The sequence below is a fragment of the Staphylococcus sp. HMSC06C11 genome, from assembly GCF_001808345.1.
GTDB classification, from domain to species: Bacteria; Bacillota; Bacilli; order Staphylococcales; family Staphylococcaceae; genus Staphylococcus; species Staphylococcus capitis.
In genome coordinates this window covers 1-57,671 of record NZ_KV793039.1, presented here as the reverse complement: position 1 = coordinate 57,671, position 57,671 = coordinate 1, and the positions used below count along the sequence as shown (strand labels likewise).

The following is a 57,671-nucleotide window of genomic DNA, read 5'->3' as shown; positions in this document are numbered from 1 at the left end:
AGTTTACGTGGTAAAGCTGCTAGAATCCAAGAAATTCGTTAATCAGCAAACTCGACATTTTCAACACAAGTTATTTGTAACTTGTAATAAAGATAAAGCTTTCAAACATCTTAATCAAAGGTGTTTGAAAGCTTTTTTGTTTCATTTGAATGTTAAGTACTTACAAAATCGTATAAATAAAACACACCATTGTCTTTAAGAATGATATGCCTCCTAAAAGTTGGACTGAAAATCTAAAATTAGGGGCGGACATTTTATAAGTAAATATTACAAATTTTAAATCAAGTTAAAAATAGTTCAAGACTATTTAAATGAATGTCTAAGAATGTCATATTTATACAAAATAACCCATCAACAACTCTGTTGATGGGCAATATTCTAACTTATATTTAATTATTACAATTTAACATTCACTAAAAGGAAATCATTTTCCTCTTAAAAACAGAATTAATATAATAAATCCTGCAACAATATAGTAAAATAATAAAAAATATATCGCATGTATTGGATTGTTGTCTACAATAATTCCTTTATTCCAAATTACTTTAGATATTGTGTACAGACATACAAAAGCCAATGGAAATGCGAATAATATGTATTTTTTCAAAGAACCACATCCTATTTCACTTTACTATTGGCATATCTACTACATTCATCATAAGTCCATGTCAAACTAGCTGCTAATCCAACTACAGTACCTTTACCGCCTAATTTCAATATTATTTTAGCTGCTTTTTGCCAACTTCCTGTAGTCATTGCGTCAATTAAAGTACCCGTAGCAGACACACCTAATATTTCAGGAATTTTATTGTAAAGGCAACCATTACGTACTTTCAGCCATTTCTTCGCATGTTTTTGTTCTGCTGGACTTGCATTTGGCGCATCATCTCCATAATTACCGGCGGCTCTTGATGCTGTTCCGCTATGTTTATATTGATTTGCATCTTGATCTGACAAAAGTAGTCCTTTTTTACTTAACCCATTTATTATTTCTGATTAATATTTGTTATTTTGCAAATTATTCACAATGGTAGATTTTTGATATCCTAAAATTTTACCTTCTGACTTTATTGAAGACTGTTCAAACGTAACCTGTAATGCTTGTGCTAATTCATCGACTTCTTTTTGATTATATTTATGCCCTTCCTCAGCTTTAGAAGAAAATGGAGAAACTACAGTTAATGCTAATACAAACGACAGCAAAGAGATTACAAATCTTGACAATAGTTTATTCATTTTTACAAACAAAACCAAAACTACAATCTTGGTATTTTGTGATACATTTTACTTTTATCATATTGTATAGTTAGGTTTTGTATTATTTCCTATATGTCTGAGTTAAGTTCTTAAACGTCCTATATTAGTTTTTGACTGTTGTTTTAAATAATATTATAAATTAATGTCCAAGCGTTATTTATCACCTGAGAGTTCGCTTTGACTATGTGTAGCATGACCTAGAAAGAAGTATATATGTTCAAAGAGAATCACATATTTCAAAGTATGTCTAAAAAAGGTAACTGGCTATATAATTTTTATAATAATACTAGAATTAAGTCAAAATTTAAAGACTTGTCTCCTAAACAACATTGGAAACAAATCTTTAAAATAACATACTGAACTAAGGTACAACTTTTGGGATTCAATACATAAGTTAACGCAGTTCAAATCAAAATGATTAAACTTTATTTTTTTCTTACTTTTTTAGTAAACATGATACTTAAAATGACTCCAATGATACTTAAAATAATTAACCAATAAAAATGTGACGGTGTGTAAGTCAATCTAATCGTTGTTTGTCCAGCTTTAGCTGGAATTGTAGTCATAATTCCGTTACCTTTTTTTACATCTAAAGGCTTACCGTTGGCTCTAGCTTGCATGCCATTTTCATAAGCTATAGGTAACACGATATATCCGTTATCGTTTTTATTTTTAGTAATCGTATAACCATTTCTCTCTTTTTTTACTTTTACTGAATGTAATTGTTTAGAAGCTTTTTTAAGTGTGTGATAATTTTCCCCATAAATTCCTTTAATCTTAAATCTATACGTACCTTCAGACATATGAATATTAAGTTTGTCTGAAGCTTTCACACGCATTGTTACAGGTGATACCACACGTCGATATTTATATGACAACGCATTTCGATTTTGACTATATTCATTTACGCCAATACTATGTTCCTTATCAGGAGTGAGCATTTCAACATCCATTTCGAGATACATGTCTTTATACTTTTTAGTTAAAGAATGAGGTAATGTGAGTTGAACGCCTCCATTATTTTTATCTACCTTTAGCTGATTTTTCTTTTTCCATTGTGAATCTTTTAATTGTAGTTGAGCATCATTTAATAGATTTTTATTAGGGCTAAACGTAGTGTTAACACTTTTCGTATTATTATCGAATACCACACCTTGAAGCATCGCTTGTTCTCTATCTAGAGGTGAGTTTAAGTTATTAGAATCATAGACTTTATGCGTAATGTGTGCGCTTGGATAAGAAATCGTATTCTTTGAGTGAATCCATTGATCTTTCCCATCTTTGATAAGATCTTTCTTTTTAAATCCATAAGGCATGTTTAAGTCATTAGGATGTCTTAATCTATCTTGTACATTCCATAAAGCCATCAAATTCGCTCGATTACCTAAATAGCGATATGTACTATTTTTATCTACAGGCATGTTGATTTGCATTGTTTTATCATAGTATTTTAAAATTTGACCGTTGAAAATGCTTGAATATAAAGATGTACCATTGTAGTGATATATAAATGGTGAGTTAAGTGCGTAAAATGAAAAATAATCTAATCTTTTCAAAGGATCTAGTTTATCACTAGTCATTTGATTAATTTTATTGTTTAATACTTTACTTCTATAACTTGAATCGTTAATAGTGTCCATCGTAGTTTGGTATGGTTCAATAGTTATTTTTTTTGAATCATTTACCATAATAACTTGTTCAACTAAAAATAGAATAACTAGCCCGATTGCTATCCATTTTCTTTTTAAAAGTGATTTCCTGTATAATAATAAGCCAATAACTATCATTATTATAATTGCAATATACATCCAATTTACAGAGCGATCAGTGTAAGTGATGTAAAAACAGCTATATAAAAATATAGGTATAGCTATAATTAAATAATTCTTTAGAGATAATTCGCTTAAATGTTGTATGAAAAGTGCAATTAAAGCGCCTGATGATAATGCTAAAAAGTAAACCCAACGTCTTTGAGGTAATGAGAATCCATTGAATGCACTATCAAACCATTGTGATAAAGAACCAATGAGTAGTAACCAAGTTGCAATGGCGAATAACTTATAATAATAATGTTGATATAGCTTGAATGAAAATAACGCAATAATTACAATAATAGAAATTGTTATATAAAAACCATCAGTAAATATATTATAATTTTTTTCAAATAAATTGGTTAAAAAGGTAATTCCAAATTTAGGATTCTGTGATCTATCATTATTTAAAAATGAAGAAACACCAGTATAAAGACCAAATAAACTTGATAAAACACTTAATAAAGTAGCGATAACTAATATGTAAAATTTTTGCCAACGATTAACAATATCTTGCGGATGTACTGCAAGGAGGCGATAAATAAAATAAAATCCTAATACAACCGCTTCATAATAACTAAAATAGAAATTAGTGAATAGTGTAAATGTAATTGCAAAGATAAACCATCCTAACTTGCGCTCTCTAAAAAATCTTTCCATAGCCCAAATTGACATAGGTAGCATGATAAGTAAGTTACCATAAAATGACCAAGTAAAATTATAATATGTCATAACGGTAGACATGCCATACAAAATAGTTGCAATAAACATAGGTGCGGGTTTGAATTTCAAATACATAAACAAATAAAAAGTAAAAATCAAAGTAATTACAGTTCGCACATATGCCATAACAAGTTGATTAGTTGGCCAAAAGCTAATGTCATGTGGATTAATATGAATAGTATGTTCAAGTCCCCAAATACATGCAAAATTGATCCACATAAGTGGTGACATTGAGTAGTAATATGCTAATGATTTCACATAATCTCCACCCAAACCAAAAGAGGCATCATAGAACCCTTTAAAAGAAGCAAAATGTTCATACAGATACATTTGGAAAGGCATCATTTGCCTAAAACCATCACCACTTCCACTGAAAACGTCGCCTTTTGTCATGTATTGATAGATAAATGGAAAGTAGAGTATTAATGAAAGGATACAGCTTAATATTAGGATAGATAGAAATCGCCTTTTAGGTGTTTGCCAAAACTTTTTAATCACGGTGAATCCTCATCTTTCTTTTTATTGAATTCGTATATCTTATATATATCATACTAAAAATAATACTTATAAATGAAATAAATATCATTGTTTTCCAATAAGGGGGCTGATATTTAATAATTATAGTTTGATCATTCTTGTTTACTGGAACACCAGTCATCATATAATTTACTTTGTGGATGTTAACTTGACGGCCGTCAATATAAGCACGCATACCAGCTCGATAAGGAATATTTATGGTAGCTAAACCTTTAGAGTGTTGACCGAGATTCACTTTCACACTATTTTTAATATCATTGTAATCCATATTAAAGTTTGCATTATGATGTGCAGTTTTGAGTGTCTTATAATTTTCTCCACTGAGATTGAGTAACTTAAATTTGAAACCGCCATTTGGAGATAATTTAATAGAAATATTGCCGTTTTTATCAGGTTGGGTCCGATAAAGTTGTGTGTTTATCCCAGTTTTGTAGACTGAATTATTATAAAGACGGTTATTAAAGTAATTATTAACATTTACAGTGTAATTACTGTCTGGATTACCTCGTTTAATATATAAAGTTATATAAAAGTCCTGATATTGCTTACGGATTTTTTTAGGTATATGAATGTTAACAATTCCTATATTATTTTTAACTTCTAACTGATTATTTCCTTTACTTTTAATATTCTTAGTAGTTATACGTGCATGTTTTAGTAAATTCTTACTTTGAGAATTGAAATCTTTGCCATTTGAATCTACAATCGCTCCTTTAAGCATTGCATGTTCACGGTCTATCGGTGTTTTTAAGCTTTGACTATTATATAGGTTATTAGTCACTTTAACGCTAGGTAAATTAAGCTGATTTTCATATATGTCATATTGGCCGCTCGATTTCACTTTTTTGAAGTAAGTAGGTATATTATTTTGATATTTTTTTAACATTACATATTTAATTGAGAATAAACTATCGATATTTTGTCTAGCATTAGTCGATTGATAACGACTAAGTGATTCCTCTGCTAAATTAATTTTCAAAGCATCATAATAGAAATCCAAGATATTGTGATGAAAGATACTTGAATAGAGACTCAAACCTTTAAAGTTTTGATACATCGGCGTATTGTCCTGCTCGTTAACCCGCCAATCAATACGTTGGTCATCCTTCTTACTATTCTTCATTTCTTTAACTAATGCTCTTTGTAAATCAGAGCTATATAGACTTGAATTCGCATAAAATGTATTCGCACGATCCTGATGGTCTTGGAAGTAAATTTGATTTTTTATAAAAACAAAACTCACCATCATACTTAAGGCAACAATTGAAATGATATAAATATATGTAAGTTGTATGCGAACCTTTCTCTCTTTTAAAAATAAAATTAATAATCCAATAATTGAAACTACCGGTACAAGTATTAACCATGGTAAGAATTTATGATAACAATAGGCGCTAATATAAATAATGAGTTGGGCGATCAAACTTGTAGTGATATATGATTTAACACTCACCGTTCTAAAGTACTTTACATATAGTCCGATTAATAAAGATGATGAAAAGGCTAAAATAAAATGCCAACGCTTCTGAGGTGCTGAAAATCCATTAAAAATTTGATCTATAAGTGGTATAAAAGTAAATATGATGAGTACTACGGTCATCAGTGCAAATAATCGATAATAGTAGTGTCTATATAATTTAAAGGTTAATATACTTTGAATTGTTAAAAATAAAATGACGATAAGATAGTTATCGAAGAATATGTTTGTATTAATATTCAGATGCTCAAAAGTTGGAACATTTCCAGAGAATGATACCCGTCTATTGTTTACGAAACTTTGTACGCTGTGAAAGAAAATAAATAAGCTATTTCCTAAAGCTAATACTGCTGGGATAAGTAAAGTGCACAAGGTTCTTATTCGTGTTGAATCATCATCAGGATGCCTAAACATGATTCTAATTAAGCCATAAACACTAGCAATAATTAAAAAATAGTAAGCAAAATAGAAATTATTTATTAATACTAATGTAATAGTTAAGATTAACAGACCACTTTTACGTTGTTGAATTGACTTTTCCATGGCCAATAAAAGTAAAGGTAACCAAATAAACACATCACTGAAAAATGGCCAATAAGCTGTAAATCTGAAATAGAGTGGTGAGATTACAAATAAAAATGCGGTAAATATACTCAAAATTTTATTTTTAAAAATGTATTGAGCATATAAAAATGTACAATAAAGCGCAATCGTCCCCTTAAAAATTGAGACGATTAAAGCGTTATTCATCCAAAACATCACTTGATGTGTATCTAAAGATATGAATAATTTTACAAACGAAATAATTAGAACATTAATGATAAATAATAAATTTGTTGAAAAATAATAACTTAAATCAGTGAAGAAATCCCCACCTAAGCCAAAGTTAGACGCATAAAATAGATTCCCTTGATGCCACTGATTGTAAAGATACATTTGTATTGGAACCATTTGTTCCATGCCATCATTTGGACCAGTTGATAAAATACCATCGTGATAAAAACGATATACGACATAACTATGTCCAATAAGTGATAGCACTATAAATAATACGGTATAACTTAAAACTCTTTTCATTAATTACTCCTAAATAACTTGATGCTTGTTATCTAATTCTCTTATTAGTTATTTAAATTGTAGGCGATAGCGTCAATGAATGAAAGTGATTTTGTTTAAGATATGTGATGTTTACACAAACTTAAATTTTGAGTTATTTAATGTTGTTATTCATTTTTAAAAATAAAAGATAAGCATGTTACACTTAAAGTGGTTGTATAAACAGAATTAAAGTATAATTAATAAGTCGAATTAATTATACGATTATTATAAAATGAACATGAAAGTAAGGTGATATTAATGGCGATACAATGGTATCCAGGACATATGGCGAAAGCTAAAAGAGAAGTGAGTGAGCAACTCAAAAAGGTTGATGTAGTATTTGAGTTAGTTGATGCTCGTATTCCATATAGTTCTAGAAATCCTATGATCGATGAAGTTATTAAACAAAAACCGCGAGTGGTTATTTTAAATAAAAAAGACATGACTAACTTAAAAGAATTAGAAAAGTGGGAAGGATTCTTTAAGGAACAAGGGTTCTTTCCGGTAGCAGTTGATGCTAAACATGGTAAAAATTTAAAAAATGTAGAGGCTGAAGCAATAAAAGCTACGAAAGAAAAATTTGAACGTGAAAAGGAGAAAGGGCTTAAACCGAGAGCGATACGTGCAATGATTGTTGGTATTCCAAATGTCGGGAAATCAACTTTAATTAATAAATTGGCAAAACGTAGTATTGCAGAAACAGGTAATAAACCAGGTGTTACTAAACAACAACAGTGGATTAAAGTTGGGAAATCACTTCAATTGTTAGATACACCAGGAATATTATGGCCTAAATTTGAGGACGAGGAAGTCGGTAAGAAATTAAGTTTGACTGGTGCAATCAAGGATAGCATCGTTCATTTAGATGAAGTAGCAATTTATGGCTTAAACTTCATGTTTGAACATGATTTAGAAGGTCTCAGACAACATTACAATATAGATGTAGACAAAGATGCAGAAATTTTAGAGTGGTTTGATGCGATTGGTCGTAGGAGAGGCCTTCTTCAAAAAGGTAATGAAGTAGATTATGAATCAGTCATTGAATTAATCATTAATGATATGAGAAATGCTAAGATAGGTACATATTGTTTTGATATTTTAAAAGAAATGAAGAGTGACTTATAAATGACATCAACAATTAAAGAAATACGTGATCAACTTGCATTAATTCAATCTATAGAAGAACTTGAAGCGCATGTAGCTAATAAAGATACCCGAAAAGGAGTTCAAAAAGCTATAGAATCACGTAAAAAGTATTTAATCAAACAACAAGAACTAGAAAACAATTATATTAGTATGAATCACTACGAAAATGAAATATTGAATCATGACAACGAGGCATTAATATGTGGAATCGATGAGGTAGGACGAGGACCACTCGCTGGTCCTGTTGTTGCTTGTGCAGTCATATTAAATAAAGGCCATCATTATCTTGGGTTAAATGACTCTAAAAAGCTACCAGCTAAACAGCGCTTAATTTTAAATGAAGAATTGAAAAATAATGTTACGAGTTACGCTTATGGAATTGCAACTCCACAAGAAATTGATGACTTGAATATTTATAAAGCTACACAGGTAGCCATGCAAAGAGCGATTAATCAATTAAGTATTCAACCTACACATTTACTTATTGATGCAATGAAACTCGATAATGATATTCCTCAAACATCAATTATAAAAGGAGATGCTAAAAGTGTTTCAATTGCTGCAGCTAGTATTATGGCGAAAGAATATCGTGATAATTATATGAAAGAACTAGCTAATGATTATCCTAATTACGGATTTGAAAAAAATGTTGGATATGGTACTAAACAGCATTTAGAGGCAATTGACACATTTGGTGTAATAAATGAACATCGCAAATCCTTTGAACCTATCAAGTCGATGTTAAAATAATTTGAATTTTAATTTAATTGCAAAAAATATGGTCTTTCAGTTTACAATAGCGCTTTCATTTTTTATAATTAAAAGGGAACTTAACCTAAGAAACAGGAGGATGGAAGATGAATATCCACGAGTATCAAGGTAAAGAAATATTTCGTTCTATGGGCGTAGCCGTTCCAGAAGGACGAGTAGCATTCACTGCTGAAGAAGCGGTGGAAAAAGCGAAAGAATTAGATTCAGATGTATATGTGGTTAAAGCACAAATACACGCTGGGGGTAGAGGTAAAGCAGGCGGTGTAAAAATTGCTAAATCACTTTCTGAAGTTGAAACTTACGCTAATGAATTATTAGGGAAACAATTAGTTACTCACCAAACAGGACCTGAAGGTAAAGAAGTTAAACGCTTATATATCGAACAAGGTTGCGATATTCAGAAAGAATATTATGTTGGTTTCGTAATTGACCGTGCAACAGACAAAGTTACTTTAATGGCGTCTGAAGAGGGTGGTACTGAGATTGAAGAAGTGGCAGCTAAGACACCTGAGAAAATCTTTAAAGAAACAATCGACCCAGTTGTAGGTTTATCTCCTTATCAAGCACGTCGTATTGCTTTCAACATTAATATTCCTAAAGAATCTATTGGTAAAGCAACTAAATTCTTATTAGCACTTTATAACGTGTTCATTGAAAAAGATTGCTCTATCGTAGAAATTAATCCACTAGTAACTACTGGTGACGGACAAGTATTAGCTCTAGACGCTAAATTAAACTTCGACGATAATGCATTATTTAGACATAAAGATATCGTTGAATTACGTGATTTAGAAGAAGAAGATCCTAAAGAAATCGAAGCATCTAAATATGACTTATCATATATCGCTTTAGACGGTGATATCGGTTGTATGGTTAACGGTGCAGGTTTAGCTATGGCAACAATGGATACTATTAATCATTTTGGTGGAAATCCAGCTAACTTCTTAGATGTTGGTGGCGGTGCTACTAAAGAAAAAGTTACTGAAGCTTTCAAAATCATTTTAGGTGATGACAATGTTAGAGGTATCTTTGTAAATATCTTTGGTGGAATTATGAAATGTGACGTTATCGCAGAAGGTATCGTAGCAGCAGTTAAAGAAGTAGAATTAACTTTACCATTAGTAGTACGTTTAGAAGGTACAAATGTTGAGCGCGGTAAAGAAATCTTAAACGACTCAGGTTTAGCAATTGAACCAGCAGCTACTATGGCTGAAGGTGCACAAAAAATCGTTAAACTTGTTAAAGAAGCGTAAGGAAAGGATGGGAGCACTAAGATGAGTGTATTTATTGATAAAAATACGAAAGTAATGGTACAAGGTATCACAGGGTCTACTGCCCTTTTCCATACAAAACAAATGCTTGATTATGGAACACAAATTGTCGCAGGGGTAACACCAGGTAAAGGTGGACAAGTTGTAGAAGGTGTTCCTGTTTATAATACAGTTGAAGAAGCTAAAAATGAAACTGGCGCTAACGTATCAGTTGTATATGTTCCAGCACCATTTGCTGCAGATTCAATTTTAGAAGCAGCTGAAGCTGAATTAGATATGGTTATCTGTATTACTGAACATATTCCAGTTGTGGATATGGTTAAAGTTAAACGTTATTTACAAGGACGTAAGACACGTTTAGTAGGACCAAACTGCCCAGGTGTTATTACGGCAGATGAGTGTAAAATCGGAATTATGCCTGGTTACATCCATAAAAAAGGTCACGTAGGTGTTGTATCTCGTTCAGGTACTTTAACTTATGAAGCCGTACATCAATTAACTGAAGAAGGCATCGGTCAAACAACGGCTGTTGGTATCGGTGGTGACCCAGTTAATGGTACAAACTTCATTGATGTATTAAAAGAATTCAATGAAGATCCTGAAACTAAAGCAGTAGTAATGATTGGTGAAATTGGTGGTACTGCTGAAGAAGAAGCTGCACAATGGATTAAAGATAATATGAATAAACCAGTAGTAGGATTTATTGGTGGTCAAACTGCACCTCCAGGAAAACGTATGGGACACGCTGGTGCAATTATCTCTGGTGGTAAAGGTACTGCAGATGAAAAAATCAAAACATTAAATGATTGTGGTGTTGAAACTGCAGATACACCATCAGAAATTGGTACAACTTTAATCGAAGCAGCTAAAAAAGCTGGAATCTATGATGAATTATTAACAGTTGATAAATAATTGATAGATTTTTATTAGACTCGAACCTTTAATTAGGTTCGAGTTTTTTTATAGTCTTAGTGGAAGTGATATATATAATAGTAGAAACTCGTCACCGTTTAATGAATGATGAGTTTGGAAAATTACTCCTTACAATCACATTAAATTTAACACTTATATGTCTTTAAATAGTAATAACCAACTGGGTTAAATTGAGCTATAATACTTCTAAAGGAGTAATGCATAGTGATTCAACACACTTTATTGAAGCTCTATTGGGCTAATTTCGCCACAACGCAAGTTCATCAATTTATTAAAGAATATCCAGAAGTTATTTCAGAAAACGCACTAATTCAAAATAAGATGATTGAGGATTGGGCTAAAAGACAAACCTCATCCACAGTCAGGAGAAAATTGAGCTTATTTAAATCACTTAATACAGAAGTTATATTTCAAGAAATGACTAAAATGAACCTCAAATATTTAACTTACTTTGATAAACATTATCCTCAATTACTTAAAGAAATTTATGATTTCCCATATGTAATTTTTTATAAAGGAAATAAACAACTATTTAATTGTCCTCATACTTTAGCTGTTATAGGCTCAAGAAAGTCAACCTTATATACAACTCAAGCTTTGGAATATCTTTTCCCATCATTTAAATCACTAAAAATGACGATTATTTCAGGATTAGCATATGGTGCAGATAGTATAGCTCACCAAGTCGCACTAAAAAATAAACTTCCAACAATAGGCGTTCTTGGCTTCGGCCATTCATATCATTATCCTAAATCATCTTTAAAGACAAGAGAGAATATCGAACGAAAAGGACTAGTTATAAGTGAGTATCCACCTCATTCTCCCATAACCAGATATAAATTTCCTGAAAGAAATAGATTGATTAGTGGACTCGCTCGGGGTCTATTAATTACAGAAGCAGAGAAAATAAGCGGTAGTCAAATAACAGTAGACTGCGCTTTAGAACAAAACCGGAATGTATATGTTTTACCAGGATCAATGTTTAATCCTATGACCAAAAGTAATTTACTTAGACTTCAAGAGGGGGCACAAGTCGTTTTAGATGAATGTAGTATTCTTTCAGACTACATTTTCTAAAATACTTTTGAATATACCTCTATTTATAGTGAATGACATGTATTAAATTAGTTAAAGTTTTATGTGACAAAATTAATAATATTTGTAACAAAATGTGAATTTAAAAATTAAAACGTTGACAAACACAAAATTAAGCGTTTATCATTTATCTTTAGTAATTCAATTTGCAAGGGGGAAATCACTTTGGCGGATAATTTAGTCATAGTTGAGTCGCCTGCAAAAGCTAAAACCATTGAAAAATATTTAGGAAAAAGATACAAAGTTATCGCTTCAATGGGACACGTACGTGACTTGCCTAGAAGTCAAATGGGTGTCGATACTGAAGATAACTATGAACCAAAATATATTACAATTCGCGGTAAAGGTCCGGTTGTTAAAGATTTAAAGAAATATGCTAAAAAAGCTAAAAAAGTTTTTCTCGCTAGTGACCCCGACCGTGAAGGTGAAGCGATTGCCTGGCATTTATCAAAAATTTTAGAACTAGAAGACTCAAAAGAAAACAGAGTAGTATTCAATGAAATTACAAAAGATGCGGTAAAAGATAGTTTCAAACACCCTAGAGGTATTGAAATGGATTTAGTTGATGCTCAGCAAGCACGTCGTATTCTAGATAGACTCGTGGGTTATAATATCTCTCCTGTATTATGGAAGAAAGTTAAAAAAGGTTTATCTGCAGGACGTGTTCAGTCAGTAGCTCTTCGTTTAGTTATCGACCGAGAAAATGAAATACGTAATTTCAAACCAGAAGAATATTGGACTATTGAAGGGGAATTTAGATATAAAAAGTCTAAATTTAATGCTAAGTTCCTCCATTATAAAAATAAACCTTACAAATTAAATACAAAAGAAGACGTTGAGAAAATTACAACAGCTCTTGATGGAGATCAATTTGAAATTACGAATGTAAATAAGAAAGAAAAAACACGTAATCCAGCTAACCCATTTACTACTTCAACCCTTCAACAAGAAGCTGCACGTAAGTTAAACTTCAAAGCTCGTAAAACTATGATGTTAGCGCAGCAACTATATGAAGGTATTGATTTAAAACGTCAAGGTACTATCGGTTTGATTACTTACATGCGTACTGATTCTACACGTATATCAGACTCTGCAAAGTCAGAAGCTCATAACTATATTACTGATAAATATGGTAAAGAATATGTGTCTAAACGTAAGGCAACCGGTAAACAAGGTGACCAAGATGCCCATGAAGCGATTAGACCTACAAGTACTTTAAGAACTCCAGATGAAATGAAACCTTATTTAACTAGAGATCAACATCGTCTGTATAAATTAATTTGGGAACGTTTTGTGGCAAGCCAAATGGCTCCTGCAATTTTGGATACTATTGCACTCGATGTTACTCAAAATGATATTAAATTTAGAGCAAATGGTCAGACTATAAAATTCAAAGGTTTCATGACACTATATGTTGAAGCTAAAGATGATAAAGAAAATGATAAAGAAAATAAACTTCCTAAATTAGAGGAAGGCGATAAAGTTACAGCAACTCAAATTGAACCTGCACAACACTTTACTCAACCGCCTCCACGTTATACAGAAGCACGTTTAGTTAAGACACTAGAGGAACTTAAAATAGGAAGACCTTCAACTTATGCTCCGACAATAGATACTATTCAAAAGCGTAACTACGTTAAATTAGAAAGTAAACGATTCGTACCAACAGAACTTGGCGAAATTGTTTATGAACAAGTCCAAGAGTACTTCCCAGAAATTATTGATGTAGAGTTTACTGTTAACATGGAAACTTTATTAGATAAAATAGCTGAGGGAGATACGAATTGGCGTAAAGTAGTTGGTGATTTTTATAATAGTTTCAAGCAAGATGTTGAACGTGCTGAAGAGGAAATGGAAAAAATAGAGATTAAAGACGAACCAGCTGGAGAAGATTGTGAAGTCTGTGGTTCACCTATGGTTATTAAAATGGGAAGATATGGTAAGTTTATGGCTTGTTCTAATTTCCCTGATTGTCGAAATACTAAAGCTATAGTTAAATCTATCGGAGTAACATGTCCTAAATGTAATGAGGGTGAAGTAGTTGAACGGAAATCCAAGAAGAATAGAATATTTTACGGATGCTCTCAATACCCTGATTGTGACTTCATTTCTTGGGATAAACCAGTAGGAAGAGAATGTCCTAAATGTAACCACTACTTAGTAGATAAGAAAAAAGGTAGAAGTAGCCAGGTCGTTTGTTCTAACTGTGATTACAAGGAAGAAGTTCAAAAATAGATTAAATTAAATTAGGAGGAAAATGATGACTCAAACAGTTAATGTCGTTGGAGCTGGATTGGCAGGTTCTGAAGCGGCATATCAGTTAGCTCAGCGTGGTGTAAAAGTTAATTTAATTGAAATGAGACCAGTGAAACAAACTCCAGCTCATCACACTGATAAATTTGCTGAACTTGTATGTTCTAATTCACTAAGAGGTAATTCTCTGACAAATGCAGTGGGTGTGCTTAAAGAAGAAATGAGACGTCTGGACTCTCTAATTATTCAAGCAGCTGATAAAGCACGTGTCCCAGCTGGGGGAGCTCTAGCTGTAGATAGACACGATTTTGCTGGTTATATCACTGATACGCTTCGTAATCATCCCAATATAACAGTATTAAATGAGGAAGTTAATCATATTCCTGAAGGATACACAATTATAGCTACAGGTCCACTAACGACAGAACACTTAGCTCAAGAAATAGTTGATATTACAGGTAAAGATCAACTTTACTTTTATGATGCAGCGGCACCGATTGTAGAAAAAGATACAATAGACATGAACAAAGTTTACTTAAAATCTCGTTATGACAAAGGTGAAGCTGCTTATCTTAATTGTCCTATGACAGAAGAAGAATTTAATAGATTTTATGATGCTGTATTAGAAGCTGAAGTAGCACCCGTCAATGAATTTGAAAAAGAAAAATATTTCGAAGGATGTATGCCTTTTGAAGTAATGGCTGAAAGAGGTCGTAAAACTTTACTATTTGGTCCAATGAAACCTGTAGGACTTGAGGACCCTAAAACAGGTAAACGTCCATATGCAGTTGTACAATTGAGACAAGATGATGCAGCAGGAACACTTTACAATATCGTAGGGTTCCAAACACATTTAAAATGGGGCGCGCAAAAAGAAGTTATACGTCTTATTCCTGGATTAGAGAATGTGGATATCGTGAGATATGGTGTGATGCACCGTAATACATTTATCAACTCTCCTGACGTTTTAAATGAAAAATACGAGCTTGAGGGTCATGAGCATCTTTATTTTGCAGGTCAAATGACTGGTGTAGAAGGTTATGTAGAAAGTGCGGCAAGCGGTTTGGTTGCGGGAATTAATCTCGCTCATAAACTTGCTGGTAAAGGAGAAGTTATTTTCCCTAGAGAGACGATGATAGGAAGTATGGCCTATTATATTTCTCATGCTAAAAATGAGAAAAACTTCCAACCTATGAATGCTAATTTCGGCTTATTACCATCATTAGAAAAGCGAATTAAAGATAAAAAAGAAAGATATGAAGCTCAAGCAAATAGAGCGCTCGAATATCTAGATAATTATAAACAAACACTTTGATGAGCATAATAGTTCAACTGGGTAGTAAAATAATTACTACCTAGTTTTTTTATGGAATGATTCGATTGTTTTGTGGTGAATAGGTAATATTTAAATCTTGCATTATAGGTTTAATAATTCAAGGTTTTATAAATTCTTTTTGACATTAATTCTCTAAAGATTTTGAATTGATTACCAAATTACTGTATGCCCTATCATTCATATGCTACAATGCAATATGATGGAGGGGAATTATATTGAATGAAATCCAAAAAACATTTTTATACATGTTGAAGGTAGAAAGAAATTTTTCAGAATATACTTTGAAATCCTATCATGATGATTTGATTCAATTTAATGACTTTTTAGTTAGTGAACATTTAGATTTAGCTACATTTGAATATAAAGATGCTCGAAATTATTTATCATTTTTATATTCACATAATTTAAAAAGAACGACAGTATCGAGAAAAATTTCTACTTTACGTACTTTTTATGAATATTGGATGACTCAAGATGAATCAATAGTTAACCCCTTTGTTCAACTTGTACACCCTAAGAAAGAACAGTACCTTCCTCAATTCTTCTATGAAGAAGAAATGGAAGCTTTATTTCAAACTGTGGAGCAAGATAGTAAAAAGGGCATACGAGATAGGGTTATTATTGAATTATTATATGCAACAGGAATACGTGTGTCTGAATTAGTTAATATCAAAATTAAAGATATAGATATGAATTTACCTGGAGTGAAAGTTTTAGGTAAAGGAAATAAAGAACGTTTCATTCCCTTTGGTGAATTTTGTAAGCAGAGTATTGAAAGATATTTAGACGAATTTCAACCTAGAAAAACTAATGACCATGAATATCTTATAGTTAATATGAATGGTGCGCCTATTACTGAACGTGGTGTGAGGTATGTTCTCAATGATGTAGTTAAACGCACTGCTGGTGTCACAGATATACACCCCCATAAACTCAGACATACGTTTGCAACGCATTTATTAAATCAAGGTGCTGATTTGAGGACAGTTCAATCTCTTTTAGGTCATGTTAATTTATCAACGACAGGCCGCTATACTCATGTTTCAAATCAACAACTTCGCAAGGTTTATTTAAATGCACATCCTCGAGCAAAAAAAGGAGAGTAAGTTATGAGTAATACTTTACATGCAACAACTATTTACGCTGTACGTCATAATGGAGAAGCTGCAATGGCAGGTGATGGCCAGGTTACTCTTGGACAACAAGTTATTATGAAACAAACTGCTAGAAAAGTTAGACGTTTATATGAAGGGAAAGTGTTAGCAGGATTTGCTGGTAGTGTTGCTGATGCATTCACGCTTTTCGAAAAGTTTGAAACAAAACTACAACAATTTAGCGGTAATTTAGAACGTGCGGCAGTTGAATTAGCACAAGAATGGCGTGGAGATAAGCAGTTAAGACAATTAGAAGCAATGCTTATTGTTATGAATAAAGATGCAATTCTTGTTGTAAGTGGTACAGGCGAAGTTATTGCGCCAGATGATGATCTTATCGCTATTGGGTCTGGAGGCAATTATGCTTTAAGTGCTGGTCGAGCGCTTAAAAGACATGCTTCACAACTTTCGGCTAAAGAAATGGCTTATGAAAGCTTGAAAGTTGCTGCAGACATCTGCGTATTTACTAATGATAATATTATCGTTGAAACATTGTAGTTGAATTGCATAATGTGATTTTATTTTTAAGAATTAGGAAATGAATCTTAGTTACAAAGTAACAAGATGGAGGAATGTTATATATGGATACAAATGGAATTAAATTGACTCCAAAAGATATCGTATCTAAATTAAATGAATACATTGTTGGACAAGGTGACGCAAAACGTAAAGTAGCGATTGCATTAAGAAATCGTTATAGAAGAAGTTTATTAGATGAAGAAGCTAAACAAGAAATCGCACCTAAAAATATTTTAATGATTGGACCAACTGGGGTAGGTAAAACTGAAATAGCTAGAAGAATGGCTAAAATAGTTGGTGCACCTTTCATTAAAGTTGAGGCTACTAAATTTACTGAAGTAGGTTATGTAGGTCGAGACGTTGAAAGTATGGTAAGAGACTTAGTTGATGTAGCTGTTCGTTTAGTGAAAGAAGAGAAGAAAGCACTCGTCAAAGATGAAGCGATTGCTAAAGCGAATGATAAGCTTGTTAAATTGTTAGTTCCAAGTATGAAGAAGAAGGCTTCTCAAGGAAATAATCCTCTTGAAAATCTTTTCGGAGGTGCAATTCCTAACTTTGGTCAAAATAATGAAGAAGAGGAAGAGCCACCTACTGAAGAAATAAAAACTAAGCGTTCAGAAATTAAGAAGCAATTAGAAGAAGGTAAACTTGAACAAGAAAAAGTAAGAATAAAAGTAGAACAAGATCCAGCAGCTATGGGCATGCTAGGAACGAATCAAAATCAACAAATGCAAGACATGATGAACCAATTGATGCCTAAAAAGAAAGTTGAACGAGAGGTATCTGTTGAAACAGCAAGAAAAATACTTGCTGATGATTATGCTGATGAACTTATAGATCAAGAAACAGCAAACCAAGAGGCTCTAGAGCTTGCAGAACAAATGGGTATTATCTTTATAGATGAAATTGATAAAGTAGCAACAAATAATCAAAATAGTGGTCAAGATGTTTCACGCCAAGGTGTTCAAAGAGATATTTTACCAATCCTTGAAGGTAGCATGATTCAAACCAAGTATGGTACTGTAAATACTGAACACATGCTATTTATTGGTGCTGGTGCGTTTCACGTTTCAAAACCTAGTGATTTGATTCCAGAATTACAAGGTCGTTTCCCAATCAGAGTAGAACTTGAAAGTCTTTCTGTTGACGACTTTGTCAGAATTCTTACAGAGCCTAAGTTATCATTAATTAAGCAATACGAAGCGTTGCTTCAAACTGAAGAAGTGACTGTAAACTTCACTGAAGAAGCGGTCAAACGTTTAGCTGAAATTGCTTACCAAGTCAACCAAGACACTGATAATATTGGTGCTCGTAGATTACACACAATTTTAGAAAAGATGCTTGAAGATTTATCATTCGAAGCACCAAATATGCCACATGCTGTTGTAGACATAACACCACAATATGTTGATGATAAACTAAAAACTATCTCAACGAATAAGGATTTAAGTGCATTTATTTTATAATATAAATAGAAGGAGAAAAATTATGAGCTTATTATCTAAAACTAGAGAATTAAACACGTTATTACAAAAACATAAAGGCATTGCAGTAGACTTTAAAGATGTTGCACAAACGATCAGTAGCGTTACAGTCACAAACGTATTTATCGTATCAAGAAGAGGTAAAATTTTAGGGTCGAGTCTTAACGAGTTATTGAAGAGTGAGCGAATTATCAATATGTTAGAGGAAAGACATATTCCTAGTGAGTATACTGAAAAACTTATGGATGTTAAACAAACACAATCTAACATTGACATTGATAATGTTTTAACAGTGTTCCCTCCTGAAAACAAAGACGTTTTTGTAAACAGTAGAACAACTATTTTCCCTATATTAGGTGGAGGAGAACGACTTGGTACGCTCGTTTTAGGTCGAGTTCAAGATGACTTTAATGAGAACGACCTAGTTTTAGGTGAATACGCTGCAACTGTAATTGGTATGGAAATCTTACGTGAGAAACATAACGAAGTTGAAAAAGAGGCTCGTGATAAAGCTGCAATCACAATGGCTATCAATTCGCTATCTTATTCTGAAAAAGAAGCGATTGAACATATCTTTGAAGAGTTAGGCGGAAATGAAGGTTTACTTATCGCTTCTAAAGTGGCTGACCGTGTTGGTATTACTAGATCTGTTATTGTAAATGCATTACGTAAATTAGAAAGTGCTGGTGTCATTGAATCACGTTCACTAGGTATGAAAGGTACTTTCATCAAAGTTAAAAAAGAAAAATTCTTAGATGAATTAGAAAGAACAAAATAATTAATAAAACATCAAATATAAAAAAAGAGTGTCAGCTATATCATGAGCGATACTCTTTTTATATGTGATCATAAATATTATTCATTGTTCAGACACAAAGGCATTGCGTTTTTGGACAAGTTATGATATATTAATTGACGGCTATTAAGCCAATACACACATAATTAATGTAAATATAGAGGGTGCAAATCTTTGGATTTGTCTTTATATGAGTTAATTATGGAGGTAAATAACCAATAGGAGGAATTTTAAAATGGCAGTAATTTCAATGAAACAATTACTTGAAGCCGGTGTTCACTTCGGTCACCAAACACGCCGTTGGAACCCAAAAATGAAAAAATATATCTTCACTGAAAGAAATGGTATCTATATCATTGACTTACAAAAGACAGTGAAAAAAGTTGAAGAAGCATACAACTTCCTTAAACAAGTATCAGAAGATGGCGGTAAAGTCTTATTCGTAGGTACTAAAAAACAAGCACAAGAATCAGTTAAAGCTGAAGCAGAACGTGCTGGTCAATTCTACGTTAACCAAAGATGGTTAGGTGGAATCTTAACTAACTACAAAACAATCTCTAAACGAATCAAACGTATTTCTGAAATTGAAAAAATGGAAGAAGATGGATTGTTTGAAGTATTACCTAAAAAAGAAGTTGTTGAACTTAAAAAAGAATACGACCGTTTAATTAAATTCTTAGGCGGTATTCGTGATATGAAATCTATGCCTCAAGCATTATTCGTTGTTGACCCTCGTAAAGAGCGCAACGCTATTGCTGAAGCACGTAAATTAAATATTCCTATCGTAGGTATTGTTGACACTAACTGTGATCCAGACGAAATTGATTACGTTATCCCAGCAAACGATGATGCTATCCGTGCCGTTAAATTATTAACAGGCAAAATGGCAGATGCTATCTTAGAAGGTCAACAAGGTGTATCTAATGAAGAAGTAGCTGCAGAACAAAACATCAATTTAGATGAAAAAGAAGAATCTGAACAAGCAGAAACAACTGAAGAAAACACTTCTGTTGAATCAAACTAAGATATAGTTTAAATGGGTGATAAGATACTAATGCTTATCACCTTTTTTTAAAAGTAAAACAAATCGTAATAGAGTATTGGAAATATCACCTAAAATAATGGTAAAATTTGGGTATATCATAAATACAATTATATATTGGAGGAGAAATTAATGGCAATTTCAGCAAAACTTGTTAAAGAATTACGTGAAAAAACAGGCGCAGGTATGATGGATTGTAAAAAAGCGCTAACTGAAACTGATGGTGACATCGATAAAGCAATCGACTACTTACGTGAAAAAGGTATCGCGAAAGCAGCTAAAAAGGCTGACCGTATCGCTGCTGAAGGTCTTGTACACGTAGAAGTTAAAGGAAATGAAGCAGCTATCGTTGAAATCAACTCAGAAACTGACTTCGTTGCTCGTAACGAAGGATTCCAAGAATTAGTTAAAGAAATTGCTAACCAAATTCTTGATAGTAAAGCTGAAACAGTTGACGCTTTATTAGAAACTAAATTATCAAGTGGCAAAACTGTTGATGAAAGAATGAAAGAAGCTATCTCTACAATTGGTGAAAAATTAAGTATCCGTCGTTTTGCTATTAGAACTAAATCTGATAATGACGCTTTCGGTTCTTACTTACACATGGGCGGACGCATTGGTGTGTTAACTGTTGTTGAAGGTACAACTGACGAATCAGCTGCAAAAGATGTAGCTATGCACATCGCTGCAATCAACCCTAAATATGTTTCTTCTGATCAAGTAAGCGAAGAAGAAATCAACCACGAAAAAGAAGTATTAAAACAACAAGCATTAAACGAAGGTAAACCAGAAAACATCGTAGAAAAAATGGTTGAAGGTCGTTTACGTAAATATTTACAAGAAATTTGTGCTGTAGATCAAAACTTCGTTAAAAATCCAGATGAAACAGTTGAAGCATTCTTAAAATCAAAAGGTGGTCAACTTACTGACTTCGTTCGTTACGAAGTAGGCGAAGGTATGGAAAAACGCGAAGAAAACTTCGCTGATGAAGTTAAAGGACAAATGAAATAATCTGTCATAATTTTAACAAGAAAGAAGACACCTATTAAGTTTCCTTTCTAATAGTTTTAGAGCTATAGAAAGGAGCCATCCGTGTCTTCTTTACTTATATATTTTTACATATTTCTACTATAGAGAGGATAAGAAAATGGCTCAAACTTCTAAATATAAACGTGTAGTCTTGAAATTGAGTGGAGAAGCTTTAGCTGGAGATAAGGGATTCGGTATCAATCCAATTATCATCAAAAGTGTAGCGAAACAAGTTGCTGAAGTTGCTAAAATGGACTGTGAAATTGCAGTTATTGTTGGTGGCGGAAACATTTGGAGAGGTAAAACAGGCAGCGATTTAGGAATGGATCGAGGCACTGCTGACTATATGGGCATGTTAGCAACTGTAATGAATGCTTTAGCGTTACAAGATAGTTTAGAACAATTAGATTGTGATACACGTGTTTTAACTTCAATTGAAATGAAACAAGTTGCTGAACCATATATTCGTCGACGTGCAATCAGACATCTAGAGAAGAAGCGCGTAGTTATCTTTGCAGCTGGTATAGGTAACCCTTACTTCTCAACTGATACTACAGCAGCTTTACGAGCAGCTGAAGTTGAAGCAGATGTAATCTTAATGGGTAAAAATAATGTAGATGGTGTTTATTCAGCTGACCCTAAAGTTGATGAAAATGCCGTTAAATATGAACACTTAACTCATATTCAAATGTTACAAGAAGGTTTACAAGTAATGGATTCTACTGCTTCATCATTCTGCATGGACAATAATATTCCATTAAATGTATTCTCAATTATGGAAGAAGGAAATATTAAGCGCGCCGTTATGGGAGAAAAAATCGGTACGCTGATTACAAAATAAATTAGAGGTGTAAAAAATGAGTGACATTATTAAAGATACTAAAGCTAGAATGCAAAAATCTATCGACAACTTATCACGTGAATTAGCTAACATCAGTGCTGGTCGAGCTAATTCAAATTTACTAAATGGTGTAACAGTTGATTACTATGGTGCACCAACACCAGTACAACAATTAGCAAGTATCAATGTTCCTGAAGCACGTTTATTAGTAATTTCACCATATGATAAAACTTCAGTAGATGATATTGAGAAAGCAATCATCGCAGCAAACTTGGGCGTTAACCCAACAAGTGACGGTGAGGTCATCCGAATTTCTGTTCCTGCATTAACAGAAGAAAGACGTAAAGAACTAGTGAAAAACGTTAAAAAAATTGGTGAAGATGCAAAAGTTTCAATTAGAAATATTCGCCGTGACATCAATGATCATCTTAAAAAAGAAGAGAAAAATGGTGACATTACTGAGGATGACTTAAGAAGTCAAACTGATGACGTTCAAAAAGCAACTGATAACTCTATTAAAGAAATAGATCAGTTAGTTGACGATAAAGAACAAGATATCATGTCTGTTTAATCATGGGACTTGTCACTGAGTAGATTAAAATTTATAACTACTCTTCACATGATATTTATAAAGTGTCTAAGAATGAATTAGTGAGCTCGACTTTAGGTCATACTTCTTCAATACTTTATGAATCTTTATGTTTTAATAGTCTAAACTGTACCAAGTAGGACTTTGGTACAGTTTTTTTATTTGCTTATTCAATGGAATAAATGAGTATGATAAAATGGTAGATGATTGTTTAATTAACCTATACAATAAAACAGAGATGATCAGGCTCGGAGGAAAGACCATGTTTAAAAAGCTAAAATATAAAAATAAGACTGAAAATAATCTAAATAATGATTTAGATTTACATAATATTCCTGAACATGTTGCCATCATTATGGATGGAAATGGTCGATGGGCTAAAAAACGTAAAATGCCAAGAATAAAAGGACATTATGAAGGCATGCAAACAATCAAAACAATTACTCGAGAAGCGAGTAATATTGGTATTAAATATTTAACACTTTATGCTTTCTCCACAGAGAATTGGTCTAGACCTGAAAGCGAAGTTAATTATATTATGAATCTGCCTGTTAATTTTCTTAAAACATTTTTACCAGAGTTAATTGAAAAAAATGTTAAAGTTGAAACAATTGGATTCGGTGAAGGCTTACCCCAATCAACTATTGAAGCTATTAATCAAGCGAAAGAAAAGACGAAGAATAATACAGGATTAACATTAATTTTCGCTATTAATTATGGTGGACGTGCTGAAATTATTCAAAGTATGAAAGAAATATTTGAAGAGTTACAATCTGCGCATCAAAGTTCTGAAGCTATTGATGAAAATCTATTAAACAAACATTTAATGACTCGCGATTACCCTGATCCGGAATTACTAATTCGTACTTCTGGAGAACAAAGAATTAGTAACTTTTTAATTTGGCAAGCTTCATACAGTGAATTTATTTTTAATGAGAAGTTATGGCCAGATTTCGATGAAAATGAATTAAAAGAATGTTTAAAAATTTATCAATCGCGCCAAAGACGCTTTGGGGGATTAAGTGAGGAGTAAAGTATGAAAGTAAGAACATTAACTGCAATTATTGCCTTATTAATATTCTTGCCATTCTTACTAAAAGGTGGCATGATTTTAATGCTTTTCGCTTACTTATTAGCTTTAATTGCATTAAAAGAACTATTAAACATGAACATGATTAAGTTCTTATCTATACCAGGATTTATTAGTGCATTAGCCTTAATTATTATTATGTTGCCTCAAGATGCTGGGGAATGGGTACAAACTATACAACTTAAAAGCTTAATAGCTATGAGTTTTATTGTCCTTAGTTATACAGTGTTATCTAAGAACAGATTTAGTTTTATGGATGCAGCTTTCTGTCTTATGTCGGTAGCATATGTAGGTATTGGATTTATGTATTTCTATGAAACACGTTCAGAGGGATTACATTACATATTATTTGCCTTTCTAATAGTTTGGTTAACAGATACTGGAGCATATATTTTCGGTCGATTGATGGGTAAACATAAATTATGGCCTGTGATTAGCCCTAATAAAACGATTGAAGGTTTTATTGGGGGAATCATTTGTAGTTTACTCGTACCTTTAATTATGCAATTTTTCGTGAATTTCCATCTAAACATATGGCTGTTATTAATAGTTACAGTGATTTTAAGTATGTTTGGCCAATTAGGAGATTTAGTTGAATCTGGATTTAAGCGACACTTTGGTGTCAAAGATTCAGGCCGTATTTTACCAGGTCACGGTGGTATTTTAGATAGATTTGATAGTTTTATGTTTGTTTTACCACTATTAAATATTTTATTAATCCAAATTTAATTTGTGGTACAGTCTATAAAATAAAATAGATGTTATAATAAAGGAGTTATTGAGATATTGGAGAGAGTGCAATGTCTCTTAACTCCTTTTGAACACTATCACTGTATAAATCGTTAACTACAATTATACATATTTATTCGAGAATGAATCTAAGCGTATTATAATGTTTTATATTATTTGTTTATTCTAGTACTTAGATTTATTGAAAATTAAACATAATATCAATAGAGGTGTAGAGTATGAGCTATTTAATAACAATAGTTTCATTTATCATCGTATTTGGTGTACTAGTTACTGTACATGAATACGGTCATATGTTCTTTGCTAAAAGAGCAGGTATCATGTGTCCTGAATTCGCGATTGGCATGGGGCCTAAAATTTTTAGTTTTAGAAAAGATGAAACATTATACACAATACGTTTATTACCTGTAGGCGGTTATGTAAGAATGGCTGGAGATGGACTTGAAGAGCCACCAGTTCAACCAGGTATGAACGTAAAAATTAAATTAAATGAAAAAGATGAAATTACGCATATTATTTTAGATGATCAACATAAATTCCAACAAATTGAAGCTATAGAAGTTAAAAAATGTGACTTTAAAGATGATTTATATATAGAAGGTATAACATCTTATGATGAAGAAAGACATCATTACTCAATCGCTAAGAAAGCATATTTTGTTGAAAATGGAAGTCTTATACAAATCGCCCCTAGAGATAGACAGTTTGCGCATAAGAAACCATTACCCAAATTTTTAACACTTTTTGCCGGCCCGCTCTTCAATTTTATTCTAGCATTAGTGTTATTTATAGGTTTAGCTTATTACCAAGGTACGCCTACAAATACAATTGGAGAAGTAGTAAAGCATTCACCTGCAGATCAAGCTGGGTTACATAAAGGTGATAAAATTGTTGAAATCGGTGATCATAAAATTAAAGACTTTAGTGAAATAAGAAAAGTATTAGATGATAATAAAACTTCTAAAACAACAATTAAAGTACAAAGAGATCACCATTTAAAAACAATGCAACTTGAACCCAAAAAGGTAGAAAACAAAATTAGCAAAAACAAAAAGCAAACAAGTTACCAAATCGGATTTGCACCTAAGTTGGAGCATAGTATCTTTAAACCAATCAGTTATGGAATTTATAATTTCTTTGATAAAGGTAAATTAATCTTCTCAGCGGTTGTTGGTATGATTGCTAGCATCTTTACTGGTGGTTTTTCATTCGACATGCTTAATGGTCCAGTAGGTATTTACCATAATGTGGACTCAGTTGTAAAGTCTGGTATTATCAACCTAATAGGCTATACAGCATTATTAAGTGTAAACTTAGGTATCATGAACTTATTACCTATTCCAGCGTTAGATGGTGGTCGAATTTTATTCGTATTATATGAGGCTATTTTCAGAAAGCCAGTGAATAAAAAGGCTGAAACAGCTATTATTGCAACAGGTGCATTATTTGTTGTTATTATTATGATTATCGTAACTTGGAACGATATACAACGGTATTTCTTATAATTAGGGAGGAAAATAGAGAATGAAACAATCTAAAGTATTTATACCAACGATGAGAGAAGTTCCTGCAGAAGCTGAAGCACTAAGTCATCGTTTATTACTTAAAGCAGGTTTAATCAAACAAAGTACTAGTGGAATCTATAGTTATTTACCACTTGCAACAAGAGTTTTAAATAACATTTCTAACATCGTACGAGAAGAAATGGAAAGTATTGATGCCGTTGAAATTTTAATGCCCGCTTTACAACAAGCTGAATTATGGGAAGAATCTGGACGTTGGGGAGCTTATGGTCCAGAGTTAATGCGGCTCAAAGATAGAAATGGAAGAGAATTCGCATTGGGGCCTACGCATGAAGAGGTTGTAACTTCTCTAGTTAGAGACGAACTAAAATCATACAAACGTCTACCTCTTACCTTATTCCAAATTCAATCAAAATACCGTGATGAAAAGAGACCCCGCTTTGGATTATTACGCGGCAGAGAATTTATTATGAAAGATGCATATTCTTTCCACGCTGACGAAGAATCTTTAGATGCAACATATCAAGATATGTACAATGCATATAGTAAAATCTTCAAGCGTGTTGGGATTAACGCACGCCCTGTAGTCGCTGATTCAGGCGCGATTGGTGGTAATCACACTCATGAATTTATGGCACTAAGTGAAATTGGCGAAGATACAATTGTTTATAGTAACGAAAGTGACTATGCTGCTAATATTGAAAAAGCAGAAGTTATTTATCATCCTTCAGAAAAACATACTGAAATAGCTGAACTATCTAAAATTGCAACACCTAATGTCAAAACAGCACAAGAACTCGCAGATTTCTTAAATCGTCCGCTAGATGAAATTGTTAAAACAATGATTTTCAAAGTAGATGGCGAATTTATTATGATTCTAATAAGAGGGCACCATGAATTAAACGATGTTAAATTAAAAGCATATTTCGGTACTGAAAATGTTGAAATGGCATCACAAGATGAAATTGTCAATTTAGTTGGTGCAAATCCTGGTTCTTTAGGCCCAATTCATAATAAAGAAATTAAGATATACGCAGATAACTATGTAAAAGATTTAAATAATCTTGTTATAGGTGCTAATGAAGATGGCTATCATTATGTTAATGCTAATGTAGAAAGAGATTTTAACATTGATGAATATGGTGATTTTAGATTTATTTTAGAAGGCGAAATGTTAAGTGATGGTTCTGGTAAAGCTCAATTTGCGGAAGGTATTGAAGTTGGACAAGTCTTCAAGTTGGGTACAAAATACTCTGAAGCAATGAACGCTACCTTCCTTGATAATCAAGGTAAAGCACAACCATTAATTATGGGATGTTACGGTATTGGTATTTCGAGAACTCTTAGCGCCATTGTTGAACAAAATAATGATGACAATGGTATTATTTGGCCGAAATCAGTCACACCATTTGATTTACACCTAATAACAATTAACCCTAAAAAAGATGATCAGCGTGAATTAGGAGATCAATTATATGACCAATTAAATGGTAAATTCGATATTCTTTATGATGATAGAAAAGAACGCGCAGGTGTTAAATTTAACGATGCTGACTTAATTGGGTTACCATTGCGAGTTGTAGTTGGTAAAAGAGCTGAAGAGGGTATTGTCGAGATCAAACAACGCTTGAATGGTGAAAGTGAAGAGATTCACGTCAATGATTTAGAAAATTATTTAAAAGATTTATATGACAATTTAAAATAGATTTAGATTTTGAAAGTTAACTAGTTGAAGTAGGGCGGGGAATGAATTTTGAGTTTGAAATTCAAACCTGCTCTTCTTTATTGTTTTAAATATACAAATAATTTCTTATGAAAATTTATCAAATGAGTAGTATAATATGAATCAAATTTGCTATAAGATTTGACTGTGCAGCAATAGTAGTTCTTATCACATACATAATTAGAATTTAAATAAAAGTACAAGTATTAAAAATTTAAGGTGGTTATTATTTTGGCAATGACAAATCAAGAAAAATTCAAAGTACTTGCCGATCAAATTAAAATATCAAATCAATTAGAGACTGATATTCTAAATGAGGGTGAACTGACTCGAATTGATGTTTCTAATAAGAATAGAACATGGGAATTTCAAATCTCATTACCACGTTTCCTTTCACATGAAGATTACCTATTATTTACTCATGCAATTGAAGAAGAGTTTAAAGAAATAGCCACAGTTACCATCCATTTCTCAATTAAAGATACAACTAACCAAGACGAACATGCATTAAAATACTTTGCCCATTGTATTGATCAAACGAGATTATCACCTAAAGTTAAAGGTCAATTAAAACAAAAGAAATTGATTATGTCTGGTAATGTAATCAAAGTTTTAGTATCCAATGATATTGAACGTAACCATTTTGACAAAGCATGTAATGGAAGTTTAGTTAAAGCTTTTCAAAAATGTGGTTTTAATATAGACAAGATTATCTTTGAAACAGATACTACGAATCATGATGATGATTTAGCCTCATTAGAAGCTCATATTCAACAAGAAGATGAACAAAGTGCTAGAGAAGCTACTGAAAAATTAGAAAAAATGAAGGCTGAAAAGGCTAAACAACAAGATAACAATGAAAGTTCTGTTGATAAGTGTCAAATTGGGAAAACAATTCAAGTTGAAAACATTCGCTCTATTGATTCAATTATCGAAGAAGAATTCAAAGTAGCAATTGAAGGTGTTATTTTCGATATAAATTTAAAAGAATTAAAAAGTGGACGTCATATCGTAGAGCTTAAAGTTACAGACTATACAGATTCTTTAGTTTTAAAAATGTTTACTCGTAAAAATAAAGATGACCTAGACCATTTTAAAGCTTTAAGTGTAGGAAAATGGGTCAGAGCACAAGGACGTATTGAAGAAGATACATTTGTGCGTGATTTAGTCATGATGATGTCAGATATTGAAGAAATAAAAAAAGCACCAAAAAAAGACAAAGCTGATGAAAAACGTATAGAATTCCACTTACATACTGCAATGAGTCAAATGGACGGTATACCCAATATTGGTTCTTATGTTGAACAAGCTGCTGAGTGGGGTCATTCAGCTATTGCAGTTACTGATCATAATGTCGTTCAAGCATTTCCAGATGCACATAATGCTGCAGAGAAACACGGTATCAAAATGATTTACGGAATGGAGGGCATGCTTGTTGATGACGGTGTGCCTATCGCTTACAAACCTACTGATCGAGTATTAAAAGATGCTACTTATGTGGTATTTGACGTGGAAACAACTGGTTTATCTAATCAATACGATAAAATTATTGAGTTGGCAGCTGTCAAAGTTCATAATGGTGAAATTATTGATAAATTTGAGCGCTTTAGCAATCCTCATGAACGTTTATCTGAAACTATCATTAACTTAACTCATATTACAGACGATATGTTAACTGATGCTCCAGAAATTGAAGAAGTATTAACTGAATTTAAAGAATGGGTTGGAGACGCGATATTTGTAGCTCATAATGCCTCATTTGATATGGGATTTATTGATACTGGTTATGAGCGCTTAGGCTTTGGACCATCTACTAACGGAGTGATCGATACATTAGAACTTTCACGTACGATTAATACAGAATACGGTAAACATGGTTTGAACTTCCTTGCTAAAAAGTATGGAGTCGAACTTACACAACACCATAGAGCCATTTATGATACAGAAGCAACCGCTTATATTTTCATTAAAATGATTCAACAAATGACGGAACTGGGCGTTCACAATCACAATGAAATAAATAAAAAACTAACAAATGAGGACGCATATAAAAGAGCACGTCCATCTCATGTAACACTTATAGTTCAAAACCAAGAGGGACTTAAAAATTTATTTAAAATTGTGAGTGCATCCTTAGTTAAATACTATTATCGTACGCCTAGAATTCCACGATCTCTTTTAAATGAATATAGAGAAGGTATATTAGTTGGTACTGCTTGTGATGAAGGTGAATTATTTACTGCTGTTATGCAAAAAGACCAAGCACAAGTTGAGAAAATCGCTAAGTATTATGATTTTATAGAAGTTCAACCACCTGCATTGTATCAGGACTTAATGGATAGAGAATTAATCCGTGATAATGAGACATTAACAGAGATTTATCAACGGTTAATTGAAGCGGGAGATAGTGTAAATATTCCAGTTATTGCGACAGGAAATGCACATTATTTATATGAACATGATGCAATTGCACGAAAAATTTTAATAGCGTCACAACCGGGTAATCCTTTAAATCGTACTACATTACCAGAAGCGCATTTTAGAACTACAGATGAAATGCTAGATGAGTTTCATTTTCTAGGAGAAGAGAAAGCTTATGAAATCGTAGTTAAAAATACGAATGAATTAGCAGAACGTATTGAGAGAGTTGTACCGATTAAAGATAAATTATTTACACCTAGAATGGAAGGTGCAAATGATGAGATCCGTGAGTTAAGTTACTCTAATGCTAAAAAGTTATATGGGGAAGATTTACCACAAATTGTTATAGATCGATTAGAAAAGGAATTAGAAAGTATTATAGGTAATGGTTTCTCGGTTATTTACTTAATTTCTCAAAGATTAGTTAAAAAATCACTAGATGATGGTTATTTAGTAGGATCACGTGGTTCAGTAGGATCAAGTTTCGTAGCTACTATGACTGAAATAACCGAAGTCAATCCTTTACCACCTCATTATATATGTTCACATTGTAAAACAAGCGAGTTCTTCAATGATGGTTCAGTAGGTTCAGGTTTCGATCTTCCTGATAAAAAATGTCCTACATGTGGCAATGAACTCATAAAAGAGGGACAAGATATTCCATTCGAAACATTCTTAGGTTTCAAAGGAGATAAAGTTCCCGATATTGATTTAAACTTTAGTGGGGAATATCAACCAAATGCGCATAACTATACCAAAGTGCTATTCGGAGAAGATAAGGTTTTCCGTGCAGGAACAATTGGTACAGTTGCTGAGAAAACTGCTTTCGGTTTTGTAAAAGGATACTTAAATGATCAAGGTATTCATAAACGCGGAGCTGAAATTGATAGATTGGTTAAAGGTTGTACTGGTGTTAAACGTACGACTGGACAACATCCGGGTGGTATTATAGTAGTTCCTGATTATATGGATATTTATGATTTTACACCGATACAATTTCCGGCAGATGATCAAAGTGCAGCTTGGATGACAACTCACTTTGACTTCCACTCCATTCATGATAACGTATTAAAACTTGATATCCTTGGTCACGATGATCCAACAATGATACGCATGCTTCAAGACTTATCAGGTATTGATCCTAAAACTATTCCAGTTGATGATAAGGATACGATGCAGATTTTCAGTGGACCTGAAAGTTTAGGCGTTACTGAAGATGAAATACTATGTAAAACTGGTACATTTGGAGTTCCTGAATTTGGTACTGGGTTCGTTAGACAAATGTTAGAAGACACGAAACCAACAACCTTCTCGGAACTTGTACAAATTTCTGGATTATCACATGGTACTGATGTGTGGCTTGGTAATGCTCAAGAATTGATACGACAAGGTATTTGTGATTTATCAAGCGTAATAGGTTGTCGTGATGATATCATGGTCTATCTTATGTATGCAGGCTTAGAACCATCTATGGCCTTTAAAACAATGGAGTTTGTACGTAAAGGCCGTGGATTAACCGATGAAATGGTTGAAGCTATGAAAGAAAATGATGTACCTGACTGGTATTTAGATTCATGCCGAAAAATTAAATACATGTTCCCTAAGGCACATGCTGCAGCATATGTTCTAATGGCAGTAAGAATTGCTTATTTTAAAGTACATCATCCTTTATATTATTACGCAGCGTACTTCACAATAAGGGCTTCTGACTTTGATCTCATTACAATGATTAAAGATAAAACGAGTATACGTAACACTGTTAAAGATATGTACTCACGTTATATGGACTTAGGCAAAAAAGAAAAAGATGTTTTAACAGTTTTAGAAATTATGAACGAAATGGCACATCGAGGGTTCCGTATGCAACCAATTAGTCTCGAAAAAAGTCAGGCTTTCGACTTTGTTATTGAAGAAAATACGCTTATTCCTCCGTTTGTTGCAGTACCAGGTCTAGGTGAGAATGTTGCCAAACGGATTGTTGAAGCACGTGAAGAAGGACCTTTCTTATCCAAAGAAGATTTAAATAAGAAAGCAGGACTTTCACAAAAAGTTATTGATTACTTAGATGAGATGGGATCCTTACCAGGTTTACCAGATAAAGCACAATTATCTATTTTTGATATGTAGTTTTCCCTTGAAAATGATTGCTAATTATCAAATAGATTACCAAAATCAGGAAGTAGGTGCTAAACAATAGAATGTTAATAGCACCTCTATCCCGTCTACAACTTATGAAATTTGTTTAGTATCATGAGTTATGATATACTTTAATTGTGTAAAAAATGATTAAACTCAGGCAGAAGAGTGGGCATATACCCGCTCTTTTCTATTTGCCAAAAAAGGAGGCCTGTATGAGTAAAATTACTGAACAAGTAGAAACTATAATTCAGCCTATATTAGATGATTTAAAATTTGAACTTGTTGAAATTGAATATGTTAAAGAAGGTAAAGATCGCTTTCTTAGAGTATCCATCGATAAAGAAGGTGGCGTAGATCTTAATGATTGTACTTTAGCTTCAGAAAAAATTAGTGAAGCAATGGATGAAAATGACCCTATCCCGGAAATGTATTACCTTGATGTAGCATCTCCAGGGGCAGAACGACCTATTAAAAAAGATAAAGATTTTCAAAATGCTGTAAGTCAACCTATATTTGTTTCACTTTATGCACCAATAGAAGGTGATAAAGAGTGGTTAGGAATCTTAAAATCTGTAGATGAAGACAATATAGTTATGGAAGTAAAAGAAAAATCAAAAACCAAAGAAATTGAAATACCAAGAAATAAAATCGCTAAAGCACGTCACGCTGTTATGATTTAACGTGATGAGGAGGAAAAACTGTGTCAAGTAATGAATTATTATTAGCTACTGAATATTTAGAAAAGGAAAAGAAAATTCCTAGAGAAGTACTTATCGATGCTATTGAAGCTGCGCTAATCACTGCATATAAGAAAAATTATGACAGTGCAAGAAATGTAAGAGTAGAATTGAACATGGACGAAGGTTCGTTTAGAGTTATTGCTCGAAAAGAAGTCGTAGAGGAAGTCTTCGATGATAGAGATGAAGTAGATCTAAGCACTGCATTGGTAAAAAATCCAGCTTATGAAATTGGTGATATCTATGAAGAAGATGTTACTCCTAAAGACTTTGGACGAGTAGGCGCACAAGCAGCTAAACAAGCAGTTATGCAACGTTTAAGAGACGCTGAAAGAGAAATCCTATATGATGAATTTATTGATAAAGAAGAAGATATTTTAACAGGTGTGATTGACCGTGTCGATCATCGCTATGTTTACGTAAATTTAGGTAGAATTGAAGCTGTTTTATCTGAAGCTGAAAGAAGCCCTAACGAAAGTTACATCCCTAATGAACGTATTAAAGTTTATGTAAACAAAGTTGAACAAACAACAAAAGGACCTCAGATTTATGTTTCAAGAAGTCATCCTGGTTTATTAAAACGTTTATTTGAACAAGAAGTTCCAGAAATTTATGATGGAACTGTCATTGTTAAATCTGTAGCACGTGAAGCAGGAGACCGTTCTAAAATCAGTGTTTACTCTGATAATGCAGATATCGACGCAGTAGGTGCATGTGTAGGTTCTAAAGGTGCACGTGTTGAAGCTGTTGTTGAAGAACTTGGTGGAGAGAAAATAGACATCGTTCAATGGAATGAGGATCCGAAAGTATTCGTTAGAAATGCTTTAAGCCCATCACAAGTTCTAGAAGTTATTGTTGACGAAGAAAATCAATCAACAATAGTGGTTGTACCTGATTACCAACTTTCTCTAGCAATAGGTAAACGTGGTCAAAATGCGCGTCTAGCAGCTAAATTAACTGGTTGGAAGATTGATATTAAATCTGAATCTGATGCACGTGAAGCAGGCGTTTACCCTGTAATTGAATCTGAAGAAGTTGCAGATGAAATCGTAAACACTGGTGATGAAGATGTTGAATTTGATGACGTTAATTTAGAAGAATCTAATTTAACAACAGCAGAATTAGCTGCAGAGACTGATGAAGAAAAAGACTCTGATGCTGAAGAAGATAAAAATACAGAAGAATAGATTGGAGTGTTAACTTATGAAAAAGAAAAAAATTCCAATGCGAAAATGTATTATATCTAATGAAATGCATCCAAAGAAAGATATGATTCGAGTAGTCATCAATAAAGAAGGCGAAATCTTTGCAGATGCGACTGGTAAGAAACAAGGTCGTGGAGCATATGTTTCTAAAGATGTTTCTCTAGTTGAAAAGGCTCAACAAAAAGAGTTACTTGAAAAGTACTTTAACGCCTCTAAAGAAACACTAGAGCCGGTATATAAAGAAATTATTCGTTTAATTTATAGAGAAGAGATTCCTAAATGATTAAAGATCAAATATTTAATTTCCTGGGCTTAGCAATGAGAGCAGGAAAAGTTAAAAGTGGAGAATCTGTTATTTTAAACGACATTAAAACCAATAAGATAAAACTCGTAATCGTAGCAACCGACGCGTCTGACAATACTTTGAAAGTTATGAAAGATAAGTGCAATAGCAACCAAGTTCCATTAAGGAATTTTGGAACGAGGGCTGAATTAGGGGGAGCACTTGGTAAAGGCGAGAGAGTTAATATTGGTGTAACAGATAATGGTTTTGCTAAAAAGTTATTATCAATGATAGATGAATATCGTAAGGAGTGATTATATGAGTAAAAAAAGAATTTACGAATATGCAAAAGAATTAAATCTAAAGAGTAAAGAGATTATAGATGAGTTAAAAAGTATGAACGTTGAAGTGTCGAACCATATGCAAGCTTTAGAAGACGACCAAATTAAAGCTTTAGATAAAAAGTTCAAAAAAGAACAAAACACAGACGACAAACAAAATACTCAAAATAATCACCAAAAATCTAATAATAAACAAAATCAAAATAATAAAGGCAATCAATCGAATAAAGATAAACAAAATAACAAAGGTAATCAACAAAAAAACAATAACCAACAAAAGAATCAAAACAAAAAAAATGGTCAGAACAATAAAGGCAAGCAACAAAATAAAAATAATAAAAACAATAAAAATAACAAAAATAATAAACAGCAAAATCAAGCTGCAGAACCTAAAGAAATGCCTTCAAAAATTACTTATCAAGAAGGAATTACTGTTGGTGAATTAGCTGAAAAACTTAATGTTGAATCTTCAGGTATCATTAAAAAATTATTCTTATTAGGAATTATGGCTAACATTAACCAATCATTAGATGAAGAAACACTAGAATTAATTGCAGATGATTATGGTGTGGAAATTGAGCAAGAAGTAGTTATTGATGAAGAAGATTTATCTATTTATTTCGACGATGAAACTGAAGATCCTGATGCGATCGAAAGACCAGCTGTTGTTACAATTATGGGACACGTTGACCATGGTAAGACAACATTATTAGACTCTATTCGTCATACTAAAGTTACTGAAGGAGAAGCTGGAGGTATCACTCAACATATTGGTGCTTACCAAATTGAAAATAATGGAAAGAAAATTACTTTCTTAGATACTCCTGGACACGCAGCATTTACAACTATGCGTGCGCGTGGTGCTCAAGTAACAGATATTACAATTCTTGTAGTAGCTGCTGACGATGGCGTTATGCCACAAACAATTGAAGCAATCAACCACGCAAAAGAAGCAGATGTCCCTACAATTGTGGCAGTTAACAAAATTGATAAACCAACTGCAAATCCTGACCGTGTAATGCAAGAATTAACGGAATATGGTTTAATACCAGAAGATTGGGGCGGTGACACAATCTTTGTACCACTTTCTGCTTTAAGTGGTGATGGTATCGAGGATTTACTAGAAATGATTGGACTTGTTGCAGAAGTTCAAGAACTTAAAGCCAATCCTGACAAACGTGCAGTAGGTACAGTTATTGAAGCTGAACTTGATAAATCACGTGGACCAGCTGCTTCCTTATTAGTACAAAACGGTACATTAAACGTTGGTGATTCAATTGTAGTAGGTAATACGTATGGTCGTATCCGAGCAATGGTTAATGACTTAGGTAAACGTATTAAATCAGCAGGCCCTTCAACACCTGTAGAAATCACTGGTATCAATGATGTACCACTTGCTGGAGATCGATTTGTAGTATTTAGTGATGAGAAACAAGCACGTCGTATAGGTGAAGCGCGTCATGAAGCAAGCGTGATTCAACAACGTCAAGAAAGTAAAAATGTTTCATTAGATAACTTATTTGAACAAATGAAACAAGGTGAAATGAAAGATTTAAATGTAATTATTAAAGGTGACGTTCAAGGTTCAGTAGAAGCATTAGCTGCTTCATTAATGAAAATTGATGTAGAAGGCGTAAATGTACGTATTATCCACACTGCAGTAGGTGCAGTTAATGAATCAGACGTAACATTAGCAAATGCTTCTAATGGTATCATCATTGGCTTTAATGTACGACCAGATGCTGGCGCAAAACGTGCTGCTGAAGCTGAAAATGTTGATATGAGATTACACCGCGTTATCTATAACGTAATTGAAGAAATTGAATCTGCTATGAAAGGTTTACTGGACCCTGAATATGAAGAACAAGTGATTGGTCAAGCTGAAGTTCGTCAAACATTCAAGGTGTCTAAAGTTGGTACAATTGCTGGTAGTTACGTGACTGAAGGTAAAATCACACGTAATGCGGGTGTACGAGTAATTAGAGACGGTATTGTATTATTCGAAGGTGAATTAGATACATTAAAACGTTTCAAAGATGATGCTAAAGAAGTAGCTCAAGGTTATGAGTGTGGTATTACTATTGAAAAATATAATGACCTAAAAGAAGGCGACATTATCGAAGCGTTTGAAATGGTTGAAATTCAACGATAATAAATGTTTGAACTAATGAAATCTCCTCGCTATTTAGTAAAATAGGGAGGAGATTTTTAATAAAGCACATTGCTAAGAATAATATGATTTAATAAAATATTACTTGCTAAAGTAAATTTAATTTTAAAGAAAAATAAAATAAAGAGGTGAAATAAGATGAGTAATATGAGAGCTGAACGTGTTGGAGAACAAATGAAACAAGAAATCATGGATATCGTTAATAATAAAGTAAAAGATCCAAGAGTAGGATTTCTAACTATTACTGATGTTGAACTAACTAATGACTTATCTCACGCCAAAGTTTATCTCACAGTATTAGGTAGTAAAAAAGAGGTCGACAACACATTTAAAGCACTTGAAAAAGCTAAAGGTTTCATTAAATCTGAGCTAGGTTCAAGAATGCGTTTAAGAATTATTCCTGACTTAACATTTGAATATGATGAATCAATAGAATACGGAAATAAAATTGAACGCATGATTCAAGATTTACACAAAGAAGATAAATAAATTCTCAATTATAGTAGGTAGGCAGATTCATACAAATTTAAATGTATCTGCTTACCTACTTTTTTATATAAAAATAGTGGGCAATTATATCTAAAGAGATGTTATAATGATTGAGGTAAAATTAACTGTAGATTAAAGGTGTGACAACATGTATAACGGTATATTACCCGTATTCAAAGAAAGAGGTTTGACGAGCCATGATGTCGTTTTTAAACTTAGAAAAATATTAAAAATGAAGAAGATCGGACACACAGGTACGTTGGACCCTGAAGTGGATGGGGTTCTTCCAATATGCCTTGGTAATGCTACTAGAGTGAGTGATTACGTGATGGAAATGGGAAAAACATATAAAGCTGAAGTTACTCTAGGAGTAAGCACAACAACTGAAGATCAAACTGGGAATACATTAGAGGTTAAAGGAATTGATAAAGACGATGTTACAGAACGGGATATTGATCAAACGCTTGAGAAATTTTTAGGCGTTATCGAACAAATTCCACCAATGTATTCATCAGTTAAAGTTAAAGGAAAAAAACTTTATGAGTATGCCCGTAATAATGAAGAAGTCGAAAGACCTGTAAGACATGTTCTTATCAAAAATATTTATAGAACTTCAAATTTAACTTTTCAAAACAACCAATGTCATTTTGAAATTGAAGTGAGTTGCGGTAAAGGCACATACATCAGAACTTTAGCTACTGATATTGGTAAGAAATTAGGTTATCCAGCGCATATGTCACGTTTGACAAGAGTTTCCTCAGGTGGTTTTCAAATCGACAAAAGTTTTAAATTAAAACAAATTAAGGACATGCATGAGCATGATTCATTACAAGATAAGCTATTTCCTATAGAATATGGCTTAAAAGGATTGCAAGAGATTGAAATAAATGATGAAGCATTTAAGAAAAGAATTTTAAATGGACAAAAATTTAATGTTAGAGACATAGATCAAGAAATAGAGTCACAGTTTGTTTTTATTGATCAAATGTCAAAAAAAGCATTAGCTATTTATATGGTACATCCTGAGAAGATAAATGAAATTAAACCGAAAAAAGTATTTAACTAAAGGAGAAATACATTTATGAAAGTGATAGAAGTTACCCATCCCATTCAAAAAGATCAATTAATTAATGAAAATGTTGCGATGGCGTTTGGTTTCTTTGATGGCATGCATAGAGGTCACGACAAGGTGTTTCAAGCTTTGAATCAAAAAGCGGAAGAAAATAATCTTAAGAAAGCTGTAATGACATTTGACCCGCATCCATCTGTTGTTTTGAATCCCGAACGTAAACGTACGACTTATTTAACACCACTTTCAGATAAACTAGAAATGATTGAACATCATGACGTAGATTACTGCATAGTTATTAATTTTTCTTCTCGTTTTGCTAGCGTCACTTCTGAAGAATTTATTCAAGAATATGTAATTAATAATAATGTAAAAGAAGTGATTGCTGGATTTGATTTTACTTTTGGGAAATTCGGAAAAGGAAACATGACTGTTTTACAAGAATCTAATGATTTTAAAACTACAATCGTAGGTAAACAAGAATTGGATTCTGAAAAGATTTCAACAACCGCTATAAGAGAAGCATTAACTGAAGGCAATTTAAGAAAAGCAAACGAAGAACTTGGTTATCTTTATAGAATTAAAGGAACAGTTGTTCAAGGAGAGAAACGAGGCAGAACTATAGGCTTCCCAACGGCAAACGTTCAACCAAGCGACGATTATGTGTTACCAAAAAAAGGTGTATATGCTGTTAGTATGGAAATTGGTCCAGAAAGTAAAATATATAGAGGCGTGGCCAATGTAGGAGTTAAACCAACTTTCCATGATCCAGCTAAAGCTGAAGTCGTTATAGAAGTAAATATTTTTGATTTTGATGAAAATATTTATGGCGAACGAGTTACTGTGTATTGGCACTATTTCTTGAGACCGGAAGTTAAATTTTCAGGTATAGATCCATTAGTTGAACAAATGAATGAAGATAAAGACCAAGCAAAATATTTATTATCTGTTGATTTCGGTGATGATGTATCGTATAATATTTAAAGTTGAGGAAGAAACGCTAAGATAAATAGCTTACTTCTAAAATACCTTTTTCTTAGTAGGTCGAGTCTCCGACGCCTAACTCAGATTAAGGAGTTAAATTATATTAAGGAGGAAATTGATTATGGCAATTTCACAAGAACGTAAAGATGAATTAATTAAACAATACCGTGTACACGAAACTGATACTGGTTCTCCAGAGGTTCAAATCGCTGTTTTAACTGCAGAAATCGCTGCATTAAACGAGCATTTACGTGAACACAAAAAAGACCACCATTCACGTCGTGGATTATTAAAAATGGTAGGTCGTCGTAGACACTTATTAAACTACTTACGTAGTAAAGATATTCAACGTTACCGTGAACTAATCAAATCATTAGGTATCCGTCGTTAATCTTAATATAGAATTAGGAAAGCACCAGTTGAATGGTACTTTCCTTTTTTTATTATCGTACATAATAAAAAATATAAAAATATGTGAATAAATGATATGATGTAAGTAATAGAATTAAGAGAGGAGATTCATAATGTCTCAAGAGAAGAAAGTTTTCAAAACTGAATGGGCTGGACGTTCTTTAACGATTGAGACAGGACAATTAGCTAAACAAGCTAACGGTGCTGTTTTAGTACGTTATGGAGATACAGTAGTATTATCAACTGCTACTGCTTCAAAGGAACCTAGAGATGGTGACTTTTTCCCATTAACAGTGAACTATGAAGAAAAAATGTATGCAGCAGGTAAAATTCCTGGTGGATTCAAAAAAAGAGAAGGGCGACCTGGAGACGAAGCGACACTGACAGCTCGATTAATCGATAGACCTATTCGTCCACTATTCCCTAAAGGATACAGACATGATGTTCAAATTATGAATATCGTACTAAGTGCTGATCCAGATTGTTCACCTGAAATGGCTGCAATGATTGGTTCTTCAATGGCTTTAAGCGTCTCAGATATTCCTTTTCAGGGACCAATTGCAGGCGTAAATGTAGGTTATGTTGATGGAAATTATGTCATTAACCCTTCAGTTGCTGAAAAAGAAGTTTCTAGATTAGATTTAGAAGTAGCTGGCCATAAAGATGCTGTAAATATGGTAGAAGCAGGGGCTAGTGAAATTACAGAAAGTGAAATGCTTGAGGCAATCTTCTTTGGACATGAAGAAATTAAACGTTTAGTTGCATTCCAACAAGAAATCATTGATCATATTCAACCTGAAAAACAAGAATTTATTCCAGTTGAACGTGATGAAGCACTCGTTGAAAAAGTGAAAGCTTTAACTGAAGAAAAAGGATTAAAAGACACAGTTCTAACCTTTGATAAACAACAACGTGATGAAAATCTAGATGCGCTTAAAGAAGAAGTAGTTGCACATTTTATTGATGAAGAAGATCCAGAAAATGAAGCGCTTATTAATGAAGTGTATGCAATTTTAAACGATTTAGTGAAAGAAGAAGTAAGACGTTTAATTGCAGATGAAAAAATTCGTCCAGATGGTCGAAAAGTAGATGAAATACGACCACTTGATTCTGAAGTTGGCTTGTTACCAAGAGCACATGGTTCTGGATTATTTACTCGTGGACAAACACAAGCTTTATCAGTGTTAACTTTAGGCGCTTTAGGCGATTATCAACTTATTGATGGTTTAGGACCAGAAGTAGAAAAACGATTTATGCATCATTATAACTTCCCTAACTTCTCAGTTGGTGAAACAGGACCTGTACGTGCACCTGGACGTCGTGAAATAGGACATGGTGCTCTAGGTGAAAGAGCTTTACGTTATATTATTCCTGATACAGCTGATTTTCCATATACAATTCGTATAGTAAGTGAAGTATTAGAATCAAACGGTTCTTCTTCACAAGCATCAATTTGTGGTTCAACACTAGCTCTAATGGATGCAGGTGTGCCTATTAAAGCTCCTGTAGCGGGTATTGCAATGGGACTTGTGACTCGTGATGATAGCTATACGATTTTAACTGATATTCAAGGTATGGAAGATGCACTTGGTGATATGGACTTCAAAGTGGCTGGTACTAAAGAAGGTATCACAGCTATTCAAATGGATATTAAAATTGACGGTTTAACACGTGAAGTTATTGAAGAAGCATTAGAACAAGCACGTCAAGGACGCTTGGCCATTATGGATCACATGCTACAAACAATTGACCATCCTCGAATAGAATTAAGCGCTTATGCACCAAAAGTTGTAACTATGCATATTAATCCTGATAAAATCAGAGATGTTATAGGACCTGGTGGTAAAAAAATCAACGAAATTATTGATGAGACAGGCGTTAAATTAGACATCGAACAAGATGGAACAATCTTTATAGGCGCTGTAGATCAAGCTATGATTGATCGAGCGAAAGAAATTATTGAAGATATTACACGTGAGGCTGAAGTAGGTCAAGTTTATAATGCTAAAGTAAAACGTATTGAGAAATATGGTGCTTTCGTTGAGCTATTCCCAGGCAAAGATGCACTACTTCACATTTCACAAATATCTAAAGAAAGAATAAATAAAGTTGAAGATGTATTAAACATTGGCGATTCAATTGAAGTTAAAATCACAGAAATTGATAAACAAGGTCGTGTCAATGCATCTCATAAAGCTTTATTAGATGATTAGATTTAACTATTAAGGTTGAGTATTCTTAAATGAATGCTCAATCTTTTTATTTTATTGTAAAAAATAAAGTCAGTTTAAAAGTTTCATTTCAATTAGTTATTTTAATTTAAATGATAATTCAAAATGTTCAAGCGGTTCAACCGTGCAATAATAGTGTACATCACGCATATTTTAACTTATAATAAATGGTGAGTTTATATATGGACGGGTCATTATTTATAGGAGGTATCATTTTGAGTTTAATAAAGAAAAAAAATAAAGATATTCGCATCATACCACTTGGTGGTGTAGGCGAAATCGCTAAAAATATGTACATCGTTGAAGTAGACGATGAAATGTTTATGTTAGATGCGGGATTAATGTTCCCTGAAGATGAAATGTTAGGTGTGGATATCGTTATTCCTGACATTCAGTACGTAATTGAAAACAAAGATAAATTAAAAGGTATTTTCCTTTCACATGGTCATGAGCACGCAATTGGTGCAGTTAGCTATATTTTAGAGCAAATTGACGCGCCAGTTTATGGTTCTAAATTAACGATTGCACTTATTAAAGAAAATATGAAGGCCCGTAATATTAAGAAAAAAGTGCGCTACTATACAGTATCCCATGATTCAGTAATGAAATTTAAAAATGTGAATGTGAGCTTCTTTAATACTACACACAGTATTCCAGATAGCTTGGGGATTTGCATTCATACTTCTTATGGTTCAATTGTATATACAGGAGAATTTAAATTCGACCAAAGTTTACATGGTCAATATGCACCTGATATGAAGCGCATGGCTGAAATTGGTGATGAAGGTGTATTTGCTTTAATTAGTGATTCTACAGAAGCAGAAAAACCTGGCTATAACACTCCTGAAAATGTCATTGAACATCACATGTATGACGCATTCACTAAAGTTAAAGGAAGACTTATTGTTTCTTGCTATGCATCAAATTTTATTCGCATACAACAAGTTCTAAATATAGCTAGTAAATTGAATCGAAAAGTATCATTCTTAGGTCGCTCACTAGAAAGTTCATTTAATATTGCTCGTAAGATGGGATATTTTGATATTCCGAAGGATTTATTAATTCCTATCAATGAAGTTGATAATTATCCTAAAAATGAAGTTATTATTATTGCAACTGGGATGCAAGGTGAACCTGTAGAGGCTTTAAGCCAAATGGCTCAAAAGAAACATAAAATTATGAATATTGAAGAAGGCGACTCAGTATTCTTAGCAATCACGGCTTCTGCTAATATGGAAGTAATCATAGCTGATACTTTAAACGAACTTGTACGTGCAGGGGCACACATCATCCCTAACAATAAAAAAATCCATGCTTCAAGTCATGGTTGTATGGAAGAATTAAAAATGATGTTAAATATAATGAAACCTGAATACTTTATTCCAGTGCAAGGTGAATTTAAAATGCAAATTGCTCACGCTAAGTTAGCAGCAGAATCAGGTGTAGCACCTGAAAAGATTTTCTTAGTTGAAAAAGGTGATGTGATTAATTACAACGGTAAAGATATGGTACTCAATGAAAAGGTAAATTCAGGTAATGTACTTATCGATGGTATTGGTGTCGGAGACGTAGGTAATATTGTCTTAAGAGACCGCCATTTATTAGCTGAAGATGGAATTTTCATTGCTGTTGTCACGCTAGATCCTAAGAATAGACGTATCGCTGCAGGACCTGAAATTCAATCAAGAGGGTTCGTTTATGTTAGAGAAAGTGAAGAATTATTAAATGAAGCCGAAGAAAAAGTGCGTACAATTGTAGAAGCAGGTTTACAAGAAAAACGTATAGAATGGTCTGAAATTAAGCAAAATATGCGAGATCAAATTAGCAAATTATTATTTGAAAGCACGAAACGTCGTCCAATGATTATTCCAGTAATTTCTGAGATTTAATCTTAATAAATAACATTTGAAGAGGTTGGGACAATTGTGTATAGCAAATCATTTAAGTGATTTAAGATGATTATGCTCTGCAACGAGGTCTTCTTAATTTTTGTTCAAACATATCTAATTGGGATATAAGAATAATTGAGATGGCTTTAAACAATTAATTGTCCCTGCCTCTTTCATCTTATTAAATATATACATAATAGTTATTATTAGGCCATAATTAAATAACTGTGAAAGATTAAAAAAGAAGGTGTGAAATCTTGCCACAAACAAAGAAAAAAACAACGAATAGAAGGAAAAGTAATGCTACGCGTAAAAATAGTAAAAGAAAAAAACAAAATGAGAGCCCTTTACGCTACATCATTGCTATTGTCATAATTATTCTTGTCGTTTTAGGAGCTTTTCAATTAGGCATAGTTGGTCAAATGATTGATAGTTTCTTCAATTATCTATTCGGTATGAGTAGATTTCTGACTTATATTTTAGTGATTCTAGGTACAGTCTTCATTACATATTCTAAAAAAATTCCTAAAACGCGTCGAAGTATTGGTGCGCTTGTTTTGCAACTTGCTTTGCTATGTATAACGCAACTTTATTACCATTTTAGTAAAGGCGTGTCATCTGAAAGAGAGCCAGTATTATCATATGTTTATAAATCATATGAACATACACACTTTCCTAACTTCGGAGGAGGTTTAATAGGTTTTTACTTATTTAAATTATTAATACCTCTTATATCAATAGCTGGCGTTATAATTATTACTGTTCTACTAATAGCTTCAAGTATCATACTTTTATCAAACTTAAGACATAGAGATGTAAGTAAAAGCCTATTTGAAAGTATGAAATCATCTAGTAAAAGTGCTTCAGAATCGTTTAGAGACAAAAGAGAAACGAGTAAAGCTAGAAAAGAAGAGAGGGCTCAATTAAAAGCAGAAAGATCTGAAGAGAAAAAGAGAAAGAAAGAACAAGAAAGATTGCAACAAGAAAATGTCAAAGATGTTAGTGATCTTCCTGAAGTTCCGCAAAATAATGACATACCTATTTACGGGCACAGTGACCAAGAAGATAAAAGCAATAGTGCACCTAAGACACGTAAAAAGCGTATTTTTGATCATGAGGCTAATAGTAGTGAAATCACTTCAAACTCACAAGATATTAAACAGAGTGACAACAAAGGTAATGTTTCAAGTTCTAATGAAGACAATGACAATGATAGTAGTAACGCTGAAGGATCAATCTCTGAAGCTGGAGAAGTAGCAAATGTGGAGTATGTGGTTCCACCTTTATCATTACTTAATCAACCAGCTAAACAACAGTCTACTTCTAAAGCTGAAGTTCAAAGAAAAGGTCAGGTCTTAGAATCTACAATGAAGAATTTTGGTGTCAATGCGAAAGTGACCCAAATTAAAATTGGTCCTGCGGTAACTCAATATGAAGTTCAGCCAGCTCAAGGTGTTAAAGTAAGTAAAATCGTTAACTTACATAATGACATTGCTTTAGCATTAGCAGCGAAAGATGTTCGTATAGAAGCTCCTATTCCTGGACGTTCAGCAGTAGGAATCGAAGTTCCTAATGACAAAATTTCATTAGTATCACTTAAAGAAGTTTTAGAAGAGAAGTTTCCATCTCAACATAAATTAGAAGTTGGTATTGGACGAGATATATCTGGAGAACCTGTATCTATACAACTCAATGAAATGCCTCATTTACTTGTAGCAGGTTCTACAGGTAGTGGTAAATCAGTATGTATCAATGGAATAATCACAAGCATTTTACTTAATGCTAAGCCGCATGAGGTAAAACTTATGTTAATTGATCCGAAAATGGTAGAATTAAACGTATATAATGGCATACCTCATCTACTTATCCCGGTAGTAACTAATCCACACAAGGCATCGCAAGCGCTTGATAAAGTAGTTGCAGAAATGGAACGTCGTTATGATTTATTCCAACATTCTTCAACAAGAAATATCGAAGGATATAATCAGTATATTCGTAAACAAAATGAAGAGTTAGAAGAGAAACAATCAGAACTTCCTTACATTGTAGTTATTGTTGATGAGTTAGCAGATTTAATGATGGTCGCAGGTAAAGAAGTTGAAAATGCGATTCAACGAATTACTCAAATGGCTAGAGCTGCAGGTATTCATTTAATAGTAGCTACTCAAAGACCTTCTGTTGACGTAATCACTGGTATCATTAAAAATAATATTCCTTCACGTATAGCTTTCGCGGTAAGTTCACAAACTGATTCTAGAACTATTATAGGTTCAGGTGGTGCCGATAAGTTATTAGGTAAAGGTGATATGTTATATATTGGTAATGGTGAATCGACTCAAACACGTATCCAAGGTGCCTTCTTGAGCGATAAGGAGGTTCAAGATGTAGTGGACTACGTTGTAGAACAACAAAAAGCAAATTATGTAAAAGAAATGGAACCTGACGCACCAGTTGATAAATCAGAGATGAAAAGTGAAGATTCCTTATATGATGAAGCCTACTTGTTTGTAATAGAACAACAAAAAGCGAGCACATCTTTATTACAAAGACAATTTAGAATTGGTTATAATCGTGCTTCACGATTAATGGACGATTTAGAACGTAATCAAGTCATCGGTCCTCAAAAAGGAAGTAAACCAAGACAAATTCTAGTTGATTTAGATAATGATGAGGTGTAAAAATGTCGGAAATGAATGCGATTTATAGAGTTAAACAATACATTTTAAAGTTAATAAAAAATGGAGAATTGGATAATTCTGGTAAGCTACCAAGTAATTTATCAATTGCACGTGCACTCAACGTGAAAACGGACGATGTTTATGATGGAATTGGTGAATTAATTACCGAACAAATTGTAACTGATAATTTTGAAGAGGGGACTAGTGTTAAAAAACAGCCTCCCTTCTTTTATCCATTAGATAAGTTAGTAAGTATTAGTAATATGATTGAAGAAGCTGGGTATAAAGCAGGTATAGAATATTTAAATTTTGATGAACAACCAGCAACTATTCTTGATGCTGAATTATTAGAAATAAGTGATAAAGAACCTGTGACTATCATTGAAAGATTAAGAACGGCTGATCAAATACCAGTAGTTTACTGTTTAGATAAAATCGCTAAACAAAATCTAACTTGTACAGACTATCAAAAAAGTAGTGGCTCTATATTAAGAGCTATTAAAGAATCAACAGGACATGAGGTTAAACATGCAGAAATGGACTTAGAAGCAATTAGTTATGAACCTCATATTTCAGAAGTGTTAAACGCTTCTCCACATGAAGGTTTAATGCTATTAAAGGTAGTTCATTATGATGAGCAAGATCAACCTATTTTATATTCATTAAACTATATTAAAAGTAGTTTGGTTAAATTTAAAATAAATAAAAGCTAAGTAAATATTAAATGTTTTTACAGGAATGGGAGGTATGCCGTTTGGAAAATAATACATTAGACAATTCCAATATACATATTAACGTTTTACCAACTAAAAAATTTAAAACAACCATGGTGACCTTTAAATTTATGGCGCCATTAGATTATAAAACAATAACGGCGCGTTCAATTTTAAGTAAAGTCTTAGTACGTGCTACACAACAATGGCCTAACGATAAAGTGTTAAATAGACATTTATCATCATTATATGGTGCATATATCAATAGTTTTGTATCTAAATTTAAGGATAAACATGTGATTACAATTTCTTTAGAAATTGCTAATGAGCGTTATTTAAAGGACTCAACTCCATTATTTGAGAAGGGTCTTAAGACGCTTAAAGAACTTATTTGGAATCCTTTAATTATTGACGAACAGTTTAATGAGAACTATGTAGCACAGGAAAAATCTTTGCTCACTAAAAAGCTTGAAGCAATGATTGATAATAAAGCTCAATATTCATTTTTAAAATTAATGAATCATATGTTTGAAAATGAACCCTATAAATATTTAGCTACAGGTCAAGTAGAACAAATACCTCATGTTACTGCTAAAAACTTGTATGATACATATAAATCAATGTTACATAACGATGATTGTGCAATTTACGTAGTTGGAAATGTAGATAAACAAAATGTGATAGATACAATACAAGAAAACTTTAATATTAAACCATTCAAATTTGAAAGTAATAATCGACCTGAGCATATAGATCAAAATAAATCATCTAAATTTATCATTGATAATGATGAAGTGGACCAAGCTAAACTCAATCTTGGTTATCGTTTCCCAACTTATTTTGGGAAAGAGAACTATTATGCATTCGTAGTTTTAAACATGATGTTTGGTGGCGACCCTTCTTCAGTGCTATTCAATGAAGTTCGAGAAAAGCAAAGTTTGGCCTATTCTATACATTCACAAATCGATGGAAAGAATGGATTTTTATTTGTTCTTAGTGGAGTTTCGGCTTCTAAATATGAGATTGCCAAAGATACTATTTTAGATGAATTTGAAAAATTAAAGAATGGTAATTTTGATGATGGTAAATTAGAGTTGGCAAAGAAAATTATTATCTCTCACAGACATGAATCTACTGACAGACCTAAAAGTATTATCGAACTATTACATAATCAGGTGTTATTAGACAAACCTCAATCTGAAGAAGAATTCATCACTGCAATTAATGCTGTCACAAGAGAAGATGTTATAAAATTAGCTAATAAAGCTATGCTAGATACAATCTACGTTTTAACGAAAGGAGGTCAAAGTGAATAATGAAGGTACATAATTATGAATTGATAGATGAGAAAGTCTACGAACATGAACTTGATAATGGGCTAAAGCTGTTTATAATACCTAAACCAGGATTCCAAAAAACATTTGTGACTTATACGACGCAATTTGGTTCTTTAGATAATCATTTCAAACCTATTGGAAGCCAACAATTTGTAAAAGTGCCAGATGGTGTAGCGCATTTTTTAGAACATAAACTTTTTGAAAAAGAAGAAGAAGATTTATTTACAGCTTTTGCCGAGGAAAATGCACAAGCAAACGCATTTACAAGTTTTGACCGTACAAGTTATTTATTTAGTGCTACAAGCAATATTGAGAGTAACATTAAGCGTTTATTAGATATGGTTGAAACGCCTTATTTTACTGAAGAAACGGTTAATAAGGAAAAGGGTATCATTGCTGAAGAAATTAAAATGTATCAAGAACAACCTGGTTACAAATTAATGTTCAATACTTTGAGAGCGATGTATTCAAACCATCCTATTCGCGTCGATATTGCTGGTAGTGTGGAGAGTATTTACGATATCACTAAGGATGATTTATACCTTTGTTATGAAACTTTTTATCATCCATCAAATATGGTTTTATTTATTGTTGGTGACGTAAACCCTCAAAATATGATTGATTTAGTAGAACAACATGAGGCAAAGCGAAATAAGACCAACCAACCTAAGATTGAGCGTGCAGAAATTGATGAACCCATTGAAGTGAATCAACACAACGTTACAGAGCAGATGAAATTGCAATCTCCAAGGTTAATGTTAGGTTTTAAAAATCAACCACTTAAAGAAAGCTCGGAAAAATATGTACAAAGAGATTTAGAAATGACATTTTTCTATGAGTTGATTTTTGGAGAAGAAACGGATTTTTATCAACATTTATTAAATAAAGATTTAATTGATGAAACTTTTGGATATCAATTTGTGCTTGAACCTAGCTATAGCTTTTCTATTATTACCAGTGCAACACAGCAACCGGATGAATTAAAAGAATTATTACTTAATGAATTGAAGAAGTACAGAGGACAATTAGTTGATCAAGAAGCTTTCGACTTATTAAAAAAACAATTTATCGGAGAGTTTATTTCAAGTTTGAATTCACCTGAGTATATTGCTAATCAATATGCGAAATTATATTTTGAAGGTGTAAGTGTTTTTGACATGTTAGAAATTGTTGAAAATATAACACTCGAAAGTGTTAATGAAACATCTGAACTATTTCTAAATTTTGAACAACTTGTCGATAGTCGTTTGGAGATGAAACCATAATGAAAGCACTCGTACTTGGTGGTTCAGGTACTATAGGTTTAGCGATTGTTAAGCAACTCTTAAATGAAGGGTATCACGTAATTGTTCACTATCACTCTTCTAAATTAGAAGCCTTGAAACAAAAATTTAATCATAACCAAAATGTAGAATTCATCCAATGTGATCTATCTCAAAATCTAAATTTAGAAGATTATTTTGGACACATTAATGATTTGGATTGTCTTATTTATACTAGCGGCACTGCATTATATGGCATGTTACAAGATATGAGCGATGATGATATCGATAAGAGTTACGCTCTTCACTTAAGACAATTTATACGTTTATCCAGATTTTTTGTAGATATTTTAAGAAGAAGTGAAAACGGCCGAATTGTAGTTATTTCTTCTATTTGGGGAGAAACAGGTGCAAGCATGGAAACTATTTACTCAGCTATGAAAAGTGCTCAAATAGGTTTCGTTAAAGCGCTTAGTCAAGAACTTGCGCTTACGTCAGTAACCGTAAATGCTATAACTCCAGGATTTGTTTCAGGTAATATGAGCAAGGTGTGGTCAGAAGAGGAAAGAGATTCAATACTTCAAGAATTACCTCAGAATAGAATGATTGAACCTGAAGAGGTGGCCCATGTCTGTGCGTATTTGTGTCACCCCATGTCTAGAAGTATTACAGGTACTGTTCAAAAGGTAAATGGAGCATGGTATTTATAAAAATTTAAAGTATTTTGTAAGTAATTTAGGTTTTGATTTTATATGAAAATAAATACAATTCCTAAGTGCGCGTTTCTTAATCGATGTTATAATGTTTTTAAATCATACTTTGAAAAAAGCTTTCAAGTGCGTGATTGAAAACAAGGGGTGGTTAAATCATGGCAGTAGCAGAAAGAAAAGAATGGTATCTTGAATATGAGATTACAATTAATCGTGCAGGATTACTTGGGGACATATCAAGTTTATTAGGTATGTTAGGAATTAGTATTGTTACAATTAATGGTGTTGATCAAGGCAAAAGGGGTTTACTTATCAAAACTGATAAACTAGAAAAAGTTGAACGTTTTGAACAAATAGTTAAAGAAATTAATGAAATTGACATTACCAAATTAAGAATACCAGAACTTAGAGATCGTCTTGCAGTTAGACATGGCAGATACATAGAACAAGATGCGGATGATAAAAAAACGTTTAAATTTGAGAGAGAAGATTTAGGTTTACTTGTAGACTTTTTGGCTGAACTTTTTAAAGAAGAAGGACATAAGTTAATAGGAATACGAGGTATGCCACGTGTAGGTAAGACAGAATCAATTGTTGCTGGAAGCGTATGTGCGCATAAAAGATGGCTGTTTATTAGTTCTACTTTAATTAAGCAAACAGTAAGAAGTTCTTTAATCAAAGGTGAATATGATTCAAATCATGTTTATATTATTGATGGCGCAGTGACGGCTCGTGAATCTAATCCTAAGCACCAAGATTTAGTTAGAGAAGTTATGACACTCCCTTCGATTAAAGTAGTTGAGCATCCAGATTTATTTGTAGAAGCGTGTAATTATAGCATGGAAGACTTTGACTATATCATTGAATTAAGAGAAAATGAAAATCAAGAAATACATTATGATGAAATGAAAAAACAGACGATTCAAAGTAAAAATAATTTAGATTTCGGTGATCCATTTGGTGGAGGATTTGGTTTCTTTGAATAGGTTTGAGGAGGGCTATGTGTGAAAACTGTTGGTGAAGCATTAAAAGGTAGACGTGAAAGATTAGGTATGACTTTAAATGAACTTGAGCAACGAACACAACTTAAGCGTCAAACTCTGATACATATAGAGAATAATGATTTTGATTTATTAGCCAAAAAGGATTACACAGAGGGATTTATTCGTAAATATGCTAATGTAGTCAACATTGAACCTAATCAACTTATTGAGGCTCATCGTGACGAAATACCAAATAATCAGAATCAAATTGATGAATTAATTGCTGCTTTCTCGAACGGTGAAGCTCCCTCGTATCGAAGTAAGTCAAAAGAAACGATGCAATTGATAATGCTAATTGGTTTTATAGTAATAGTTTCTTTAATACTTTGGATTCTTGCAGTGTTAATTATATAAATAAAGTTTAAGAAATGAGGATTTATTATGAATATACCGAATCAGATTACGGTATTTAGAGTTATATTGATACCCGTTTTCATACTATTTGCGTTAGTAGATTTCGGATTTGGAAAGGTATCTTTTTTAGGCGGGTATCACATTAGAATTGAAATTTTAATAAGTGCAATTATTTTTATTCTTGCATCGTTAAGTGACTTTGCAGATGGATATTTAGCACGTAAATGGCAACTTGTTACAAATATGGGTAAATTTTTAGATCCATTAGCTGATAAACTTTTAGTAGCAAGTGCTCTTATTGTAATGGTGCAATTAGGTTTTACGAATTCAGTTGTAGCTATAATAATTATTGCACGTGAATTTGCGGTTACAGGCTTACGTTTATTACAAATTGAACAAGGATTTGTAAGTGCGGCGGGTCAACTAGGTAAAATTAAAACAGCAGTCACAATGGTTGCGATTATTTGGATACTACTAGGTGATCCACTCGTTCATTATATTCATTTTCCACTCGGTGTGACATTACTTTATATAGGAGTGTTTTTCACTATCCTTTCTGGCATTGAGTATTTCTACAAAGGTAGAGAAGTATTTAAACAATCTAAATAACATACGAATTTACAAGACTAGGCTTTATAAAAGTAAGATTATAAAGTTTAGTCTTTTTTTGAACTCTTTTTTTAGATTTATTAAATCAGAAAATATATAATGAATTTATTGCGAAAAAAGATGATCAAAGGGGTGAAAGTTGATGAAAGTATCTATAATTGCTGTAGGTTCTGAATTACTTTTAGGTCAAATAGCTAACACGAATGGTCAGTATTTATCCAAACTATTTAATAGTATTGGTAAAAACGTGGTTGAGCATACTGTAATTGGAGATAATCCGGAAAGATTGGAATACATTATCAGACAAGGATTTGAACGTTTTGATACTCTTGTGTTAACAGGTGGGTTAGGACCTACTAAAGACGATTTAACTAAACATACTGTAGCTAAAGTTTTAGGTAAAGAATTAGTTACTGACGAGGCTTCTTTAGAATATATTGAGAGTTATTTCAAAGAGCAAGGACAAGAAATGACACCTAATAATAAACAACAAGCATTGGTTATTGATGGTTGCAAAGTATTACCAAATAAAACTGGTATGGCGCCGGGAATGTTAATTGAAAAGAATGATAAAAAGGTTGTGCTTTTACCAGGGCCTCCTAGTGAAATGAAGCCCATGGCAAAGAATGAGCTATTACCTTACTTACTAGATGACGATAGCGTCATTTTTTCAGAGTTATTAAGATTTGCCGGAATAGGTGAATCTAAAGTTGAGACCATACTCATGGATCTTATAGAAAATCAAACTAATCCAACTATAGCTCCTTTAGCTGGAACACATGAAGTTTATATTAGAATTACTGCCAATTCTGATTCAAAGAATGATTGCAAAAATCTTATTGCCCCCGTCAAGAGGGAAATACTCGATCGTATAGGTGATTATTACTATGGATCTGATGACATTACTCTTGAGGAGGCTGTGATATCTAAAATAAATGAAACGTTTGCTATATATGATGGAGTAACAAATGGTGCTTTATATACAAGACTTAAAAATGTAGATCAAAATGATGTACTTAATGGATTGTTACCACACAATGGTTTATTTATAGACACTACAGATAGTATCCACGACCAATTATTTAATGCAGCGCAATATGTAAAAGATTTATACCAAACTGATTTGGGTATTGTTTTATTACATGAAAATGAAGACGTCTACTTAGCTATGTACGATGGAGAAGTATTAAACGTTGATACTTTTAAAATGACTCAAAGTAGAAATTTATTAAGAAGCAGAAGTCAAAATTATGCGATGATTAAATTATTAAAATGGTTTGAAAATCGATGATTATTCTTTTACTGTTTTAAAAATAAGTACGTTTGTTCGATTTTATATCATTTATAATTATAATTACACGAACAAATATTCGCAGAATGCTTGTGTTTTGAATGGATAGCTTGTATAGTAAAGATAAGATATTAAAAAAGATTACTTTCGTAATTAGGAGGTCTCGCTTTGGATAACGAACGTCAAAAAGCTTTAGATACAGTTATAAAAAATATGGAGAAATCATTTGGTAAAGGTGCTGTTATGAAATTAGGCGACAATAAAGGTCGTAAAGTATCAAGCACATCAAGTGGTTCTGTAACAGTGGATAATGCCCTAGGTGTAGGTGGTTATCCTAAAGGAAGAATTATAGAAATTTATGGACCTGAGAGTTCAGGTAAAACAACAGTTGCTTTACATGCAATTGCAGAGGTTCAAAAAAACGGTGGAGTAGCTGCATTCATTGATGCTGAACATGCACTTGATCCTGTATACGCTCAAGCTTTAGGCGTAGATATTGACAACTTATACTTATCTCAACCTGATCATGGGGAACAGGGACTTGAAATTGCTGAAGCATTTGTTCGAAGTGGTGCAGTTGACATCGTCGTGGTTGACTCAGTGGCAGCATTAACTCCTAAAGCTGAAATTGAAGGTGAAATGGGAGATACACATGTTGGTTTACAAGCAAGATTAATGTCTCAAGCTTTAAGAAAACTATCTGGTGCAATTTCTAAATCAAACACAACTGCAATCTTTATTAACCAAATTCGTGAAAAAGTTGGTGTGATGTTTGGTAATCCAGAAACTACACCAGGTGGACGTGCATTAAAATTCTATAGTTCTGTAAGATTAGAAGTAAGAAGAGCTGAACAACTAAAACAAGGCCAAGATATCGTAGGTAACAGAACTAAAATCAAAGTTGTTAAAAATAAAGTAGCACCTCCATTCAGAGTAGCTGAAGTAGATATTATGTACGGTCAAGGTATTTCTAAAGAAGGCGAATTAATTGACTTAGGTGTTGAAAATGACATCGTTGGTAAATCTGGTGCTTGGTACTCTTATAATGGTGATCGAATGGGTCAAGGTAAAGAAAACGTTAAAACTTATTTAAAAGAAAACCCTCAAATTAAAGAAGAAATTGATCGTAAATTACGAGAAAAATTAGGTATATTCGATGGAGACGTTGAAGAAACAGACGCTGAAGAAGAAGCACCTAAAACTTTATTTGATGAAGAATAATTTTTATTCAAAAGCATATATGTAAGTTTAAAATGGATGGCTTTTTGCTATCCATTTTTTTAGACTAAATTTTCACAATAACTAAGGATTTTAAACGTAGGATAAGGAATTTCATACCTTGACACTTCTCTGTCGAAAAACGTACAATTAGTGTGTATGATTCTTATATAATTTCATATAATCATATTGATTTTGATATACAGAGCAAACCCTAGATAAAGGAGGTGTTTATGTGAATTTATTAAGCCTCCTACTCATTTTGCTGGGGATAATTCTAGGCGTTGTTGTAGGGTATGTCGTTGCCCGAAATTTATTACACCAAAAACAAGTTCAAGCAAGACAAACTGCCGAAGATATTGTCAATTATGCTAACAAAGAAGCTGACAATATTAAAAAAGAAAAATTACTTGAGGCAAAAGAAGAGAACCAAATTTTAAGAGAACAAACAGAAAGTGAACTGCGTGAAAGACGTGGGGAACTTCAAAGACAAGAAACCCGACTTCTTCAAAAAGAAGAGAACTTGGATCGAAAATCTGATCTTTTAGATAAAAAAGATGAGATTTTAGAACAAAAAGAATCAAAAATTGAAGAAAGACAACAACAAGTAGATGCAAAAGAGAGTAGTGTTCAAACATTAATAATGAAGCATGAACAAGAATTAGAACGCATCTCCGGTCTCACTCAAGAAGAAGCTGTAAATGAACAACTTCAACGAGTTGAAGAAGAACTGTCACAAGATATTGCAATACTTGTTAAAGAAAAAGAAAAAGAAGCGAAAGAAAAAGTAGATAAAACAGCAAAAGAATTACTTGCTACTACAGTACAGAGATTAGCAGCCGATCATACAACTGAATCAACTGTATCAGTTGTTAATTTACCTAATGATGAAATGAAAGGTCGTATCATAGGTAGAGAAGGTCGAAATATTCGTACATTAGAAACGCTTACTGGTATAGACTTGATTATTGATGATACTCCAGAAGCGGTTATTTTATCAGGCTTTGACCCAATTCGACGAGAAATAGCTAGAACAGCATTAGTTAACTTAGTTTCAGATGGTCGTATTCATCCTGGTCGTATTGAAGATATGGTTGAGAAAGCTAGAAAAGAAGTTGACGATATTATTAGAGATGCAGGTGAACAAGCTACATTTGAAATTAATGTTCATAACATGCATCCTGATCTAGTTAAAATACTTGGCCGATTAAACTATCGTACTAGTTATGGCCAAAATGTGCTTAAACATTCTATTGAAGTGGCGCACCTTTCAGGTATGTTAGCTGCAGAGTTAGGCGAAGACGTTACTCTTGCTAAGCGTGCAGGTTTACTTCATGATGTTGGTAAAGCTATTGACCATGAGGTTGAGGGAAGTCACGTAGAAATAGGTGTTGAATTAGCTAAGAAATATGGTGAGAATGAAACAGTAACTAATGCTATTCACTCACATCATGGAGATGTAGAGCCAACTTCTATTATTTCTATTTTAGTTGCGGCTGCAGATGCCTTATCAGCAGCAAGACCGGGTGCTCGTAAAGAGACACTTGAAAACTATATTAGAAGATTAGAAAGATTAGAAGCTTTATCTGAGAGCTATGATGGAGTTGAAAAAGCATTTGCAATTCAAGCAGGTAGAGAAATTCGTGTAGTTGTCTCACCTGAAGAAATTGATGATTTAAAATCATACAGATTGGCTAGAGATATCAAAGATCAAATCGAAGAAGAATTACAATATCCTGGTCACATCAAAGTGACAGTTGTTCGAGAGACTAGAGCAGTAGAATATGCAAAATAATTTTAGAGCCACTTACCGGTAAATCGGTTAGTGGCTCTTATGCT

Annotated in this window: 45 protein-coding genes and 3 pseudogenes (1 of these 48 running past the window's edge); 44 read left to right on the top strand and 4 right to left on the bottom strand. The window is 32.9% G+C overall.

All coding sequences use genetic code 11. The features are described 5' to 3' along the window. Positions 1 to 42, top strand: the 3' portion of a protein-coding gene (rplS, locus tag HMPREF3154_RS06110; RefSeq protein ID WP_002436293.1) for a 50S ribosomal protein L19. Its footprint begins 309 nt before the window's first position; 42 of the gene's 351 nt are visible here — the last part of the coding sequence; its start codon lies beyond the left edge, outside the window; its stop codon occupies positions 40 to 42. A 576-nt stretch (positions 43 to 618) separates the two neighbouring features. On the opposite strand, the gene HMPREF3154_RS06105 is transcribed toward rplS, so the two are convergent. From HMPREF3154_RS06105 to HMPREF3154_RS06090, 4 genes are all read right to left on the bottom strand, one after another. Then, entirely contained in the window at positions 619 to 957 is a 339-nt protein-coding gene (locus HMPREF3154_RS06105; protein ID WP_023350404.1) for a hypothetical protein, read from the bottom strand. A 39-nt stretch (positions 958 to 996) separates the two neighbouring features. Beyond that, a complete protein-coding gene (locus HMPREF3154_RS06100) occupies positions 997 to 1,203 on the bottom strand; it encodes a hypothetical protein (RefSeq protein WP_226859621.1) in 207 nt (68 codons plus the stop codon). A gap of 479 nt (positions 1,204 to 1,682) precedes the next feature. Then, entirely contained in the window at positions 1,683 to 4,289 is a 2,607-nt protein-coding gene (locus tag HMPREF3154_RS06095; RefSeq protein ID WP_023350401.1) for a YfhO family protein, read from the bottom strand. Next, entirely contained in the window at positions 4,282 to 6,882 is a 2,601-nt protein-coding gene (locus HMPREF3154_RS06090; RefSeq protein WP_070474467.1) for a YfhO family protein, read from the bottom strand. Before HMPREF3154_RS06090 ends, HMPREF3154_RS06095 begins: the two co-directional genes overlap by 8 nt. Before the next feature lie 279 nt (positions 6,883 to 7,161). Here HMPREF3154_RS06090 and ylqF point away from each other — a divergent pair. The 43 genes and pseudogenes from ylqF to rny all read left to right on the top strand — a co-directional run bounded on the left by ylqF (position 7,162) and on the right by rny (position 57,627). Next, a pseudogene (ylqF, locus tag HMPREF3154_RS06085) lies at positions 7,162 to 8,045 on the top strand (ribosome biogenesis GTPase YlqF). Next, positions 8,029 to 8,799 (top strand): ribonuclease HII, encoded by a 771-nt coding sequence (locus HMPREF3154_RS06080; RefSeq protein ID WP_070474464.1) that lies wholly within the window; start codon positions 8,029 to 8,031, stop codon positions 8,797 to 8,799. Before ylqF ends, HMPREF3154_RS06080 begins: the two are co-directional and overlap by 17 nt. Before the next feature lie 107 nt (positions 8,800 to 8,906). After that, positions 8,907 to 10,073 (top strand): ADP-forming succinate--CoA ligase subunit beta, encoded by a 1,167-nt coding sequence (gene sucC, locus HMPREF3154_RS06075; protein WP_002436291.1) that lies wholly within the window; start codon positions 8,907 to 8,909, stop codon positions 10,071 to 10,073. Positions 10,074 to 10,094: 21 nt separating this feature from the next. After that, the gene (gene sucD, locus HMPREF3154_RS06070) at positions 10,095 to 11,003 is read left to right on the top strand and encodes a succinate--CoA ligase subunit alpha (protein ID WP_002436344.1); all 909 of its coding nucleotides are present in this window, start codon (positions 10,095 to 10,097) and stop codon (positions 11,001 to 11,003) included. Between the two features lie 225 nt (positions 11,004 to 11,228). Further along, positions 11,229 to 12,101, top strand: coding sequence for a DNA-processing protein DprA (gene dprA, locus HMPREF3154_RS06065; protein WP_023350397.1), 873 nt, complete (start codon positions 11,229 to 11,231; stop codon positions 12,099 to 12,101). Positions 12,102 to 12,278: 177 nt separating this feature from the next. Further along, positions 12,279 to 14,354: a type I DNA topoisomerase gene (topA, locus tag HMPREF3154_RS06060; RefSeq protein WP_030064789.1), complete on the top strand. Its 2,076-nt coding sequence runs from the start codon at positions 12,279 to 12,281 to the stop codon at positions 14,352 to 14,354. Positions 14,355 to 14,379: 25 nt separating this feature from the next. Then, complete coding sequence (trmFO, locus tag HMPREF3154_RS06055; protein WP_023350395.1) at positions 14,380 to 15,687, top strand: FADH(2)-oxidizing methylenetetrahydrofolate--tRNA-(uracil(54)-C(5))-methyltransferase TrmFO; 1,308 nt, start codon at positions 14,380 to 14,382, stop codon at positions 15,685 to 15,687. A 236-nt stretch (positions 15,688 to 15,923) separates the two neighbouring features. Beyond that, entirely contained in the window at positions 15,924 to 16,814 is an 891-nt protein-coding gene (gene xerC, locus HMPREF3154_RS06050) for a tyrosine recombinase XerC (protein ID WP_023350394.1), read from the top strand. Between the two features lie 3 nt (positions 16,815 to 16,817). Beyond that, positions 16,818 to 17,360 (top strand): ATP-dependent protease subunit HslV, encoded by a 543-nt coding sequence (gene hslV / locus HMPREF3154_RS06045; protein ID WP_023350393.1) that lies wholly within the window; start codon positions 16,818 to 16,820, stop codon positions 17,358 to 17,360. Between the two features lie 83 nt (positions 17,361 to 17,443). Further along, the gene (gene hslU / locus HMPREF3154_RS06040) at positions 17,444 to 18,847 is read left to right on the top strand and encodes an ATP-dependent protease ATPase subunit HslU (RefSeq protein WP_023350392.1); all 1,404 of its coding nucleotides are present in this window, start codon (positions 17,444 to 17,446) and stop codon (positions 18,845 to 18,847) included. Positions 18,848 to 18,869: 22 nt separating this feature from the next. Next, a complete protein-coding gene (gene codY / locus HMPREF3154_RS06035) occupies positions 18,870 to 19,643 on the top strand; it encodes a GTP-sensing pleiotropic transcriptional regulator CodY (protein ID WP_002436324.1) in 774 nt (257 codons plus the stop codon). 253 nt (positions 19,644 to 19,896) lie between these two features. Beyond that, positions 19,897 to 20,685 carry a 30S ribosomal protein S2 gene (gene rpsB, locus HMPREF3154_RS06030; protein WP_002436327.1) on the top strand — a complete coding sequence of 263 codons (789 nt, stop codon included), beginning with the start codon at positions 19,897 to 19,899 and terminating at the stop codon, positions 20,683 to 20,685. Between the two features lie 150 nt (positions 20,686 to 20,835). After that, positions 20,836 to 21,714 (top strand): translation elongation factor Ts, encoded by an 879-nt coding sequence (gene tsf, locus HMPREF3154_RS06025; protein ID WP_030064793.1) that lies wholly within the window; start codon positions 20,836 to 20,838, stop codon positions 21,712 to 21,714. Positions 21,715 to 21,850: 136 nt separating this feature from the next. Continuing rightward, entirely contained in the window at positions 21,851 to 22,573 is a 723-nt protein-coding gene (pyrH, locus tag HMPREF3154_RS06020; protein ID WP_002436299.1) for a UMP kinase, read from the top strand. Between the two features lie 16 nt (positions 22,574 to 22,589). Beyond that, positions 22,590 to 23,144, top strand: a complete 555-nt coding sequence (frr, locus tag HMPREF3154_RS06015; RefSeq protein WP_002436295.1) for a ribosome recycling factor — start codon at positions 22,590 to 22,592, stop codon at positions 23,142 to 23,144. Between the two features lie 280 nt (positions 23,145 to 23,424). Beyond that, positions 23,425 to 24,195, top strand: coding sequence for an isoprenyl transferase (locus HMPREF3154_RS06010; RefSeq protein ID WP_023350390.1), 771 nt, complete (start codon positions 23,425 to 23,427; stop codon positions 24,193 to 24,195). A 3-nt stretch (positions 24,196 to 24,198) separates the two neighbouring features. Continuing rightward, the gene (locus HMPREF3154_RS06005) at positions 24,199 to 24,981 is read left to right on the top strand and encodes a phosphatidate cytidylyltransferase (RefSeq protein ID WP_002436308.1); all 783 of its coding nucleotides are present in this window, start codon (positions 24,199 to 24,201) and stop codon (positions 24,979 to 24,981) included. A 239-nt stretch (positions 24,982 to 25,220) separates the two neighbouring features. Beyond that, positions 25,221 to 26,507, top strand: coding sequence for an RIP metalloprotease RseP (gene rseP, locus HMPREF3154_RS06000; RefSeq protein ID WP_023350389.1), 1,287 nt, complete (start codon positions 25,221 to 25,223; stop codon positions 26,505 to 26,507). A gap of 19 nt (positions 26,508 to 26,526) precedes the next feature. After that, positions 26,527 to 28,230 carry a proline--tRNA ligase gene (locus HMPREF3154_RS05995; RefSeq protein ID WP_049326556.1) on the top strand — a complete coding sequence of 568 codons (1,704 nt, stop codon included), beginning with the start codon at positions 26,527 to 26,529 and terminating at the stop codon, positions 28,228 to 28,230. Between the two features lie 255 nt (positions 28,231 to 28,485). Further along, positions 28,486 to 32,796: a PolC-type DNA polymerase III gene (locus tag HMPREF3154_RS05990; RefSeq protein ID WP_087671603.1), complete on the top strand. Its 4,311-nt coding sequence runs from the start codon at positions 28,486 to 28,488 to the stop codon at positions 32,794 to 32,796. Between the two features lie 224 nt (positions 32,797 to 33,020). Continuing rightward, positions 33,021 to 33,488: a ribosome maturation factor RimP gene (gene rimP / locus HMPREF3154_RS05985; protein WP_002436317.1), complete on the top strand. Its 468-nt coding sequence runs from the start codon at positions 33,021 to 33,023 to the stop codon at positions 33,486 to 33,488. Between the two features lie 20 nt (positions 33,489 to 33,508). After that, the gene (gene nusA, locus HMPREF3154_RS05980; RefSeq protein WP_002436342.1) at positions 33,509 to 34,732 is read left to right on the top strand and encodes a transcription termination factor NusA; all 1,224 of its coding nucleotides are present in this window, start codon (positions 33,509 to 33,511) and stop codon (positions 34,730 to 34,732) included. A 16-nt stretch (positions 34,733 to 34,748) separates the two neighbouring features. After that, positions 34,749 to 35,033: an RNase P modulator RnpM gene (gene rnpM / locus HMPREF3154_RS05975; protein WP_002436310.1), complete on the top strand. Its 285-nt coding sequence runs from the start codon at positions 34,749 to 34,751 to the stop codon at positions 35,031 to 35,033. Beyond that, positions 35,030 to 35,347: a L7Ae/L30e/S12e/Gadd45 family ribosomal protein gene (locus HMPREF3154_RS05970; protein WP_002436350.1), complete on the top strand. Its 318-nt coding sequence runs from the start codon at positions 35,030 to 35,032 to the stop codon at positions 35,345 to 35,347. The genes rnpM and HMPREF3154_RS05970 overlap by 4 nt, the downstream gene beginning before the upstream one ends. A gap of 4 nt (positions 35,348 to 35,351) precedes the next feature. After that, positions 35,352 to 37,526: a translation initiation factor IF-2 gene (gene infB, locus HMPREF3154_RS05965; RefSeq protein WP_023350386.1), complete on the top strand. Its 2,175-nt coding sequence runs from the start codon at positions 35,352 to 35,354 to the stop codon at positions 37,524 to 37,526. Positions 37,527 to 37,682: 156 nt separating this feature from the next. After that, positions 37,683 to 38,033: a 30S ribosome-binding factor RbfA gene (gene rbfA, locus HMPREF3154_RS05960; protein WP_002436301.1), complete on the top strand. Its 351-nt coding sequence runs from the start codon at positions 37,683 to 37,685 to the stop codon at positions 38,031 to 38,033. A 148-nt stretch (positions 38,034 to 38,181) separates the two neighbouring features. Then, positions 38,182 to 39,099 carry a tRNA pseudouridine(55) synthase TruB gene (truB, locus tag HMPREF3154_RS05955; protein WP_023350385.1) on the top strand — a complete coding sequence of 306 codons (918 nt, stop codon included), beginning with the start codon at positions 38,182 to 38,184 and terminating at the stop codon, positions 39,097 to 39,099. A gap of 15 nt (positions 39,100 to 39,114) precedes the next feature. Then, entirely contained in the window at positions 39,115 to 40,086 is a 972-nt protein-coding gene (gene ribF / locus HMPREF3154_RS05950; RefSeq protein ID WP_002436322.1) for a riboflavin biosynthesis protein RibF, read from the top strand. A 121-nt stretch (positions 40,087 to 40,207) separates the two neighbouring features. Further along, a complete protein-coding gene (gene rpsO, locus HMPREF3154_RS05945; protein WP_002436359.1) occupies positions 40,208 to 40,477 on the top strand; it encodes a 30S ribosomal protein S15 in 270 nt (89 codons plus the stop codon). A gap of 133 nt (positions 40,478 to 40,610) precedes the next feature. After that, positions 40,611 to 42,710: a polyribonucleotide nucleotidyltransferase gene (gene pnp / locus HMPREF3154_RS05940; protein WP_023350384.1), complete on the top strand. Its 2,100-nt coding sequence runs from the start codon at positions 40,611 to 40,613 to the stop codon at positions 42,708 to 42,710. Positions 42,711 to 42,943: 233 nt separating this feature from the next. Then, positions 42,944 to 44,617, top strand: a complete 1,674-nt coding sequence (gene rnjB, locus HMPREF3154_RS05935) for a ribonuclease J2 (RefSeq protein ID WP_002469869.1) — start codon at positions 42,944 to 42,946, stop codon at positions 44,615 to 44,617. Positions 44,618 to 44,874: 257 nt separating this feature from the next. Further along, positions 44,875 to 45,730: pseudogene (locus HMPREF3154_RS11795) on the top strand (DNA translocase FtsK 4TM domain-containing protein); the annotation flags it as partial. Positions 45,731 to 45,834: 104 nt separating this feature from the next. Continuing rightward, positions 45,835 to 47,295 (top strand): annotated as a pseudogene (locus tag HMPREF3154_RS11790) (DNA translocase FtsK); the annotation flags it as partial. Between the two features lie 2 nt (positions 47,296 to 47,297). Beyond that, the gene (locus HMPREF3154_RS05925) at positions 47,298 to 48,008 is read left to right on the top strand and encodes a GntR family transcriptional regulator (protein WP_023350381.1); all 711 of its coding nucleotides are present in this window, start codon (positions 47,298 to 47,300) and stop codon (positions 48,006 to 48,008) included. A 41-nt stretch (positions 48,009 to 48,049) separates the two neighbouring features. Next, a complete protein-coding gene (yfmF, locus tag HMPREF3154_RS05920; protein WP_023350380.1) occupies positions 48,050 to 49,324 on the top strand; it encodes an EF-P 5-aminopentanol modification-associated protein YfmF in 1,275 nt (424 codons plus the stop codon). Beyond that, entirely contained in the window at positions 49,324 to 50,610 is a 1,287-nt protein-coding gene (gene yfmH, locus HMPREF3154_RS05915; protein WP_023350379.1) for an EF-P 5-aminopentanol modification-associated protein YfmH, read from the top strand. Before yfmF ends, yfmH begins: the two co-directional genes overlap by 1 nt. Then, positions 50,610 to 51,317 (top strand): elongation factor P 5-aminopentanone reductase, encoded by a 708-nt coding sequence (gene ymfI / locus HMPREF3154_RS05910; RefSeq protein ID WP_023350378.1) that lies wholly within the window; start codon positions 50,610 to 50,612, stop codon positions 51,315 to 51,317. Before yfmH ends, ymfI begins: the two co-directional genes overlap by 1 nt. A gap of 158 nt (positions 51,318 to 51,475) precedes the next feature. Then, the gene (locus HMPREF3154_RS05905) at positions 51,476 to 52,303 is read left to right on the top strand and encodes a YmfK family protein (protein WP_002436330.1); all 828 of its coding nucleotides are present in this window, start codon (positions 51,476 to 51,478) and stop codon (positions 52,301 to 52,303) included. An 18-nt stretch (positions 52,304 to 52,321) separates the two neighbouring features. Then, positions 52,322 to 52,714, top strand: coding sequence for a helix-turn-helix domain-containing protein (locus HMPREF3154_RS05900; RefSeq protein ID WP_002436354.1), 393 nt, complete (start codon positions 52,322 to 52,324; stop codon positions 52,712 to 52,714). Between the two features lie 27 nt (positions 52,715 to 52,741). Beyond that, positions 52,742 to 53,323 carry a CDP-diacylglycerol--glycerol-3-phosphate 3-phosphatidyltransferase gene (pgsA, locus tag HMPREF3154_RS05895; protein ID WP_023350377.1) on the top strand — a complete coding sequence of 194 codons (582 nt, stop codon included), beginning with the start codon at positions 52,742 to 52,744 and terminating at the stop codon, positions 53,321 to 53,323. A 142-nt stretch (positions 53,324 to 53,465) separates the two neighbouring features. Next, the gene (locus HMPREF3154_RS05890) at positions 53,466 to 54,614 is read left to right on the top strand and encodes a CinA family nicotinamide mononucleotide deamidase-related protein (protein WP_023350376.1); all 1,149 of its coding nucleotides are present in this window, start codon (positions 53,466 to 53,468) and stop codon (positions 54,612 to 54,614) included. A gap of 168 nt (positions 54,615 to 54,782) precedes the next feature. Then, entirely contained in the window at positions 54,783 to 55,835 is a 1,053-nt protein-coding gene (gene recA, locus HMPREF3154_RS05885; protein WP_023350375.1) for a recombinase RecA, read from the top strand. A gap of 232 nt (positions 55,836 to 56,067) precedes the next feature. Further along, entirely contained in the window at positions 56,068 to 57,627 is a 1,560-nt protein-coding gene (rny, locus tag HMPREF3154_RS05880) for a ribonuclease Y (protein ID WP_023350374.1), read from the top strand. Positions 57,628 to 57,671: the final 44 nt, after the last annotated feature.

What these genes read in the sequence shown, in the direction of transcription:
- HMPREF3154_RS06090 (WP_070474467.1), bottom strand. Translation starts at nt 6,882, where the DNA reads ATGAAAAGAGTTTTAAGTTATACCGTATTATTTATAGTGCTATCACTT.
- HMPREF3154_RS06080 (WP_070474464.1), top strand. Translation starts at nt 8,029, where the DNA reads ATGACATCAACAATTAAAGAAATACGTGATCAACTTGCATTAATTCAA.
- sucC (WP_002436291.1), top strand. Translation starts at nt 8,907, where the DNA reads ATGAATATCCACGAGTATCAAGGTAAAGAAATATTTCGTTCTATGGGC.
- sucD (WP_002436344.1), top strand. Translation starts at nt 10,095, where the DNA reads ATGAGTGTATTTATTGATAAAAATACGAAAGTAATGGTACAAGGTATC.
- trmFO (WP_023350395.1), top strand. Translation starts at nt 14,380, where the DNA reads ATGACTCAAACAGTTAATGTCGTTGGAGCTGGATTGGCAGGTTCTGAA.
- hslV (WP_023350393.1), top strand. Translation starts at nt 16,818, where the DNA reads ATGAGTAATACTTTACATGCAACAACTATTTACGCTGTACGTCATAAT.
- hslU (WP_023350392.1), top strand. Translation starts at nt 17,444, where the DNA reads ATGGATACAAATGGAATTAAATTGACTCCAAAAGATATCGTATCTAAA.
- codY (WP_002436324.1), top strand. Translation starts at nt 18,870, where the DNA reads ATGAGCTTATTATCTAAAACTAGAGAATTAAACACGTTATTACAAAAA.
- rpsB (WP_002436327.1), top strand. Translation starts at nt 19,897, where the DNA reads ATGGCAGTAATTTCAATGAAACAATTACTTGAAGCCGGTGTTCACTTC.
- tsf (WP_030064793.1), top strand. Translation starts at nt 20,836, where the DNA reads ATGGCAATTTCAGCAAAACTTGTTAAAGAATTACGTGAAAAAACAGGC.
- pyrH (WP_002436299.1), top strand. Translation starts at nt 21,851, where the DNA reads ATGGCTCAAACTTCTAAATATAAACGTGTAGTCTTGAAATTGAGTGGA.
- frr (WP_002436295.1), top strand. Translation starts at nt 22,590, where the DNA reads ATGAGTGACATTATTAAAGATACTAAAGCTAGAATGCAAAAATCTATC.
- HMPREF3154_RS06010 (WP_023350390.1), top strand. Translation starts at nt 23,425, where the DNA reads ATGTTTAAAAAGCTAAAATATAAAAATAAGACTGAAAATAATCTAAAT.
- HMPREF3154_RS06005 (WP_002436308.1), top strand. Translation starts at nt 24,199, where the DNA reads ATGAAAGTAAGAACATTAACTGCAATTATTGCCTTATTAATATTCTTG.
- rseP (WP_023350389.1), top strand. Translation starts at nt 25,221, where the DNA reads ATGAGCTATTTAATAACAATAGTTTCATTTATCATCGTATTTGGTGTA.
- HMPREF3154_RS05995 (WP_049326556.1), top strand. Translation starts at nt 26,527, where the DNA reads ATGAAACAATCTAAAGTATTTATACCAACGATGAGAGAAGTTCCTGCA.
- HMPREF3154_RS05990 (WP_087671603.1), top strand. Translation starts at nt 28,486, where the DNA reads ATGACAAATCAAGAAAAATTCAAAGTACTTGCCGATCAAATTAAAATA.
- rimP (WP_002436317.1), top strand. Translation starts at nt 33,021, where the DNA reads ATGAGTAAAATTACTGAACAAGTAGAAACTATAATTCAGCCTATATTA.
- rnpM (WP_002436310.1), top strand. Translation starts at nt 34,749, where the DNA reads ATGAAAAAGAAAAAAATTCCAATGCGAAAATGTATTATATCTAATGAA.
- HMPREF3154_RS05970 (WP_002436350.1), top strand. Translation starts at nt 35,030, where the DNA reads ATGATTAAAGATCAAATATTTAATTTCCTGGGCTTAGCAATGAGAGCA.
- infB (WP_023350386.1), top strand. Translation starts at nt 35,352, where the DNA reads ATGAGTAAAAAAAGAATTTACGAATATGCAAAAGAATTAAATCTAAAG.
- rbfA (WP_002436301.1), top strand. Translation starts at nt 37,683, where the DNA reads ATGAGTAATATGAGAGCTGAACGTGTTGGAGAACAAATGAAACAAGAA.
- truB (WP_023350385.1), top strand. Translation starts at nt 38,182, where the DNA reads ATGTATAACGGTATATTACCCGTATTCAAAGAAAGAGGTTTGACGAGC.
- ribF (WP_002436322.1), top strand. Translation starts at nt 39,115, where the DNA reads ATGAAAGTGATAGAAGTTACCCATCCCATTCAAAAAGATCAATTAATT.
- rpsO (WP_002436359.1), top strand. Translation starts at nt 40,208, where the DNA reads ATGGCAATTTCACAAGAACGTAAAGATGAATTAATTAAACAATACCGT.
- pnp (WP_023350384.1), top strand. Translation starts at nt 40,611, where the DNA reads ATGTCTCAAGAGAAGAAAGTTTTCAAAACTGAATGGGCTGGACGTTCT.
- HMPREF3154_RS05925 (WP_023350381.1), top strand. Translation starts at nt 47,298, where the DNA reads ATGTCGGAAATGAATGCGATTTATAGAGTTAAACAATACATTTTAAAG.
- yfmH (WP_023350379.1), top strand. Translation starts at nt 49,324, where the DNA reads ATGAAGGTACATAATTATGAATTGATAGATGAGAAAGTCTACGAACAT.
- ymfI (WP_023350378.1), top strand. Translation starts at nt 50,610, where the DNA reads ATGAAAGCACTCGTACTTGGTGGTTCAGGTACTATAGGTTTAGCGATT.
- HMPREF3154_RS05905 (WP_002436330.1), top strand. Translation starts at nt 51,476, where the DNA reads ATGGCAGTAGCAGAAAGAAAAGAATGGTATCTTGAATATGAGATTACA.
- pgsA (WP_023350377.1), top strand. Translation starts at nt 52,742, where the DNA reads ATGAATATACCGAATCAGATTACGGTATTTAGAGTTATATTGATACCC.
- HMPREF3154_RS05890 (WP_023350376.1), top strand. Translation starts at nt 53,466, where the DNA reads ATGAAAGTATCTATAATTGCTGTAGGTTCTGAATTACTTTTAGGTCAA.